Origin of the sequence: Pseudoalteromonas sp. DSM 26666, assembly GCF_900116475.1 — a bacterium.
GTDB lineage: Bacteria > Pseudomonadota > Gammaproteobacteria > Enterobacterales > Alteromonadaceae > Pseudoalteromonas > Pseudoalteromonas tetraodonis.
Genome location: NZ_FPAR01000004.1, coordinates 1 through 45,886, shown reverse-complemented (window position 1 = coordinate 45,886; position 45,886 = coordinate 1). Strand labels below are relative to the sequence as shown.

Here is a 45,886-nt window from a genome sequence, read left to right as displayed (position 1 = left end):
CTGCGGAGTGGTAGTTCAGTTGGTTAGAATACCGGCCTGTCACGCCGGGGGTCGCGGGTTCGAGTCCCGTCCACTCCGCCACTTGTTATTTCCTCAATAACAAGCAATAAATAATTTACTTATTAATAAATCCAAACATCATTTTTATCAGCTATCAGCTATCAGCTATCAGCTATCAGCTATCAGCTATCAGCTATCAGCTATCAGCTATCAGCTATCAGCTCGACTCTTATATACTAACCTGCTAATATTCTTGTCTATTCTTCAATATTCAGCTTCTTATCTCTGCATGAATTACCAAGAATCTAATCTCACTTTAAAAAAGGAAGCATTAAGATGAGTACATTAGGTCAGCAATTAAAGCAGCTAAGAAATAATAAAAAATTGAGCCAACCTGAATTTGCCCAGCAAGCGGGTATAGAGCAAAGTTATTTATCAAAACTTGAAAACGATAAATCAATTCCCTCGAATGAAATATTTAGAGCTTTATTGATAGCATTAGACCTTTCAATTGATGAGTTTATGAAGCCCCTTACCTACAGCCATGACAAAACAAGACTCATGCAAATACCCGATTTAGAGCTGTGGTTTAAAAGTAAAGCAGTAAAAAGCTCAGTCGCACAGCGTAAAATTATATACCTCGCTATGTTTCTGATTTCTTTTGGCTGTGCATTATTTTATGCAGGACATAAAAATTATCTGTTCAATGAACGCTTTTACGAATACAAATCACTGGGTGTGATCAAAACAGATGAACCCCTGAATGTTTTTACTCATTGGAGCAATTATATTATTGATTCAAACCGAGAGAAAAGAGAGGAAAAAACGCGTGAAATGCTGGCCAGAAGGGTACCCAGTTTTAAGTTAATGGATGAATACATCGGTGAATCATTTGTTGAAGAAGTCGAGGGAGGTAAACGACTTTATAACGTAGATGAACTCTCGCGAACAATACCACATGCAGGCAATAGTTGGTTTGAGTTTTTAGGTATTTTGGCTGCTGTATTTGGTTTGGCGTTCGCTTTACTGGAACCCAGATTAACCAAGCAATAAAAAAGTAATAAAAAGCCTGCGTACATGAAAACGCAGCAGGCTTTAATATAAATTGGCTTGCAATTATCCTTGTGGGCCAAATAACTCTTTTAAGTAAGTATCTAAAAAGTTGAGGTAGGCGTTTGAGGCGCTGATACGGTTTTCTTTTTTGCTAAAACCGTGTCCTTCATCATCAAATAATACATATTCTACTGGCACACCATTAGCTTTAACCGCAGTAACCAACTCATCGCTTTCAACTTGTAATACGCGTGGATCATTAGCACCTTGTATTACCATTAAAGGCTTAGTGATGTTATCGGCATGAAACAGCGGTGAAATAGCACGGTGACGTTCACCATCGGTGGCAGGATCGCCCATTTCATCGTAAAGCGCCTTTTTAAAGCTTTCCCACCATGGTGGAATTGAGTTCAGTGTGCGTACCCAGTTAGTCACACCAAAAATATTGATACCTACTTTGAACTCTTCCGGTTTAAAGGCAAGCGCGGCTGCGGTCATAAAACCGCCGTAGCTACCACCCATGATGCCGATTTTATCTGCATCGACCCAATCTAGGCTTTGTAAGTGTTTTTTACCGTAGATAATATCTTGTAGATCATCGGTGCCATGTTTTTTATCGTCTAAATGGAAAAATGTTTTACCATAGCCTGAGCTACCGCGGTTATTGACGGCAAAAATAGCATAGCCATGATTAACTAAATGTTGCTGCATTGCGCTATAACCAGTTCGGCTTTGCCCACCTGGGCCGCCATGCACCCAAATAAGTGCAGGTACTTTATTGGTGCTGCTGGCTTGTTTTGGTTTGTATAATACGCCCGGTATTTCTAAACCATCAAAACTTTTAAAGCGCACAATGGTGCTCTCTACTAAGTCGTTTTGATCTATATCTTCACTTAATGTGTTGGTAAGTTGCTTGGCTTCATTACTGCTAACTTGCCAAACAAATAAGTTGCTTGGTGAGGTATCTGAATTTAAATAAAACGCCATGGTTTTCTCATCGCTTGAGAAATTCACACCACGAAGATTTCCCGCAGGTAATTTAGGCATGGCAATTTCATCCCCTGTTTGCGTGTCTTTTACTGTGACCTTTGTGCTGGCATCAGCATTTACACCGCTTACTTGGTATCGCCCAGATTTAGAAAAATCAATAAAGCTAACGTCCCAATCATCTTTTAATGCTGGACTGTGCTTGCCTGTGGCGAGCTCATATTGCCACACCTCTGAAAACTCTCCTTTAGCGTCTGTTGAGTAGTATAAATATTTGCTGTCTACAGAGAAGGTCTCAGGCGTATATTGTGCTGGTGTATCGTGTTTTGAAATTAATTGCGGCTTGAGGGTTTTCTTATAGGTATCAAGAATAAACGTATCGCTGTCTTTATTGGTATTATTTTTAGACAGCGCAATGTAGCGTCCATCGGGGCTAATTGCGCCCACATCTAGTCCTTGTGTGTTTTGATAAACGGGCGTGACTTTATAGGTTTTGCTATCTACGCGATACAAGTCCATAAACTTGGCATCGCGTTGATTACTGGTAATAAAAAACTGACTGCCATCTTTAGTAAAGCCTGCAAAACTCGCGCGGGTTTCTTCCCCTGGGGTTAAATCTTTGATTGAACCATCAACTTCACGCACATAAACATGGTAGCGCTCATTACCGCCTGAGTCCTTGGTAAATAGTACACGCTCATCATTTGGGAAATAGCGAATAGGGTAGGTGCTGTCTTCAAAATTGGTTAGGCGCGTTTTGCTACCTGTTTTTACGTCAACTTCATACAAGCTGTAAATACCGCTTTCATCGCTACTAACTAGAACTTTATCGCCAGTCGGGGAAAAGCTACTGCCCATGATAGATGTTGTATCAAAAAAGGTTTTAGCGTTATAGGTTTTTACTTGTCGTGTTTGCTCAGTTGCCACAGGGGTAGAGGCTGAATTATTAGATTGACTGCAACCTGTTAATGCAATTGATACTGCACAGGTAATACAGGCAAATTTGAGGGCTTTTTTCATAGATACATTCCTTGGATTATAATTATGGACTTTTAGTGTTAACCGAAGGTTTTTTAAACGCAAGTAATTAGCCTATTCGAACTGCAATAAAGTGTTACAAACCATGTAGCCCACGAAAATAGAAAACCAGTTATAATTCACTTTCAAAATCAGGGAGTATTTATGATAGAAGTCATTGGGTTACATAAACAGTTTGCTGAAAACGTATTGTACAGTGGTTATAGTGTGCAGTTTTGTGCACCTAAAATATGCATTGAAGCGCCTAATGGCCAAGGTAAAACAACGTTGTTGATGATGTTGGCAGAGCTCGAAACGCGCCAAAGTGGGCAGATTTTATTTTCTAAAAAAGCATTAACCGAACCGCATAAACAAGTTGCTATAGCCTCAGACTGTATTGCTTTACCTGACTTTCTTACGGCAAAGCAAATTATTAACTTGTCCGTGAATACGCTGGGTTGTGATTGGCCAACGACAATAATAGATGGGTTTAATTTCAATGAATTTTTAAATACTCGTTTTGATGCCCTGTCGTCAGGTAATCAAAAGAAATGCCAGTTAATTTTAGCGCTTATGCGTGATGCACCTTATTTACTTCTAGACGAACCCAGCGCAGCACTTGATCAAGCCAGTATTCAGTATTTATTAGTACTGCTTGATGAATATCTAATAGGTAAGCCAAATGGGCAAATAGTCATCACCTGCCATGAACCAGCGCCATTTATTGAGCGTGGCTTTGAGTGTATACCGTTATGATTGCAAATTTAAAACAATCAATCGGGCAATATCGCTCTTTTATGGGTTATCGTTATCAGGCTTACAAAACTGAACTCACGCAATTATTGTTACAACTAAAAAGCTTTGGGTTGTTATTTTTAGTGGTGTTAGGCTCGTCAGTGTTGGGTTTGATATTGCTACTTTTTTTAGGCCTTGGAAAAATTATAGACAGCAGCGCAGCACCCCAATACGGTGCACAAATGGCTTTATTTTATTTGTTACTACAAAGTGTGATGCTCAGCGCAATGAAGTCAGCAATTAAAAATAGTAAGCAGCGGTTATTTCAGCAAACTATTGCACGATCAGTTTGGTTATATTTAGTCGATATTAAACTATTAACGCTCAGTAATGCATGGCTTATAGCCAGTGTATTAATTGCGCTAGATTTAACGCTATCACAATGGGTTAAAGTACCGCATTTTATTGTATTTATGTTGCTGCAGTTTAGCTTGGGCGTTTTGTGTTTATACAAAACCAGCGCACTGGTATATGGCTTTTTGTTTAGCACGATATTAGTGCTGGTTCCTATTCATATGCAGCCGCTCACTTATCATATGGGCTTTGCTTTATTGTTTGCGCTGAGCCTTTTTGTCCCCGTGGTTAATGTTAACGGGCGTATTGCAGTAAGTTCATTATTGGGCTTTTGGTTTTGTTATTTATTAAACCATTGTTGGACACTTGTTTGGCGCGTGTCGTTACTTTTATGTGTATTCATGGCATCAGCTGCGCTAATAAACGAACGTGCTGATTTAGTACCTATACTTGTGATATTAGCCATGGCTTTTATTGTACTCTTTAGTAGTTCATTGCAATTTGATTGCGGTAGGGTGTATGAGCAGTATCGATTATTTTTTAAAACATGCGAGCAAGAACGCGCCTTTTATATTAGCCAGTTTTTACCTAGCATATTGCTGTTTTTATTAGCCACAATAAGTTATAGCGTTATTTTTGGTTACACTCATATTGTATTATTTGTCATTGGAAATATGTGGTGTGTATTACAGGTTTACCTTGCACAAAAAAAACCAGCGCATTATGCGCTGGTTTGGCTAATTTCAACAGGGTTGCTGCTAGCTTTACTAAACTAGTTAAGCGGCATCTGCCTTTTTAGATTTAGCTTTGCTATTACGCGCTGCTTTGCCGGCAAGTAAATCTGCAGGGTCAAAGTCGTCAACGTTAATAACGTCTAAGCGAGCTTGTTCAACAGCTGCTAACTTATCAGCTTCAGCTTGGCTTAAAATGCCAGCTTCTAAGCCCATTTGCGCCACTTTATCAAGTTGGAAGAATGGCAATTTAACGCCTTTCTCTTTACATACGCGTTCAAATAAAGGCTCTACCTCTAGCACATCTTTAAGCGTTTGCTCTTGACGACCTACAAGGTTAAGCGGCTCGTTTGTAAGGTATACATAACTTGCTAAACGATTACGCGTTTCGCTAGGCACTTGCAGTAATTGCGCTAGTTTATGCTCAAGTTTGTCAGTAGGTTTACGAACCGGGCGACCAAACGGGAATAACAATACTTTTAATACGCCACGAAGTGGTGCAGATGGCATATTGTTGATTAAATCAGCAAGCGCACGTTGACAGTGGTAAAGGTGATCCTGACAGCTCCACTGAATCAGTGCAAAATCTTCTTTTTTACGGCCTTCGTCGTTATAACGTTTAAGCGTTGCAGACACTAAGTAAAGGTAGCTTAATAAGTCACCTAAGCGTGCTGAAATACGTTCTTTACGTTTAAGTGAACCACCAAATACTGCCATACTAATATCAGACATAAGTGCAAGCGATGCACTAAAGCGTGAAGCTATACGATAAAACTCTGCCGTTTCGTCTTTGTACGGCACACTAGTAAAGCGAGCGCCAGTAAGTGCAAGCCACTTAGTGCGTACTAGGTTAGACATGGTAAAGCCAATGTGGCCCATTAGCGCTTTATCAAATACGTTAAGCGCTTCTTCGCGGTCTTCAATTTCACACGCACCTAGCTCGGTAAGTACAAATGGATGACAACGAATAGCACCTTGACCATAAATAATCATATTACGGGTCAAGATGTTTGCACCTTCAACGGTAATGGCAATAGGTGCACCTTGATAGCCACGACCTAAATAGTTATTTGGCCCAAGCATGATCCCTTTACCGCCTAGCACATCCATTGCATGAATGGTGGCATCGCGCATTTGCTCGGTAAGGTGGTATTTAATAATAGCCGAAATAACAGATGGTTTTTCGCCTAAATCAACCGCGCCAGTAGACATACTTACTGCAGCGTCTGAGCTGTAAGCATAACCGGCAAGTTTCGCCATTGACTCTTCAACCCCTTCCATTTTACCAATTGGTAAGCGGAATTGACGACGAATACGGCTGTAAGCACCGGTTGCTACAGCAATCATTTTAATGCCACCGGCTGAATTTGACGGCAATGTAATTGCACGACCAACCGATAAACACTCAACCAGCATACGCCAGCCTTGACCAGCCATTTCTGGGCCACCAATAATGTAATCAAGTGGTACAAAAATATCTTTACCGCGAGTAGGGCCATTTTGGAACGGCACATTAAGCGGGAAGTGACGACGACCAATTTCTACCCCTGGGGTATCTGTTGGGATAAGTGCACAGGTAATACCAGGCTCTTTAACGTCACTTAATAATCCATCTGGATCTTGTAATTTAAATGCTAGACCAAGAACCGTAGCTACAGGTGCAAGTGTAATGTAACGCTTGTTCCATGTAAGGCTTACACCGACTACTTCTTCGCCATTCCATTGCCCTTTACATACTACACCATAGTCTGGAATTGAGCTTGCATCAGAACCTGCCTCTGGCGAAGTAAGAGCAAAACATGGAATTTCTTGACCGCTTGCTAAACGCGGTAAGTAATGATTTTTTTGATCTTCAGTACCGTAGTGCTGTAATAACTCACCCGGGCCTAACGAGTTAGGTACACCAACAATTGACGAAAGCAATGTTGATTTACTGGTTAGTTTTTGCAGTACACACGATTGTGCAAATGCAGAGAATTCTAAGCCGCCGTATTCCTTTTTAATGATCATGGCAAAGAATTTGTTATCTTTCAGATATTGCCATACATCCTGAGGTAAATCAGTTAGCTCATGCGTAGCTTCCCAATCGTCCAGCATACTACATACAACTTCAACAGGGCCGTCGATAAATGCCTGCTCTTCAATAGTAAGTTTTGGAACTGGATACTGGTGAAGCTTTTTCCAATCTGGGTTACCACAAAATAAATCAGCTTCCCACCAAGTTGTACCGGCATCAATAGCTGACTTTTCGGTGTCAGACATGCTCGGTGTAACTTTTTTGAAGACCTTGAAAATAGGCTTGATAATATATTGCTGACGAATGCCAGTAACAGAAAGAGGCACTGCGATGATTAAAAAGATCACCCAGCTAATTAAACCAAAAGCACCAGCAAAGGTACCAATTAATAATGTTGCGGCAGAAACACCAAGTGCTGTGTTCCAACTCGCTCTGTGGTAAAGCGCAATGCTGAGCAGTGCGATTAAACCGAGTGTAAATATGAGTGTCATTGCTAATTCCTTAATAGAGGTCAGACCACCTCGTTTAGAGTAGCGCTAGTAACGCTAAGTTTCAAGTACATTACTTAGATTAAAGTGTAGTTATCGGTACGATTATTACAATGCGTTGTATGTTATACGAACAGTTTAACTGTAATGGTTTATTTTGGCTTATCATAAAAAATATAAGCATTAAAAAAATCAATTAATCTAGTAGTAATATAAGTTTAATTAAGTAAATATACTTATGATTTTCAGTGTACGCTTATTAAAAATAGAACGATATTCTATGTTTAGCTTTCTAAAGGTTTATTTATTTTATGTGTGAATTACTTGGCATGTCAGCCAATGTACCAACGGATATTTGTTTTAGTTTTTCAGGGCTGTTGGAGCGCGGTGGCAATACGGGGCCGCATAAAGATGGCTGGGGCATTACTTTTTATGAAGGCAAAGGTTGTAGAACCTTTAAAGATCCCGAGCCAAGTTACCAGTCAGAAATAGCTAAATTAGTTAAAGCTTATCCGATTAAAAGCGTATCGGTGATAAGTCATATTCGTCAAGGCAACCGCGGGCGAGTGTGTCTAGAAAACACCCACCCGTTTACTCGTGAGTTGTGGGGGCGTGAAATAACCTATGCTCATAACGGGCAGCTTTCAAATTATCATGATTTAAAACCTGAATATTATCGACCTGTGGGTAATACCGATAGCGAGTTGGCATTTTGCTGGTTGCTTGACAAAATTCGTGAAAAGTACCCGCAGCGACCAGGTAATATGGCGTCGGTTTTTAGATATGCGGCTAAGCTTTCGCATACGCTACGTGAAAAAGGCGTGTTTAATATGTTATTGACCGATGGTGTATTTGTTTTAGCGTATTGTACTAATAATTTACATTACATAACGCGCCGTGCACCGTTTGGTAAAGCAACACTTATTGATGCCGACATGGTGGTCGACTTTCAACAAGAAACCACGCCAAACGATGTGGTAACGGTTATAGCAACAAGGCCGCTAACCAACGATGAACGCTGGCAAAAAATGCAGCCAGGAGAGTTTGCGTTATTTAAAATGGGTGAATTAATGTAGATTGGTAGAGTAAAACGAAACCCAACTTAAAGTTTCAAATTTAAGTATTGAAATGAAAAGCCCAAGTTATGGTTATCACACTTGGGCGTTTCGTATTGCATCTTGTAAGTAATTTATTCGGGGGTTATTTCGTTTTTAACTTGTGCAGGTAAAGCCGGTGGATTGATCACGGTAAACGATTTCATCTGCACTTCAAACTGTTCCACACCTTTTTCACCTTTCCACATGCGCACTAGCATATAATCCATTTCTGGGGCAAACCATGCTAAGGCTTGGCGTTTGTCATTGTCGTATAAACGTTTTACTTTAATGGCTTCTACGTTACCAATCGGTAAGGAAATCATTTCGGTTTCTACCACTTCAAAGTCGTAGTCACGGCAATTACCTTTTTTATCAACTAACGGAAACGAGAAACTAGTTTTTCCTTTTTTAAGTCCTTCTCGAACTTGCACTTGATAAGAAATACCATCTTGGAAGTTATCATGCCATTGGCATTTTAACGGGTAGTCGCTGGTGTTACTGGTGACAGTTTGTGTTTGACGATCAAAGTTAATTTCATACTTTTTGTCAGGCCCAGTCCCCGTGCGGATCATAGAGTACTGAATAGGCTCTACTTTATCGTTAGCAAAGCTAAAAGTTGATGACTCTTGACGTGAGTCAGAGAAAATCATCCATTCAATATCGCTATGGTAAGTGACTTGGTAGTTATTATTATCGAGTTTTTTAAGCGTCCGCTCGGCTATACCATGATTTGCGCCTTTGCGCAAAATATCGTAGCTGGCTTGATACTGGGTTAACTCACCTGCAATCAGGCTGGTAGGAAGTAATAAAGTGCCCGCACATAATAGCCAGGCACTTAATTTTTTATTTTGGGTAGTGCGCGCCGTGTGCAGGAAGTTGTTTTTCGTCAAGAACTGCATAATCTGCTTCCATCGTAAGTCGTTGTTCACTGAACCACTTGACCACCAAAGGATAAATTATGTGCTCTTGCGCATGCACACGCTTAGCGAGCGTGTCTGCTGTATCGTCTGCTAATACAGGCACTTTGGCTTGAAGAATAACGGGTCCGCCGTCTAATTCTTCAGTAACAAAGTGAACACTAACGCCGTGAACGTCGTCTTTTGCATCAATTGCTCTTTGGTGGGTATTCAGCCCCTGGTACTTAGGCAACAAAGATGGATGAATGTTCAACATTTTTCCAACATATTTTTGCACTAAGTTAGGAGTTAGAATACGCATAAACCCAGCTAATACAACTAGATTTGGTTCAAAAGAGTCAATTATATGCATTAACTGGGCATCGTACGCTTCGCGTGAGTCAAACTCTTTATGACTCAGCACGTGTGTGGCAATACCTGCATTTTTTGCACGCTCTAACCCATAAGCGTCTGCTTTGTTACTAATAACAGCCGCTATATGGGCGTTTATCTCGCCGCTTTCACAGGCGTCTATAATGGCTTGTAAATTTGAGCCACTGCCTGAGATCAAAACTACTAGACGAGTGGGTGCCATTACGCAGCACCACCTACAATTTCAACTTGCTCTTCGCCAGCAACGGCATCTTGGATTTCACCAAGGTGCCATGCGTTCTCGCCAAGATCTTTTAAGATATTTAAGCTATTTTCAAGCTCATCCGCAGGTACAACTAACACCATGCCTACACCACAGTTAAATGTGCGGTACATTTCATGTGTTGTAATGTTGCCGTTTTCTTGCAACCAGCTAAACACACTTGGCCACTGCCAGCTATCACCTTTAACAACCGCTTTAGCAGATTCAGGTAATACGCGTGGGATATTTTCCCAAAAACCGCCACCAGTAATATGCGAAAGGGCATGCACGTCTACTTGCTTGAACAACTCAAGTAATGGTTTAACGTAAATACGTGTTGGTTCTAAAAGGTGCTCACCTAAGGTTTTGCCATCAATCACTTGATTAGTATCAGCGTTAGAGACTTCTAAAACTTTGCGAATTAAAGAGAAACCATTTGAGTGAGGACCGCTAGAAGCAAGGGCAATAAGTTGATCGCCTGCAGCTACTTTAGTGCCATCAATAATTTTTGATTTTTCTACCACACCGGTACAAAAGCCTGCCATGTCGTAGTCTTCACCATCATACATACCTGGCATTTCAGCTGTTTCGCCACCAATTAGGGCACAACCTGAAATTTCACAACCTTTACCAATACCGGTTACTACGTCGGCTGCTGTGTCTACATCTAGTTTACCCGTTGCATAGTAATCTAGAAAAAACAGGGGTTCAGCGCCTTGTACTATTAAATCATTTACACACATCGCAACTAAGTCGATACCTACAGTATCGTGCTTTTTAAGGTCAATTGCTAAGCGTAACTTAGTGCCAACACCGTCAGTGCCTGCTACAAGTACGGGTTGCTTATAACCTTCAGGAATTTCGCAAAGTGCGCCAAAACCACCAATTCCGCCCATCACTTCAGGACGACGAGTTTTTTTAACTACGCCTTTAATACGCTCAACAAGTGCATTACCAGCGTCGATATCTACGCCCGCGTCTTTATAGCTTAGAGACTGTTTTTGTTCGCTCACAGGTTTTCCTCAAAATAGTTGTTTTGATGCTTACTTAGAAACGCGCGTATTTTACAACAATTGCAAGGGCGCGGCTAGTTGAAATCTGGATTTGATTTTAAAGACAAGGACACTTGTCCGCTAGTTGCTGTATTAGTAAACAAAAAAAGCGCCCAATGGCGCTTTTTAATATGGAAATAAAAATTAATACTACAAATTAGGCTTTAGCTGTAAGTATCGCTCTAAGTGGTGCAGGGTAGCCTTCAATGGTTTTACTGGTGTCAGCGGGGTCTAAAAAGTCAACTAAAGATTCGTTTTCCATCCAGTCAGTTTTACGCTGCTCGTCGAGCGTTGTAATAGCACAATCTTTAATTTGCACATCTTTAAAGCCAACACGTTCCATCCACAATTTTAATGCCGCAGTGCTTGGAATAAACCATACATTACGCATTTTCGCGTAGCGGTCGGTCGGTACTAATACGGTGTTTTCATCGCCTTCAATAACTAATGTTTCAAGCACCAGCTCACCACCTGGGCGAAGCTGTGCTTTTAATTGCGCTAAAAAGTCGATAGGGGAACGACGATGATAAAGCACCCCCATTGAAAATACTGTATCAAACGCTTTGAGCTCTGGCAGGGCTTCTACACCTAATGGTAACAAATGCACGTTTTCATCTGGGTTAAAGTGTTTAATTGCCTGAAACTGGCACAAAAATAAGTCAGATGGGTCAATACCCACTACAAATTGAGCACCTTCACCGCGCATACGCCATAGGTGATACCCCGAGCCACAACCAATATCTAATACAGTACGGCCTTTTAATGGCTCAATATGCGGCAGGAGTCGATCCCATTTCCAGTCGCTGCGCCATTCGGTATTTATTTCAATACCGTGAACGTTAAACGGGCCTTTACGCCAAGGCATCATCCGCTTTAATAGATGCGTGGTTTGCTTTTTTTCGCCTTCAGACATTTCGCCAGGCGCACCTATTGCTACTTTGCTGACAATATCAACTTGGTTTGTTGATACCTCGGGTAAGTTTTTCAGCACTTTTTGCCATTGTGGCAAATCGCCATGACTTGCCTCTTGTTGCCAATGCTTTAATTGCGCAGGCAAGGTTTCTAGCCAGTGGCTAAGTGGGCTTTGTGCAATCGCAGCGTAAAATTGGTTAAACCATGCAGACATGTGTCACTCTCTAAATTATTTAATTGCTACCATTGAGCAAAAATTAAAACATTGATACCACACTTGCGTTTGGCTAAAACCAATGTCGCTTAAACGTTGTGTATGTGTACTAAGTGTATCGGGGCGCATTACGTTTTCAATGGCAGTACGCTTTTGGCTTATTTCAAGCTCAGAGTAGCCATTATGGCGTTTAAAGTCGTGGTGCAAGTCAATCAGTAAGTTATCGCACTGCTCGTTTTCGGCTTTAATTTTTTCACTTAATAACAAAACGCCACCGGGCTTTAAATTAGCGTATATTTTTTCAAGTACCGCTTTGCGCTGCGCAGGTGGTATAAATTGCAGGGTAAAATTCATTGCCACAACCGATGCGTTTTGAATATCAAGCTCGTTAATATCACCTAAAGTAACCGTTACAGGAACGTCCGATCTAAATCCTTGTAAATGGACCTTACAACGTTCAACCATGGCTTGTGAGTTATCTACGGCGATAATGTGGCAGCTATCGGTTTTAATATTACGACGCATACTTAAGGTTACTGCCCCTAATGAGCAGCCCAAGTCGTACAGGTTAGAATTAGGCTGAGCATACTCACCCGCTAATTTTCCCATAGTACTTACAATAGTGGCATAACCGGGTACCGAGCGTTGGATCATGTCGGGAAATACTTCAACCACGTTTTGATCAAAACTAAAGTCTTTTACTTGTTGCTCAGAGGCATAAATACTGTCTTTTATACTCACGAAGGCAGTCTCTTTGAAAATAATAGTGCTATTTTAACATTTTATGCTGGATAGTCAGTGATAAATTCAGTAGCTTGACTAGAATTATGAAGAATAAGTATAAAAGAGATTATTAAATGAGCAAAAGTAAGGTTATTAGTACCGACGATATATTAGCAACATTATGCCACTCAGTAACGGGTGTACTTTCATCAGCCAGCGGCAACGAGATCAGCTATTCAGCCATGGTACAAAAAATAACGCGTACTTGTATGCGACCAGACATAGGCTGTTTTGTTTTATTTGACGGGGGCTTTACCGGCTTAGTTGTTACCAACTTTACAGCGCAAGCGGCCATGGAAATTTACGGCGATTATATGCGTAACATGGGTATGCCAGAAGACGAAATCGCACACAGCCACTTATCTGATGACGTTTCAAACGTGATGGGTGAGTTGATGAACCAAATAGTGGGCGACTTCACGTCAAAAGTGCGTGAACAATTGCATACCTCTATTACCCAAAATCAGCCAAAAATGATGGCTATTAATAAACAAGTGCAAATATCGGTTGATACCACTATGGATCGTCCGCAAGCACGTCGCGTAACGTTTACGACTCGCAACCAAAATATCTTCTATTTAGAATTAGCGATGGATAAAACAGAGTTTATTAAACTTCACGACTTTGACATTGTAGAAGCGATAGACCCAGACGATATTATCGAAAATGAAGCTAAGCAAAAAGCGGATAAAGAAAAAGCGAAACAGCCAAAGCAAGATGATAGCGATGACGACTTTATGGCCGAATTAGGGCTTTAACGTTTTTACGTAGGCTGGGTTAAGTGAAACGAAACCTAACACGCTTTTAAGCTCTTAGCTGTCAGATTAGAAAGTGACAATAATAAAAACGCGATGTATATCGCGTTTTTTGTTAACGAGGGCTTTCATTGTGAACTCGTGTGTCATTATTTTGGCTGACCGCTGACCGCTGACCGCTGACCGCTGACCGCTGACCGCTGACCGCTGACCGCTGACCGCTGACCGCTCAATTATACGGATTCTCACCCATCGCAATAGCCACACAAAAAATCCGTAAATCTAGCTCTAGCTGATGGTACTGTCGCTCCATATGGCAGCACAGTTTATAAAAGCCTTTATTGTGGTCTTTTTCTTTAAAATGCGCGAGTTCGTGCACCACTAATGCTTTTAATAATGGCTCTGGCGCGCGCAGTAAATCGCTGTTTATTGCTAAATCGTGCTTGCGGGTTTTACCTTGCATACGGTACGTGTGGGTACCGAGCGCATTGGTAACCATATCACCTTGTTTTTTAAACGCAGCGCGTCCAAATGGCGGGGCGTTTTTTAAATACTGCTTTTTAAGCTCAGTGGCGTAGCTATACAGTAACTTATCACTGGTAATACGATGCGCCTGCGGGTATTTTTTAAGTAAATACTCACTTACTTTCCCTGCTTTTATTAGTCCTAATGCTTGCTCAACGATATTGGCAGGGTAGCCGGTAAAGTAACGTGCGTATTCACTCATTATTGTCTCTGTATTTTGAATTTATTTTTAAAAAAGTGCTTGCTGGTGGGCTTCTTTTTCGCCACTAAATGGATTGAGTACATTGTGATTATACCCCAAATCTTGGCAAAACTGACGAGCCAGCAGCGGCGCTTGGCGGTTATCAGCGGTATGAAAAAACACATAAGGACTTTTGCCCTCATCAAGCCACTGAGTTACTTTGCTAAGCCAAGGCTGATAAAAGGTCTTATAATCGTTTTCTAAGCTAGCAATAACGAAGCGCGCCATAGGCTGCGAGCCCGTAGCAATAGCGTGAACTGGTAAATGCGGTTTTTTCTGTTGTGCGTCTATTAGCGCTTCGGTGGTTGGCTTTACTGCAAAGAGCGCCCGAGTATCCATAGCAATACGGTTTATATTATTTGCCATTAAAAGCTGATTAAGTGCGATTTCGGCCACACCTTTTTTGAAAAAATCAGGGTGGCGTACCTCAACCCCATAGTTCAGCTCTTTAGGAAGTAATTCAATAAAAGCGGCAAGCTTAGCTAAATGTTGTGGCGCAAACGCTTTAGGTAATTGCAGCATTATTTGCCCTGTTTTTTCAAATAGAGGGGCGAATAAATTAAGCCAATTAGTTAGCTCATGTTGCACGTTAGTAAGTTGGAGTTCGTGACTAAAGCGCCGATGAAATTTAAAGGTAAATTTAAACTCATCAGGTACACTGGCAGCCCATCGTAATACAGTGTCAGGCGAGGGATCGGCGTAAAAGCTAGTATTACCTTCTACCGAATTAAAATGCTGCGCATATTCGCTAAGCATATCGGCATTTTTACACTGGCGTGAAAATAAATTTCCTTTCCATGCGCTGCTCGACCACTGCGGGCATCCAATATATAGCATACAAACAAAAGCCTTGTTATAAAGTGCCTGTAGTGTAACAAATAACAAAACAGTGCGCTGTAAATTCAACCTCGAAAGGTAAACACGCCCTAGCATCTTCAACCTACTTGGGTATAATGCAGGGCTTAATTTGATTATTTTGAATTGCTAGCGGTTTTATTTTCATTTTGGTGTTTATAAAAACTTTTAAAACAACAGTGTTTAACCGCTATATGCCTTTTATCTGACAGGAAAACTATGCGCTCTATATACTGCGGACAGCTAAATAAAACTCACGTAGATCAGGAAGTTGAACTATGTGGCTGGATCAACAAACGACGTGACCTTGGTGGACTTATCTTTGTCGATTTACGCGATAGAGAAGGTTTAGTACAAGTTGTATTCGATCCGGAAGTTGAAGGATTAATGGAAACAGCTAACAAACTTCGTCAAGAATTTTGTGTTCAGTTAAAAGGGATTGTACGCGCTCGCCCAGACAGCCAAGTAAATAAAGACATGGCTACCGGTGAAGTAGAAATTTTAGGCACGGGTTTAACGATTATTAACCGCTCTGAGCCTATGCCACTTGATTTTAACCAAGTGAACTCAGAAGAGCGTCGTTTAAAATACCGTTACTTAGATTTACGTCGTTTAGAAATGAGCGACCGTATTAAATTACGTGCTAAAGCAAGCAGCTTTGTACGTCGCTTTTTAGATGAAAATGGCTTTTTAGATATCGAAACGCCAGTATTAACTAAAGCAACGCCAGAAGGTGCGCGTGATTATTTAGTACCAAGTCGTGTACACAAAGGTAGCTTTTACGCATTACCGCAGTCGCCACAGTTATTTAAGCAATTGTTGATGATGTCGGGTTTTGACCGTTACTACCAAATTGTTAAATGTTTCCGTGATGAAGACTTACGTGCTGACCGTCAACCTGAATTTACTCAAATAGATTTAGAAACCTCGTTCATGAGCTCTGATCAAGTACGTGGCATGACAGAGAAAATGATCCGTGAAATGTGGCAGTCATTACTAAATGTTGATTTAGGTGATTTCCCAATTATGCCTTACTCTGAGGCAATGAGCCTATATGGTTCTGATAAGCCAGACTTACGTAACCCAATGAAGCTAATTGATGTAGCCGATTTAGTAAAAGACGTAGAGTTTAAAGTATTCTCGGGTCCAGCAAATGATGAAAAAGGCCGTGTTGCAGTACTAACGGTACCAGGTGGTGCATCACTTTCTCGTAAGCAACTAGATGACTACACTAAGTTTATCGGTATTTACGGTGCTAAAGGTTTAGCATGGATGAAAGTAAATGACCGCGATGCAGGCGTTGAGGGCGTGCAATCGCCAATCGCTAAATTCTTAAATGAAGATGTGATCACGCAGTTACTTGAACGTACTAATGCACAAACAGGCGATATCATTTTATTTGGTGCGGATAAACGCAACACCGTAAATGAAGCCATGGGCGCACTTCGTTTAAAAATTGGTATTGATTTAGAAATCACTAATTTAGATAGCTGGGCACCACTTTGGGTTGTTGACTTCCCAATGTTTGAAGAAGATGACGAAGGCACATTACACGCTGTACACCATCCATTTACTGCACCAAAAGATATTAGTGCCAGTGAGCTTGAAGCAAACCCAGCAGCGGCTATTTCAGATGCTTACGATATGGTATTAAACGGCTACGAAGTCGGCGGTGGCTCGGTACGTATTCACAATGCAGATATGCAAGAAGCGGCATTTAGAATTTTAGGTATTGAAGCGCAAGAGCAGCAAGATAAATTTGGTTTCTTACTTGATGCACTTAAATACGGCACACCGCCGCATGCAGGTTTAGCGTTCGGTTTAGACCGTTTAGTTATGTTGTTATGTGGTACTGATAACATTCGTGACGTTATTGCTTTCCCTAAAACCACACAAGCATCGTGTTTATTAACCGATGCACCAAGCAAAGCTAACAGCGATTCGCTGACAGAGCTTGCTATTAGTGTAGTTGAGAAAGAATTACCAAGCGCAGAATAAAGCTAGCTTTTAGTTAGATCAAAACCCCTTAGGCTAAATACCTAAGGGGTTTTTTGTTCGGCAAAACCCAATTTAGGTGCTTTATTTTTATGAGCGAGCTATTTAAAGGTAGTCATTATTTCGATCAGCCATTTTTAAACTTTACAGCAAATGCAAAGCGCTTTAGCGATATTTCTGATGAAGAAATATTCTCTTTTAAGACAATCATCTTTTATTAACATAATGGTGTTAGCACATGCTGTTAAAAAGAAAATTTTCAGGAAGTTATCAGTTCAAGTTTATTACTCATGTTACTAAACCAAGAACAAAAAAATATATTAACTTGAATCGGGGAGCTGCTTTGATCAAAGGCGAAACTAAAAAATAACTATTAAAGCACCTTTATAATATTAGGCTTATTATAAAGGTGCTAGATAGGAGAGTGGAGCAATAGTAATTGCTTAATTTATGCAAGATCTAACAGGATATGTGATCAAAAGAAAGATGCCAGATTAGCTGTTGTTTAAGCTAATTTGCAATTTTATATGTTTTTGTTATGTTCACTTTTTAACAAGGATGTTAGTAATATAAATATGGAGTCTTTCCTGCTTTGTCAGCTAACGGTAACTTGGAGGTTCGCTGATGTCATTTTCTGAAATATTGAGAAAGATCAATAATCATATTGGTACTCATAAAGTCCATTTATGTCCCAAAGTAAAAGGCCGTTTAGTTAATAACGGAACTCCTCTTGCTAATGTAAAAATATCAAGAACACTTAGTTATTCTGATGGTAAATACACAAAAGATGAGTGTTTTACAGATAGCAATGGCGCATTTGAAATGCCAGAAATGAGCTTAAGATCCAGCCAACCTGCTTTGCTATTAGCTGAAAGGTTTACTTCTCAGAGGATATTTGCGCATTATGAAAATGATGTTTTCTTATTATGGTCAAGTGAGAATTCAGGTATAAACACGAAACCTGCATACGCAAAGAAGTTACGGACCTTAAATGGTGATATTTCTGACGAAGAAATCTTATTCTCTTTTAAGGATAATGATCTTTTTCATGAATATAAAGGCATTAGTATATGCCGTTGGAAAGAAAATTTTCAAGAAGTTAACAATGATGATCTATACAAGTTTATTGGTCAGGATAGCTAAACCAGAATAAAAAATATATCAACTTGAATGGGGGCTGTTTTTGTCAAAGGCGAAACTTAAAAGGTAACTATTAAAGAACCTTTATAATATCAAGCAAACTAAAAACTTGTTAGATAGGAGAGTGGAGCAATAGTAGTTGCTTAATTTATGCAAGATCTCACAGGATATGTGATCAAAAGAAAGATGCAAGAGTAGCTGTTATTTTAGCTAATTTGCAATTTTACATTTTTTTGTTATATTGCTTTTTTTACATGGATGTTGGCAATATAAATATGGAATATTTCCTACTTTGTCAGCTAACGGTAACTTTAAGGTTTGCTGATGTCATTTTCTGAAATATTAAGAAAGATCAATAATCATATTGGTACTCACAAAGTACATTTATGTCCCGAAGTGAAAGGCCGTTTAGTTAATAATGGTGCGCCTCTTGCCAATGTAAGAATATTAAGAACACTTAGTTATTCTGATGGTAAATACACAAAAGATGAGTGTTTTACAGATAGCAATGGCGAATTTGAAATGCCAGAAATGAGCTTGAGATCCAGTCAGCCTGCTTTGCTAATAGCAGAGAAAATAAGATGGCAGGAAATTACAGCTCAATACGGTGGCGACAACTTTATATTATGGTCAAGTAACCCTAGTGGAATTTCTGTTATTCAAGAGTATGTCGATAAGTTGAACTCGTTGAATGGCGACATTATTAATGAGGAAGTTTTTTTTTCTTTTAAAGGTACATCGTGTCAGAATTCGTACTGTGCAAAAAGTATCTGTCGATGGGACGACGATTTTGTTTTAATAGATCTTGAAGCCGATTTTGAACGGATGATAAGCGGAATTTTATAATAAGGATATTGGAATGAGTACAAATATGAATGTATTAACACCGGAGTTAGCAGCATTGTTTGCTTCGGTAGCTTATGATGTAAACCGTAACGGCGGAACTCAAAAAAGTCTCTACCATAGTAGGTTGGCAGTAGGGTTTTCTTTTGAAAGTGATAATTTGCAAGCAATTAGTGGCAGTGTTTTAGAAAGAATATTTAAACATACAACTCCTTTCGGCTGTATAGCAAAAGGCAAACGAGGGCCATTTGAAGGTGACTTTGTAATAGCTTTAAGAGGGACGGAAAAGAAGCGTGATGTTATTACTGATTTACACTGTGGTGTGAATACATGCGCTAATGGGCAACCTGTTCATGCTGGATTTAATAACACTTTTAATTCATTAAAGCAGCAGCTTGAAGATTACTTCAAATTAGCCGCTTCGCAATCAAAAACAGGTCTAAATATTCATGTTGTTGGTCATAGCTTAGGAGGTGCGTTAGCTAATCTAGCTACAAACTGGTTAAAGAAACACTTTAACGCTAATGTAAAACTATATACCTTTGGTGCACCTAGAGTGGGGTATCCAAGCTTTGCACTAAAAACCGTTTATGCGACCGATAATGGTATCTATCGTTGTGTCCATGCAGGTGACCCAGTTCCGCTAGTGCCTGTATGGCCTTTTGTGCATACCGAGGATGAATACATATTGCATGGTGCACCGACGATAACACCAAAAGCTCACAGTATGACGGAAGAAACACCAGGGTATTTACATACTGCTAGTTGCTTTAAGAGCTATGCTGCAATCAATAAAGGGAAGGAATCTAGATTAAGACGACAAGTAAAACTTGATTATGATAAGCGCTTGCAGGCTAGGCCCACAACTCGTTGGGCAAGAACAATTGGCGAAGCAATTATAACTCATTTACATGCGTCAGGCAGATTACATGCGATACAAGCTGATATTTCAAATACCCTTACGGTTTACGATAAAATTGCAAAAGTGTTAGCAGACAGTATTGATATATCAAAAGGTAACGCCGAAGATGTAAGAGGTATTTTGGGGCACATTCTCTCATTTTGTGGATTACCCTTTAAGGCCATTGAATTAACTTACAAGTTTATAAGGAGTACTTTAACTCTAATGATAAACACCTTGACCAGTATGGCAAAACTAGCACTCAAAGGTTTATAGCACGGTGCTTGGTGTGGAAGTTAAGTAAGGCAGGTATTGATTGGCAGCTTTAATTGCAAGCAGTTCACACACATCTGCATGTATTACTGTTGCTTCGGTTACGAAGACCAATCAGCACAATAAGCTGTAGTAACTGCAAATTTAACTGCAATTATTATCGATGAAATACAATTGCAGTTTAGCCGCAAGAGCTTACGGCTAATACGTTATTGTATTTACTATTAGCAAGTAGGGCCATTTTTGTTGCGCGCGCTAGCAAGTGCGCGAGCTATGCTCAGTAGCTCAGGCGAAATATCATCCGCGCCATCTTTAATTAGTTTAGTTACATCACCTGATGAATATAAACTATCACGCGGTGATTTAATCCCAAGCTCTCTCACAAAGTCTTTGGTTTTACCTGTACTGCCGGTTTCAATAAACTTAAAAATAATACGTTCGTTGTTACTTTTCGGCTCGGCTTGTAACACTTTAATTTCTTCTTGGTAGGCTTCAATTCTACTTTGTAGAATGTCGATGCGTTGTTCAATGCTGCTGTATGATTTCATGAATGGATTCTTTTGCGATAATAGTAAAACAATAATCGCTATTATCGCACAAATTAGTAAAGGAGCGTGCTAACCTTTATAATAAAAATTAATACTAGTTAAAAATATATAGATAATACAATGAAATGCATGTTAAAAATTATAAAAAAGCGTTTAATATTAAGTGCGCTGACTTTAAGCACTACGTTATTTGCATCATCAAGTTATGCCCAAGACGATGTAGTGATTGATGATAGTCGTAATCGCTCTATACCTGTAAATATTACCCTACCAACTAACCACCTTAAGTGCAGCGCGCAAGTCAAATGCCCAGTGGTATTTGTAAATGCAGGGTATGGCATTAGCCACAATGAATACACTTTTGCGAGTAAGTTATTTAATGCGCAAGACTATTTAAGCATTGCGGTAGCGCATGAGCTTAAAAGTGACCCTGCGCTTAATGGTGCGCAGCCATACCTGACTACCCGTATGGAAAATTGGCACCGGGGTGTTGTAACACTCAAGTTTTTAGTCAACGAGCTAAGTGTTAAATACCCTGAGTATGAGTTTACAAAACTCACTTTATTTGGTCACTCAAATGGTGGAGATATCTCAGCCTTGTATGCAGCTATTTACCCAAATGAAGTAAGCCAATTAATTACGCTCGATCACCGCCGCATGTTATTGCCACGCAATAAAAACATATATGTGCTCACACTTCGAGGTAGTGATTACCCAGCCGATGCGAACGTGCTTTTAACCGACCAAGAGTTAACGGTTTATCCCGTTACGCAAACGTTTATAGCAGAATCACGTCATAACGATATGTACGATGGCGGCCCTAAATGGCTGGTGGATAGAATGAGTAAAGAGGTAGCGGCGTTTTTAGAAAATTAAACGATACAGTCAGCTTTTAAATTAAAATCCTAAAAATAGCGCAGGCCTACTGCGCTATCTTTGTTTTAGTCACTCCACTAATTCACTCACCACCAAAGGGCTATTATGTAGCGTTTTATGCACAGGGCATTTATCGGCTATTTCGAGTAATCGATTTCGCTGAGCGTCAGTTAAATCTCCTTGTAAGGTTATTTTGCGGGTAATGGCCTCTAGATTGCCGGTTTTTTCACAATCATCACAATCTTGGTTGTAATTGCGGGTATGGTTAAGCTCTACTTTTATATGCTCTAGCGGTAACTCTTTGCGACTTGCATACATGCGAAGTGTCATTGCAGTACACGCTCCAAGCCCAGCGAGTAAATGATCATAAGGGTCTGGGCCTAAGTTTTTGCCGCCGACATCGGTAGGCTCATCAGCAAGCCATGTATGGTTTTTAGTACTCACGTGTTGAGTGAATTGATGATCTTTTTCTTCAACTAATACACTGCCGTTAGTTAATTTTGCACTATAGGGTGTTTTCTCGTATTCAACATAGCGATTAGCCCACGTAGCAATGACGTCGGCTGCGTAGTTAGCGTCTTCTTTATTGCTGAGTAAGTGATCGGCATTATCTAAACTTATAAAGCTTTTTGGATGCTTGGCAGCGGCGTAAATTTTTTCGGCTTCACTAATATTCACGGTGGCATCAATAGGAGAGTGCATAACCAACAAAGCACGCTTAAGCTTACCTATATGGCTGTTATCGTATTTGGCGATGTCATCTATAAATTGCTTTTTAATCGTAAACTCACGCCCAGCTAAACACACTTTTGCTTCACCCGATTGGTTTATTTCATCTAAATGAGCAGCAAAGTTATGAGTAACATGCTGGGCATCTGATGGCGCGCCTATAGTCGTAATAGCTGACACTTCGGGTATATGCTCTGCTGCTGCAAGCACCGCAGCACCACCTAAGCTGTGACCTATTAATAACTGAGGTGCTTTAAAGTGTGTTCTTAAGTGATTGGCAGCAGCCACTAAGTCTTGAATGTTTGATGAAAAGTTACTGTTGGCAAAGTCACCGTCGCTATTACCAAGCCCTGTAAAATCAAAGCGTAATACAGCAATGCCTTGCTGAGTGAGTGCGCGGCTTATTCGTGTTGCAGCGGCTACATCTTTAGAGCAGGTAAAACAGTGGGCAAATAAGGCATAAAATTTCACCTCACCAGAGGGCTGTTCAAGTTGTCCAGCAAGTTCTAATTCACCGCTTTTAAAAGAGACTTTTTGTCGCATGAGAATACCTTAACTAATTGATAAAGTGTGTGGTGCTGATAAATAAGAGATTGGTACGATGGGGTGAAAATTCAATACAAGCGTTATTTTGATCTCGATCAAGCTAGAAAGGGCTTGCCAATTGAGTGCGGACATATGTCCTTATAATTTCAAAGGGGTTTGTCTATCCTCGCACAGCATAAAAATGCAGCCTTTATTACTTGAATTAAGTAGTTAAGCTATATTTGAATGTAATACCAGTTTGCATAAACCTGTGATTAATTTAATGTATTAAGTCGTTGTTTATCGGCGTTTAAAAAACCTTATCTAGAACAACTAGATATAATTTTTTTGCGTAGTTAGCATGTAATATTTAGTTAATTTAATGGATCTTTACTCAAGCGAATTGGTAAATGGCTTCTAACAACCTACTTACTGGAATGTACCATGCAATTACCTACAGTTGATTATAAAGCGGACGATGCGGCTGCGCAATTTGTTGAATCGTTGAGAAATACTGGTTTTGGCGTATTAAAAAACCATCCTATTCCGCAATCTTTAGTTGAGTCTATTTATAAAAATTGGCAAGACTTTTTTAACTCAGAGCAGAAGCATGAGTTTTTATTTTCAAAAGAAACGCAAGATGGCTATTTTCCACCGTCGGTATCAGAAGTTGCTAAAGGCCATACAGTAAAAGACATTAAAGAGTACTTTCATGTTTATCCTAAAGGCCGTGTTCCTGCTCAATTAGAAGCTGATGTGCGTGAGTACTACCGTTTAGCTAATGAATTTGCGGCAACATTATTAAGCTGGGTTCAGGCTGAAGCGCCTGAAGAAGTCCGTGCTAAGTTCTCTATCGATTTAAAAGATATGATTGCCCAGTCTGAGCAAACGTTGTTGCGTATTTTACATTACCCGCCAATGACAGGTGATGAAGAACCAGGCGCTATTCGCGCGGCGGCGCACGGTGATATTAACTTATTAACTGTATTACCAGCATCAAACGAGCCGGGTTTACAAGTTCAAAAAACCGATGGTGGTTGGTTAGATGTGCCATGTGATTTTGGTAGTTTAATTATTAATATTGGTGACATGCTACAAGAAGCATCAGGTGGCTACTTCCCATCAACGATTCACCGTGTAATTAATCCATCAGGTAAAGCAACAACCAAATCACGTATTTCATTACCTTTGTTTTTGCATCCTCGTCCAGATGTGGTGTTATCTGAACGCTACACAGCAGATAGCTACTTACAAGAGCGTTTACGTGAGCTAGGTGTAAAATAATCCTTTAGCATATGTAATGCTCAGGTAAATAAAAAGCGGCTGTTTAGCCGCTTTTTTAGTATTTGTGTGTATTGATTTGACACAAAGTAAATAATGGCATGCATTCTGAGCTACTAAAGGTATAATGCGCGCAACTGGCCACTTTGGCCTAATTTGAAATAGAGAGTTTATATGAGTTTTGATGGTTTAGGTTTATCACAGTCTTTAGTTAATGCGGTTTTAGAAAAGGGCTATGAAACGCCAACGCCTATTCAGGCTCAAGCTATCCCAGCAATTATTGCGCGTCGCGATGTAATGGCCGCAGCACAAACAGGTACCGGTAAAACCGCTGGTTTTACTTTGCCACTAATTGAGCGTTTATCGTCGGGCACTAAAGCAAAAAGTAATCATGTACGTGCGCTTATTTTAACGCCAACCCGAGAGCTTGCGTTGCAAGTAAGCGAAAACGTTGAAGAATACGCTAAGCATTCTGATGTGAGTTCGTTTGTGGTTTACGGTGGTGTAAAAATTAACCCACAAATGCAGCGCCTGCGTAAAGGGGTTGATATTTTAGTGGCCACACCTGGGCGTTTAATTGATTTACACAATCAAAACGCGGTTAAATTTGATAGCGTTGAAGTACTGGTTTTAGATGAAGCCGACCGTATGTTAGACATGGGCTTTATCCACGACATTAAACGCTTAATTGCAAAAATGCCTGAAAAACGTCAAAACTTAATGTTCTCAGCAACCTTTTCTGACGACATTCGTGCATTGGCCAAAGGGTTAATTAACGATCCGGTTGAAATTTCAGTCGCTGCCAAAAACACGACTGCTAAAAGCGTGACTCAATGCGTGTACGCTGTCGATAAAGCGCGTAAAACGGCCTTATTAAGCCATTTAATTCGTAGCAACAATTGGCAACAAGTACTGGTATTTAGCCGTACTAAACACGGTGCTAACCGTTTAGTTAAGCAACTGGAACGCGATGATATTGTTGGCGCAGCAATCCATGGTAATAAATCTCAGGGCGCACGTGTTAAAGCATTGGAAGGCTTTAAAAGTGGTGAAGTGCGCGTATTAGTGGCAACCGATATTGTTGCCCGTGGTTTAGATATTGTTGAGCTTCCACACGTAGTTAACTACGACTTACCTAATGTATATGAAGATTATGTTCACCGTATTGGCCGAACTGGTCGTGCGGGTGCATCAGGGCATGCCATTTCGTTTGTAACGGTCGACGATGCAGTGGATTTATACGGTATTGAACGCTTTATTGGCGAGTTAATTCCTCGTGCTGAAGAAGAAGGCTTTGAACCGGCTAACCCTGTTGCTGAGCGCGCCCTCGATGCTCGCCCACTGCCTGCTAAAAAGCCAAAGAAAAAACAACCATTTAATAAGCCTAAATCTGATAGCAGCAAACCTAATAGCAAAAAGCCTAACAATGGTGGCAATGGTACAGGCCCACGTCGTGGTGGCTCTAAAAAGCCAGCAGCAAAAACAGACGAGAATGCACAAAACCCTTGGGCAAAGCGTCAATCGGTAGGGGGCACTGGTCAGCGCCGTCGTCGTCCAGCAAATAACGACTAATTGTCACTGCGTTTAGTTAAACGCAGCTGCAAAAAAAGCGCTAGCTTTAAGGTTAGCGCTTTTTTTGTTTTTAATTTATCAGTAAGTAATTAATGCCTAGGCCAACAAACAGCGTAACGCTAACACTCAGTAACGTGCCTAGCATCACATATTCCGTGAGTTGTTTATCTTTGCTGGCACTTAAGTCGCCAAATCTAAACACGGATTTGGCGGCAATTAAAAACCCAAGCCCAGCAAACTGATCTAATAAAATAAATGTCAGCATAAGTACTCGTTCGAGCATACCAATACTTTGTCCTGCTAAAGGGAGGCTACCATCACTAGAAAAGTGATTAGTTAAACGCTCTAACATCATTCTTATAAATACCGCACTGGGACTTAAAATAATAAGGTAACCAGTTACAACCCACAGCACTTTTTCGTTGAACAATAACGCCATAAAATTGTTAGTAAATTGCTGATTATCAGTGAGCCAAATACTTATCGCAATTATGACAATGATATGTGCAATTTGGTCTAATAAAAAAGGCACTACGCCTTTATTTGAATACGATTTAGCAATATCAATAAAGTAGTGACTGATCATAATAATAGCGGTGGCCAGTAATACGCTGCTTAGTTGTTGCCAGCCAAAGCTATATTCCCAAAGTGCAACAACGACAGCGCTGGTAACTCCGTGAACCAATACATGGTAGTAAAGTTTTTTTGCTTTAAAATGACGGGTGTTTCTGTCGTTTACCCAGCTCATGGGTTGCCAATAAAAATCAGCGAGTAAGTGGCCAATAATCAGTGCAACGAGTAATAGTGAAAATTCCATTAGTCATGTCCTTGCTGTATGCTTTTAAGCTGTTGTTGTGCATGTAAAATAAATCGTTCTATCAGCTGATAGTTAGCAAGATTAAGCAGCTTAGTAACGTTTTCTCGGCTGGTGTTGAGCTCATTAGCTAAGGCTGCATGGTTGTTATTAGTATGGGTTAAATATACATACAAAGCATTTGCTTGTTTTTGGGTTATTTTACACAGTAATACATCGACAAACGCTAGGTTTAGCTTAAAACTCTCATCAACTGGTTGTTTTGCAATAGCAAATGTAAAACGTTGGTTTGTCATTTTATCTAGCTCATGACCAGAGAGAGTAAATGCAGAGCCTGTAGCAGTTTTTATACTCGTACCAGGGTTATCTATGTGTCCCAATGCCATGCTTTGGCGCAATTCATAGCCGGCAGATTTGAGCTGTAGATAGATAAGAATAGCGGTGGTAACTAACCGTTCACTTTTTTCTACTTGCAGCTGAAATGCATCCCCACGGTAAATATCCCAAGATGTTGTTTTATTACAATTTGCACGCAAACTTTGCTCTAGCTGATAAAGCATGGCATCGTATTGTTGTTTAGGTATTTTTTGCGATTTAATTATATCGCCGCTGATCACACCAATCATATAAATCCAGATAGATTATTTATATGTAACTAATTTTGGTTACATCTTAAAATGTAACCGTATTTGGTTACATTGGGTTTGGTAACTAATTTAGGTTACTTAACACGCAATTGCAAGTATTACTCATTAGGACATAATAATGACCTCACAACAAAGCAGTAAACCTCGTGTAGGTATTTTTGTCGATGTACAAAATATTTATTACACCTGTCGCGAAAGCTACGGTAAAAACTTTGATTACAATGCCTTTTGGCGAATGATAGAGCAACAATACGATATTGAATGTGCGTTTGCTTATGCAATATACCGAGGTGATGAAAAGCAAAATCAGTTTCAAAATATTTTGCGCGCTATTGGCTTTGAAGTAAAACTAAAACCCTTTATTCAACGCCGTGACGGCAGTGCCAAAGGCGATTGGGATGTAGGTATAACCATAGATATGCTAGAGCAGGGAAAGCAGCTTGATAAGGTTATTTTACTCTCGGGTGACGGTGACTTTGCGTTATTACTTGGGCACTTAAAAAATCAATACAATGTTCCGTGTGATGTATACGGTGCTGATAAATTAACCGCAGAGGTACTTAAGCAAAGTGCTGAGCAATTTCATTTAATTGACAATCAGTTACTACTTTAAAAAGTATAAGCGCTGCGTTGGTTCGGTGTAATTTTGAGCAGAATGCCCACCTTCAACATGAGTATTTTTAATACAGCGGGTGCATAGATTAATTAAGCCTAATTTAGGCTTTTTTTATGGCGGTAATAAATTGGGTTTAGTGGATGATTATGGTAATTTTAAGAATCAATTAGTATCAAGGAATTACATGCTTAACTACAGTAATATGCCATTAGACAGAGGCTCAAATGCGCGCAAAGACCCTACTTGGGTAGACGCAAAAAAAACAGCAGACAGCTTATGGCTTTTAGTTAAAGGCAATCACACCTTATTTGCTAACAGTAGCCCTGAGGTGGTGTATTTAGCTTACCAACAAGTGGCGCATTTAGATTTAACGCAGGCTATTCTTTTAGGATCAAATAAACAGGATAATGCCGTATTTGCGCTAGACGTAACTGAACTCGAAGAGTCGTTATTAGCAACGATTATTGATGGCGCGCAGTTTGCAGATATTCGCCAGTTTGGTACACAGGTGGCGCTTGAAGATGGCTCAAATGCAGCGCTTGCCCGTGGGTTGTGTTACTGGCATGCCACTCATAGTTTTTGTGGCCGTTGTGGTACCAAAAATCACTTAGTTGAAGCGGGTCACTCTCGATTATGCGACAATCCCGCGTGTTTGCACCAGACTTTTCCGCGTACCGATCCTGCGGTTATTATGGTAGTAACTAGAACATTTTCTGATGGGATTGAACGCTGCTTATTGGGTCGCCAAGCAACTTGGCCAAAAGGATTGTATTCATCGCTTGCAGGCTTTGTTGACCCTGGTGAAACCCTTGAACAAACCGTGATCCGAGAAGTAAAAGAAGAGGCGGGTATTACTGTGGAAAAAGCTGAATATATTGCTTCGCAACCTTGGCCGTTTCCTTCGTCAATTATGCTAGGTTTTATTGCCACAGCAAGCAGTGATGAAATAAGCACAGAGCAAGATGAACTTGAAGATGCAAAGTGGTTTTCTCGCGAAGAACTTGCGCAATTTAAAGATTGGCACCATCAAGGGGAGCATTTAAAGCTACCTAGAGCTGATTCAATTTCGCGTTATTTAATTGAATATTGGCGTACTCAGATAGAAGGATGAATCATGTCGAGCAAAAATAAAAATACTCAGTTAGTCTCATCAGGGCGCAAAAAAGCGTACACCCATGGCGTAGTCAATCCTGTGGTACAGCGCGCTTCAACGATTGTGTTTGATTCTGTGAGTGAGCTTAAAGAAGCGGCTAAAACACGCGGTGATAAAACGTTATTTTATGGCCGTCGTGGCACCACTACGCATTTTGCCCTGCAAGAGGCAATTACTGAACTCGAAGGGGGTGAAGGCTGTGCCTTATACCCATGTGGCGCTGCGGCGATAAGCCAAACATTGTTATCGTTTTTAAAGTCCGGTGATCATATTTTAATAGTGGATACTGTTTACGAGCCAACCCGTGATTTTTGCGACAAGATTTTAGCGGGGCTGGGCATTTCTACAACCTACTATCCGCCCATGATTGGCGCAGATATAAAAGAGTACATTCAAGACAATACCAAAGTGTTGTTTTTAGAATCTCCGGGTTCAATTACCATGGAAATTCAAGATGTTCCCGCTATGGTGCAAGTGGCAAATGATCATAATGTGATGACGGTGCTTGATAACACTTATGGTAATGGTTTGCACTATCGCCCACTTGAACATGGTGTTGATATTAGTATTCAAGCGGCAACCAAATATATTGTAGGTCATTCAGATGTGATGATGGGCGTAGCTGTAGCGAATAAAAAATATTGGCCAACACTTCGTGAACACTCTTATTTACTCGGGCAATGCACCAGTGCAGATGATGCGTATTTAGCACTACGAGGTTTGCGTACCATGGCGGTGCGATTAAATCAGCATGAAAAAGCGGCTATTGAGGTTGCTAAATGGTTAGAGCAGCACGAGTTAGTTGATCATATTCGTCACCCAGCATTTGAAACGTGTCCTGGGCATGAATTTTTCAAACGCGATTTTGACGGTAGTAATGGTTTGTTTTCGTTTGTAATGAAAACCGGTAACCAAAAGGCCATTGATGCTTTTTTAGATAGCTTGCAGCATTTTAAAATGGGCTTTTCTTGGGGAGGCTTTGAGAGCTTAGTAACGGCAAACCTATCAATGAAAGGGCTGCGCTCGCAAACAGGATGGGAGCATGGACCTGTTATTCGTTTGCACATTGGCTTAGAAGATGCTGAAGATTTAATTGCCGACTTACAGCAAGCATTAGCTATTTATGAGCAACATTTATAATTACTAATTGTTTAAATTACATTATTTGTTACAAAGCCTACCTCTGAGTAGGCTTTTTTTTGCTAGCAATTCAACGTGTTTACACTTAGTGTTGTTAAATAACGCTTATTTTAAAGCATGAACAACGTCATTAAGGATAGTCAATGGCAACACCATTACCAATAAACGTAGGGCGCTTAACTCAAATTGCGGGTTTTGAGCTTGTACGTATGTTTTTAACTAAACGAGGACTTATTGCACTGGCGGCTTTCGCGCTAGTGTGGCTTGTTATTTTACGTTACCCCATAGGGCAGGCAGTGGGCATTATCAGCTCCCCCGATTTTGAACAAATAGCCCGTGATATTTCCGGCTCTATTGGATTAAATAAGTTACTTGATTGGCCTGAAGCCGAATTTGCTATGTATTGGCTAATTGCTTTGTATAGTTTTCCTGTTTTTAGCTTATTTATTTGTAGTGATCAAACTGTGGGTGACAGAGAGAGGGGGACTTTAAGGTTTTTATCACTGCGCTCAACCCGCTTTGAAATACTCTTTGGTCGATTTTTAGGGCAGTTAGCGGTACTAACCTGTTTAGTTGGCATTACATTGGTAGCGACATTGGCGGTGCTCGGGTTTCGCGATCCGAGCTTACTTGCTGGTGGCGTTGGCCGTGCAGTTTCAATATTTTTAATTCTCATTGTTACTTTTGCGCCGTTTGTTGCGTTAATGAGTTTGATTAATACTTTTGCGAGCTCATCTCGCTTATCTATTGTGTTAGCCATTTTATATTTTACAGCCGGTGGCATTATTGTTGGATTGCTGGAGTGGCAAATACCCGCATTAAGTGTGCTTGATTATTTATTCCCTGGTGTGCAAATAGAGTTATTAGCGGGACAGAACTTACCGCTATTGAGTGCATTGGCTATTCCGCTTGTGCAAACAGCGGTGCTACTTGTGGTTGCGCAACGTGTTTTTGCAAGGAGCTCACTATGAAATCATTAATCACAGGGCGTAATTTAAGTAAATCGTACGGCTCAAAACTGGCTCTTAATAATGTGAATTTTGAGATTCAAAAAGGTGCTCCCGTTGCGCTTGTTGGCCCTAATGGCGCAGGAAAAACTACTTTATTTAGTTTGCTGTGCGGCTATATAGCCCCTAGCATGGGAGAGCTTGAAATACTCGGCCATAAACCAGGCAGCGCTGCTTTATTTAATAAAGTGAGTGCATTACCGCAAGATGCCCAGCTTGATCCGCGTTTTAATATAGATAAACAACTTAGTTTTTATGCCAAGCTACAAGGCATGAGTACTAAGCAAAGCCACGTAGAGGCACTTCGTGTGCTTGATTTAGTGGGCCTTAGCGAAATTGCAAAAAACCGCGCTGGGGATTTATCCCACGGTATGCGCAAGCGTGTAACCATAGCGCAAGCATTAATTGGCTCACCACAAATTGTAATGTTAGATGAAGCCACGGCAGGGCTTGATCCTATTCATGCCAGAGAAGTGCGCGAGTTGGTATCTCAGTTAAGTGACCAAGCGACGTTTATTTTAAGTTCACATGATTTAACTGAATTAGAACGACTGTGTTCCCAAGTACTCCATTTGGATAAAGGCGTATTAAGCGAGCACCAAACTAAAGCAGTGAACACCGATAAGCACTTTTACACCTTAATGCTTAGCGACGTGTATCAAAATGTGGAGCAACAACTCCAAGCACTTGAGGGGGTGAGTCGTGTTTATATGAGCCAGCACAAAGAGTACGTGATTGAGTATCAACCAACCAGTGATCCGCTCGATATAGCACTATTGCAATTTTGTCGCCAACATAATTGGCAGTATCGGCAGTTAGTAAATGGCCATACATTAGAAAATCAAATATTTAAACAGGAGAAACTATAATGGGACTATTTAGTGGTTTAATGGGTAATGCCAGTGAAGTGGATGACGCTGATTTAGAGAAAGTGTTGGCAAATACCCTTATTGAAGGTGAGCAAGTTGAAAAAGCGTATAAAGTTGTCCGTGATATGTTTATCTTTACTAATAAGCGACTTATTTTAATCGATAAGCAAGGCGTGACAGGGTCTAAAATGGAAATGATCAGTATTGCCTATTCTAAAATTACTAAATTCAGTAAAGAGAGTGCGGGGCACTTTGATTTAGACGCCGAGTTAAAAATATGGGTAGGTTCAGATCCAACGCCTATTAGCAAGGACTTTAAAGCAGGTGATAACATAAATGATGTTTATAGGATAATCAGCCAGTATTCATTATAGAAACAAACAAAAATCGGTGTAAAATTAAAGTAATTGTTTACAGCTTGTTGCGATTACTTTAACATAAATTACTCTAACACTTTCTTACAAATTCCCTAACAAATACAATTGCTTGATTCAGTTTTCGTTCAGTTTCGCGGCGTTAGCATACCCCCACTTTAGCAATGTAGTTAAAGTACAAAAACAATGTACATAGGGATGTTTCATTATGAAAAAGTTAGCAATTATTATTTCAGGTCTTTTATTATCAAGTGCTGCACACGCTGCAGATAGCTATCAATCAATCAGTAACTTAGGCTACACAGATACTGATAACAACGATACTATCAGCGTGGACTCTACTTACTACTTCTCTCCAAAGAGCACACTAGGTCCATACGACCAATTCGAATACATTAACAAGCAAAGCAACGTATTTGGTGGCTACGCTGATGACGATTTTGGCGATGTGACTGCTATTGGTGGTGAATACTTCGTTGAAGATTTTGTTGTTGGTGCGTCTTACCAAAATGCTGATTACAACTCTAACAACGAGTCATACACACTTTCTGCTGGTTACTTCTTCAACCCTGACTTACTTGCAAAAGTAAGATTTGTTGATCAAAAAGATGGTGATAACGTTACATTCTTTTCTTTAGCATACAACCACATGCTAAACGATACAGATTACGTAGGTATCACTGTAGAATCAGATGATGATTTTGATTCTCGTTCAGTAGCTGCTAAATACTTTGTTGATTTACAACAAGGTAACTACTTAACAGTAGAAGGTACATTTGTAAGCCTTGACGAAGCAGATGATCAATGGAACGTAGAAACAAACTACTACTTCTCTAAAGCGACTTCTGTATTTGCAGCTTACGATAAAGAAGACAACTACAGCTTTGGTGCTCAACACTTCATCAATAAAAACATTGGTTTAAAAGTGGGTTACGGCAACAACGCAGATGACTCAGATAACGATGCTTACTTTGCTAACATGCGTTTTCAGTTTTAATTAAATAATTAAAACCAGTTAAGTAGTAAAAAGCCCACATTTTGTGGGCTTTTTGCTGTGTGTAATAAATTAGTGACTTTACTCATCGTTATATTTTAATCGCAATAGAATAACTTCATCATTTAGTGGCACTCGTCTGACAGCCCATTGTATTTAAATTAAGATCGGTCATAATTAAATCAATGTTTTTATAACTGTAAAAGGAATGTGCTCATGTCAGTATTTATTATATTACTGGTTGTGGTGGTCGTGGTGTTTGCGATTAAAGATATCCGCCTTAATTTAATTACTCGACCTACTTTTAAGATGTTTAAAAAGGTGTTGCCGCCATTATCGCAAACAGAGCGAGAAGCCATGGAAGCAGGCGATGTTTGGTGGGATGGCGAGTTATTTAGTGGTGAGCCTGACTGGCAAAAATTACATAATTATCCGCGCCCTAAGTTAAGTGAAAAAGAAACTGCATTTATAGATAATCAAGTTGAAACTTTATTAGCCATGCTTGATGACTATAAAATTGTACAAAAAGACAAAGATTTACCTAAAGAGGTTTGGGACTTTTTAAAAACCGAAGGTTTTTTTGCAATGATCATCCCAGAAAAATTTGGGGGTCTTGAATTCTCTGCTATTGCTAATTCCACCATAGTGTCAAAAATTGCGACTAAAAGCTTAACGGCCGCCGTAACGGTCATGGTGCCAAATAGCTTAGGTCCTGGTGAGTTATTACTGCATTACGGAACAACTGAGCAACAAAATCGTTGGTTACCTAGCCTTGCAAAAGGTGACGATGTACCTTGTTTTGCATTAACGGGCCCAGAGGCTGGCTCTGATGCTGGCAGTATCCCAGATTCAGGCGTGGTGTGCAAAGGCGAGCATGATGGTAAGGAAGTGTTGGGACTGCGTTTAAATTGGTCAAAACGTTACATTACCCTTGCGCCTGTGGCGACTGTGTTAGGTCTTGCATTTAAAATGTACGATCCAGATGGATTGTTAGGCGATGAAAAAGAGCTCGGAATAACGTGTGCACTTATTCCAACTGATCACCCAGGTGTTAAAACAGGCGAGCGTCATTACCCACTTAACATGGCGTTTATGAATGGCACAACGTACGGTAAGGATGTATTTATTCCGCTTGATTGGATTATAGGTGGCCAGCAAGGGGCAGGGCGCGGTTGGCGCATGCTAGTAGAGTGTTTAAGCGCAGGGCGTGGTATTTCATTACCGGCATTAAGCACTGCAACAGGGCACTTGGCAGCTAAGATGACTTCGGCTTATACGGTTGTACGCCAACAGTTTGGCGTGTCAATTGGGCAATTTGAAGGCGTACAAGAAGGGTTGGCACGTATTGGCGGGTTAACTTATGCATTGGAATCATGCCGATTAATGACCGCAGGTGCAATTGATTTAAAACTTAGCCCGTCAGTAGTGACTGCTATTGCAAAGTACCACATGACCGAAATGGGTCGAACGGTAATGAATGATGCAATGGACATTCATGCAGGTAAAGGGATTCAGGTTGGGCCTAATAACTATTTAGCACACGGTTATATGGGTATTCCTGTCTCTATTACCGTAGAGGGCGCCAATATTCTTACCCGTAACCTTATGATATTTGGCCAAGGTGCAACCCGTTGTCATCCTTTTGTGTTAAAAGAAATGGAAGTTGCAGCAATGGATGACGATGATGCTGCACTTGAGCAATTTGATGGCTTGTTAATGAAGCACATTGTATTTGCACTGAGTAATGCAAGTATGGCCTTGGTGCATGGTTTGACTCGCAGCTACTTTGCCAAAGCGCCTGTGTGTGGAGAGACGGCCGTCTATTATAAACAATTAGGTAGAATGAGCCGAGGATTGGCGTTTACAACGGATGTTGCAATGTTGATGTTAGGTGGTGAACTTAAACGTAAAGAAATGATATCGGCACGTTTAGGCGATGTGTTAAGTCATTTATATATTGCATCAACGGTATTAAAGCGTTTTGAAGATGAAGGGCGTCAACAAGCTGATTTGCCTTTTGTAAAATATGCTATAGAGACATCGTTATATGCAATAGGCCAAGCATTTGATGGCTTCTTTAAAAACTTTTCTAATCCAGTGATTAACTTTGCACTTAAGCGTATTGTTTTTCCATTAGGTAACCATTATCACAAACCAAGTGATGCTATTGCCCAGCGTATTTGCGAGCACATGACTCAACCAGGGGTATTTAGAAATAGACTTACCCATTTGTGTTATGTGGATGAAAATGCCGGAACGGGTGTTATGGAAAATGCTTTCTTAGCAATGCACGATATGCACAATCAATTTAAGCAGTTGAAACAGTGGCAACGAAAAGGCAAGGTGCCTGCCACCTATGATATTGAACAAGCGATTGATTACGCACTTGAACACGAGCTCGTAACGAAGGTTGATGGTGAGGCAATGCATCATGCTAATAAGCTAAGAATGCAGGCTATTGCGGTTGATAACTTTAATCCAGAAGACATCTAACGCTGAGTTATAATAATAAAGAAGATAATAAAAAAAGCCTTAAATTTATGATTTAAGGCTTTTTTTATGTTGTGTATTTTTTAAGCTCGAATATACGGTTATCTTTACTAAGGCTCTGAATGACTGATCAGCGCCCGTAAGGATCGGCGATGATTTTATCTACGTACCACTTACCTTTTATTTTAAGCATTTCAATGCTGCGGAAATCATCGATTTTTTTACCATTAAAATAACCGGTAAACACGATGTTTATTTTAGCTTGATTGCCATACTGTTCTCGCAGGCTTGAATTTGACATATCAATTTCAATCACAACTTCATCGTACTGTAAATTAATAAGACTACGCGCAAACTGTTTGGCCGTCCCATACGATTTCATTATGCGGGCTAATTTAGGCGTTGCGAAATCGCTGGCTTTTTGCAAGTTATGCTGGTTATAAAGCGCATCAAAATACACAGTAGCAGTGTCGCCTGGACGATCATTGTCAATGTACTGCTCTTTAGGTTTAGTATTTTCATTACAGCCAACGATCAAAATACTAAAAATGAGCACAAAAATGGTTAAAATTGTTTTCATATTTGGTCAGGTTGATTACTTATACATAAAGTGTGTGATGGAATGGAGAAGATGTAAAGAGGAGTGAACTAAATAGATAGTAACTTATTAAAAAAGGATGTTAAAAAACATCCTTGTTTAATCAGAACGCTTGATTATTGCACAAGCTCTTGTTCGCTAAACTCTTCGTCAAACATCGGGCTTGATAAGTAACGCTCTGTTGCACTTGGCAAAATAACCACAATATTTTTATCTGCATTTTCAGGACGTTCAGCAATACGTTTCGCTGCAACCACAGCTGCACCTGATGAAATACCAACTAAAATCCCTTCTTTTTTCATTAGCTCGTGACACATTGCTATACATTCTTCATTAGAGACTTGCTCTACACCATCAATTATTGATAGGTCTAAATTCCCAGGAATAAAGCCTGCACCAATACCTTGAATCTTATGTGGCCCAGGTTTTACTTCTTCACCAGCAAGTGTTTGGCTAATTACCGGAGAGTGGCTTGGCTCTACAGCGATTGATTTTACATTTAAGCCTTTTTCTTTTTTAAGATAACGGCTTACACCTGTGATAGTTCCACCAGTACCAACGCCTGCAACAAAGAAATCGATTTTGCCATCAAGTGCATCAAAGATTTCTGGGCCAGTTGTTTCAAAGTGAATTTTAGGGTTTGCAGGGTTTTCAAATTGTTGTAATAAAATAAACTTTTCAGGGGCTGATGCTTGAATTTCTTTGGCCTTAGCAATAGCACCGTTCATACCTTTAGCACCGTCTGTTAGTACAAGATTAGCACCGAGTGCTTTTAATAGCTTACGACGTTCTAAGCTCATGGTGTTTGGCATTGTAAGCGTTAATTTGTAGCCGCGTGAGGCTGCTACGAATGCCAGTGCAATGCCCGTGTTACCTGATGTTGGCTCTATAAGCTCTTTATCTTTGGTAAGTTGACCTGATTTTTCAGCTTCCCAAATCATCGATGCACCAATGCGGCATTTAATACTAAAGCTTGGGTTACGCGACTCAACTTTAGCGTATACATTCCCACCTGTAACACGGTTAAGTTTTACCAACGGTGTGTTACCGATGCTTAGTGAGTTATCTTCAAAAATAGTAGACATAATGTTCCTTTAGGTACAATCTGATCAACACATTAACAGTTAGTCTGTTAACTTTATAAGCCTACTTTACTGTGAGATAAAAAAAGTTAAAGTAAGCTTTGGCTATAACATATATTAATTCCGCTTATAACGGATTGAACTAAAAACTTAACCTGTTATTTTTTTAGTTATTAAAAAGGTGAACTTGAAGCCATTTGTTCGTTTTTAACTTTGTACTGTATTTTTTGTTTATGAAGTCGTTATTTAAACAAATCAACACTACATACTTATATTTTGTTGGTTAATTGTGCAAATGAACTGCGGTTGAACAGTTTATTGACACAAACTATTCAAAACATGATAAAAACACATTATCTAAATTCAATAAAGTAATCACCATGAAGTTAATCTTAAAATTAATTGCCGGTATTGTGGCCGGTATTTTAGTCGGACTCTATATTCCCTTAACTGGCGTTGAGCTTTTATACACAGTAAAAGAGCTTATTGGCCAGCTTATTAGTTTTACAATTCCACTGATTATTTTGTTTTTTATTGCCTCTGGGATTGCCGGGCTTCCTAAAGGGTCAGGGCATTTACTGGGAAAAACGGTTGGTTTTGCTTACGGCTCAACAATTATTGCCGGTACCTTAGCGTTTTTATTAGTCACAGCGATTATTCCGTTCTTAAGCGGTGGAATTTCATTTGAAGCTGAAGCCGTCACCGAGGTAGGTAGCTTTATTGACTTAGAAATTCCACCATTAATGGGTGTAATGACTGCTTTAGTCACAGCATTTGTATTTGGTATTGGTATGAGCCAGCTAGGTTTAGACACATTAAAAACGGTGTCTGATCAAGGGCGCGATATTATAGATGGTTTACTTGCTAAAGTAATTATCCCAGCATTACCTTTTTACATTGCGGGTGTGTTTGCTGAAATGACCGTGGCAGGTACCGTTGTTGATACATTACAGGCCTTTGGTGTAGTACTCATTGCCGCATTAGTGATGCATTGGTTATGGTTGAGTGTGCTTTATATTGTATCGGGCCTATTACTTAAGCGTAATCCTATTGAGCTAATTAAAAACATGCTACCTGCGTACTTTACTGCATTAGGAACCATGTCGAGCGCGGCAACCATTCCAGTCTCTTTGCAATCAAGTAAAGCAAATAACGTTAAAGAAGATGTAGCTAACTTTACAGTCCCATTATGTGCCACTATTCATCTATCAGGTTCAACAATTACAATAGTTACCTGTGCTATGGCTGTGATGTTTTTATCGCCTAGCATGGAAGTACCTTCACTAATGGCTATGCTGCCATTCATTATGATGCTAGGTGTGGTTATGATTGCTGCACCAGGTGCCCCAGGTGGCGCGGTAATGTCGGCGTTAGGTTTACTAACTAGTATGCTTGGTTTCAACGAAGGTGCAGTGGCACTAATGATTGCGCTGTACCTTGCACAAGATAGCTTCGGCACTGCGTGTAATGTAACTGGCGACGGTATCATTGCTTTGTGGGTAGACCGTTTTAGTGAAAAAGCCTCAGCTTAAATCACTATGGTGTATTTACCTACGATAGGTAAATACGCTTTGACAATACTGGGTCATAGCGACCGACGGCGAAAGCATAATATTAGTTATGGTTTCGTCGTATCTATGCTAATGTTGAAAATTAATTTTGTTAACTTGCATCTTATTAGGCTAGTGAGGGTGTTCCATTGATTAACGTACTTTTAGTTGATGACCATGAACTTGTGCGCACAGGGATCAGACGTATTCTTGATGACATACGTGGTTTTAAAGTAATAGGTGAAGCTAAAACAGGCGAAGAGGCTGTGCAGTTTTGTCGTCAACATGCGCCAAATATAGTATTAATGGATATGAACATGCCTGGTATGGGCGGGCTTGAGGCAACTAAAAAGATTTGCCGTTATTGTCCCGATGTAAAAATTATTGTGCTTACAGTTAATTGTGAAGACCCATTTCCGAGCAAGGTTATGCAAATTGGTGCTCATGGTTTTTTAACCAAGGGGGCAGGATCTGATGAAATGGTGCGTGCTATACGTTGCGTGCATGCAGGGCAACGTTATATTGCGCCAGAAATAGCACAGCAAATTGCGCTTGCGCAGGTTACTGGGCGAACTGATGAAAACCCATTTCAAAGTTTGTCTGAGCGTGAACTGCAAATTATGCTGATGATCACCAAAGGTGAAAAAGCACAGGATATTGCTGAGCGCTTAAATTTAAGCTCTAAAACAGTAAACAGTTATCGCTATCGTATGTTTGAAAAGCTTAACGTAGGGGGCGATGTCGAGCTTACTCATTTAGCCATACGTTACAAAATGATTGATATAGATATCTCTTACTAGTCGATATATATGTCTGAATTTGATCATGCCCAGTTTTTAAAAACATTATCGAGTGAGCCTGGCGTTTATCGCATGCTCGATAATGACAACCAAGTTATTTATGTCGGTAAAGCTAAAAGTTTAAAAAAGCGGGTGAGCAGTTACTTTCGCAGCAACATTACCGACAGCAAAACCCGTGTTTTAGTGAGTAATATTTGTAATATTGAAGTCACACTTACTAATACAGAAACAGAAGCGCTTCTGCTTGAAAATAACCTCATTAAGAAATATCAGCCACGTTATAATATTCTGTTACGTGATGATAAATCGTACCCGTACATATTACTCACGAATCATAAGCACCCTCGCTTAGCCTTTCATCGTGGTAGCAGAAAAGTAAAAGGCGAATATTTTGGCCCGTTTCCAAGCGCTGGAGCCGTATCAGAAAGTTTGCGCTTAATGCAAAAAATATTTCCGGTACGTCAATGTGAAGACGCCTACTACCGTGCGCGTAGTCGGCCATGCTTGCAATACCAATTAAAACGTTGCTCTGCGCCGTGTGTTAATAAAGTCTCTGAAGATGAATACGCGCAGCAAGTGGATTATGTCCGTAAATTTTTAACCGGTAAATCCCATGAAGTAATAGCCGATCTTATCGCTAAAATGGAAAAAGCCAGTGAGCAGCTTAATTTTGAACTCGCAGCTAAAGTTCGCGACCAAATTATGCTATTGCGTAAAATGCAGGAACAGCAGTCTATCTCAGGTAATTTTGCTGAAATGGATGTTGTAGGTTTTGCCCATTTAAATGGCTTAAATGGGATTCATCTATTAATGATCCGCGATCATAAAGTGCTGGGTAGTAAAACTTATTTTCCAAAGGTGCCTAAAGACTCACAGGAGCAGGAAATCTTAACCTCTTTCTTAGGCCAATATTACTTAGCGCCGGGAGCAACAGGGCGCATTGCCAAAGAAATCATCTTACCATTTGAAATAGAAGAAAGTGATGCGCTCAGCGAAGCACTAACTCAAATTAGTGAACGTAAAGTATCGCTTAAAGTGGTTACTCGTGGTGAGCGAGCACAGTACTTACAGTTAGCGAATAAAAACGCATTAAATAGTATTACGGTTAAGCAAAGCACTCAAGACTCTATAAACAAGCGTTATGCTCAATTAAAGGCTACCTTGCGTCTTGACGACATTAATCGCATGGAATGTTTTGATATCAGCCACACCATGGGCGAAAACACCGTGGCCAGTTGTGTTGTCTTTGATTCTCAAGGGCCTAACAATAAAGAATATCGTCGTTACAACGTCACGGGCATAACCGGTGGCGATGATTACGCCGCTATGGAATTTGCACTAAACAAACGTTATAACAAGTTAGTGGATGAAGATAAAATTCCTGATGTTATTTTTATCGATGGTGGTAAAGGCCAATTAGGTAGGGCAGAACAATACTTTGAAAACTGGCCGCATGCAAAAATGCCACTATTAGTTGGGGTTGCAAAAGGCACTAGCCGTAAACCAGGCCTTGAAACTTTACTTATTGACGGTGGGCGTAAAACTATTCCTATGGATTCTGATGCACCCGCACTGCATTTAATTCAGCATATTCGCGATGAGTCGCATCGCTTTGCTATTGCAGGACATCGAAATAAGCGTCAAAAACAGCGAACTCAGTCGCTATTAGAAGAAATAGATGGCGTTGGCTCAAAGCGTCGACAAACATTATTAAAATATTTAGGGGGCATGCAAGGCGTAAAAGCTGCTAATATAGAACAGCTAAAGAAAGTTCCTGGGATCAGTCCTGACATGGCTGAGAAGATATTTAACCATTTGCATGACAAGGGCTAGCCCTATGTGCGAATATAGAAAAAAAGACATATCCAAGTAGTTATGTGGAATATTCCAAACACACTCACAACGTTTAGACTCTTTCTTATCCCCATTTTTTTGGTGATATTTTATATGCCTTATTCATGGGCATTCTTTGTTGCTGCCTTTATTTTTTGGCTTGCTTCAATCACAGACATACTCGATGGCTATTTAGCGCGTAAGCTTGAACAATCAACGCCTTTTGGTGCGTTTTTAGACCCTGTTGCTGATAAAGTAATGGTGTGCGCTGCCTTGGTTGCTTTATCAGAGCATTATCAATCTTTGTATATGACTATTCCTGCACTTATTATTATAAGCCGTGAAATTGTTATATCGGCGCTACGAGAATGGATGGCTGAGCAAGGCAAACGCGGCAATGTAGCTGTATCCGATATGGGTAAGTTAAAAACCGCAGCGCAAATGTTAGCCATTATTGGCCTAATTTGGCAGTACGATACCTGGATGATGTATTTAAGCTATGGCTTACTTTATATAGCGACGTTTTTAACGCTCAGTTCTATGGTGCAATATTTAGTTGCAGCATGGGCAGAATTGACCAAAAATTGATTGTAAACGTCTAATAACGCACCATTTTAGATAAAAAATAATCAAACAGTTCAAAAGTAGCATTTTTTGTGTTGACGCGTTTAATAATCTCTGTAGAATGCGTCCGTGTTGAGAGGGCATAGCCCCCTAGATAAACAAAGCGGCACTAGCTCAGTTGGTAGAGCGCGACCTTGCCAAGGTCGAGGTCACGAGTTCGAGCCTCGTGTGCCGCTCCAGTTTATCTTAAAGCTAACCTAGTATTGAGGCGGAATGGCAGAGTGGCCATGCACCGGATTGCAAATCCGTTTACCCCGGTTCGACTCCGGGTTCCGCCTCCAATCAACACTCCACACGCTTTAATTAGCAAACTCGATGCCCGAGTGGTGGAATTGGTAGACACAAGGGATTTAAAATCCCTCGACTAACAAGTCGTGCCGGTTCAAGTCCGGCCTCGGGCACCACGTTGTGGTTTGGTTACATACACCAATATGTAACTTATAAAAAATCTTATTTAGAATTAATATGATGCGGCACTAGCTCAGTTGGTAGAGCGCGACCTTGCCAAGGTCGAGGTCACGAGTTCGAGCCTCGTGTGCCGCTCCATATTAGTTTTATCCACTTGCTTTAAATAGCAAACTCGATGCCCGAGTGGTGGAATTGGTAGACACAAGGGATTTAAAATCCCTCGACTAACAAGTCGTGCCGGTTCAAGTCCGGCCTCGGGCACCACTTTATATTCTTTCCGTAAAATCTAATTAAATAATCATATCTTTATTACTAAGTCCCTTGAAGCACACTAATTTACTACCCCCTGTTGTTAGCAATAATGGTTTGTTGCAAGGTCTGATACATACTCTTGGCTCACCAATAGACTGTCATTGAACACTTCAGACTTTTATACAAGTTAATCAAGGTGTAGTGTAGGTCGTTAGCTAAATCATAAACTAGACTCTTTAATACCAATTCGCTTAATTAAGCGGTCTATTTTGAGGCAGGAAAAACGGGTTGATAGCTAGGCAAAAAAATCGCTATTTAGTTGTTCTAAATGAGAATTTTTCAACACAGATAGCGACACGTTTAGCCCCGCAAAATGATTGAGTATTATTGCGGATTGGTATAATAAGCGCAGTGTTAGTTATTATGGTTATGCAGTAATGTATATAAACCTAAGCGGGGATGTCGTTATAAGCATTGAGACCTACTACATAGGTTATTAAATTTACTTGTAGGATGCTTATAATGTTTGGATAAGGTGAGCTTATAGGTAGGTTGGGCGGCTTTAATAACGTCTATCTTCACACTAGTAATTTATAAGTGACTACTGTTATCAGTAACTTTTAGATTAAAGTTAAATCAATAAAAAACCCGAAATGACAATGGCCGTTTCGGGTTTTTAACTTGAAGTATAAAAACTAATTATTTATGCCAAATACCTTTTGGAATAGTTTTATTGAGTTTGTCGTTCTTACTTGGATCAAACGTCGGTAACTTTCCGGCGCGTCGCTGAGCGTTATAATCTTTAGCAAGCCACACCACAACACCTGAGAGCATAAATAATGCGATTACGTTCACTATTGCCATTAAGCCCATAGATACATCAGCTAATGTCCACACTAGTGGTAATTCGCCCAATGCACCAAACATTACCATACCTAACACTAATAACCTGAAGATCAACATGCCAGATGCGTGGTTATGCTCTAAGAATAATAAGTTCGTTTCAGCATACGAGTAGTTAGCCACAATAGATGTAAATGCAAAAAACAAAATAGCGACTGCTACAAATATGGCACCCCAGCTGCCTACATGTTCTTCAAGGGCTGCTTGTGTAAGCGCTATACCCGTTACATCTGAGCCTGGCACTAATTGCTCTGATAATAAAATAAGAGCAGCAGTTGCAGTACAAATAATAATAGTATCTACAAATACACCCAGCATTTGTACATACCCCTGTGAAGCAGGGTGAGGTGGGTTTGGTGTTGCAGTTGCTGCAGCATTCGCAGCACTACCCATACCGGCTTCGTTTGAGAACAAGCCGCGCTTGATCCCTTGGATCATCGCTTGCATTACACCATAACCAATTGCCCCCGCACCCGCTTGCTCAATACCAAAAGCACTTCTGATCACATGCATAAATACATTAGGTAACTCAGTGTAATTTACAGCACATATATAAAGTGCAACCACAAGGTAAGCAGCAGCCATAAATGGAACGGCTAATTCAGCAAATCGAGAAATGGTTTTTAGACCGCCAAATATAATAATACCTGACCCAATAACAAGAGCGATACCTACTATATAGTTAGGGATACCAAAGGCGACTTCAAAAGCCGCAGCAATAGAATTTGACTGTACTGCGTTAAAAACTAAACCAAAGGCTAAAATTAAGCATAATGAAAAGACAACACCCATCCAACGCTTACCAAGTCCGTACTCCATATAATAGGCCGGACCACCACGGAAGTTACCTTCTTCATCTCGTGTTTTATAAGCTTGTGCCAATGTACTTTCAGCAAAGCTAGTAGCCATACCAATTAAAGCAATTAACCACATCCAAAAAATAGCACCTGCGCCACCTAAATAAAGTGCAACGGCAACACCTGCCATATTACCAGTACCAACACGGGCTGCTAAAGATGTACAAAATGCTTGGAAAGAAGAAATGCCGCCGTCAGAGCCTTGACGACTTTGAAACATGACTTTAATCATATGTGGAAACTGTACAAATTGGATAAAACCAAGACGTATTGTAAAAAATAGCCCTGCTGCTATTAATAAGTACACTAAAATATGACCCCATAAGAGACCACTTATACTATTTATTATATCTGTCATGTGCGTTACCTAGTGAACGAGTTGTAAATATCGGGCGCAACTTACCACAAGCACAGTAAATAGTTTAGTAAACAGCGTAAAAAAATGAGTTATCCACAGGGTTTTGTGGGTAACGTGTGTGTCTAGGTGGGGTATCTTTGGGGTAAAAATTAAATGCAAAAAAGCCTTTAAAAACGCTTGCGTTAAAATCGATTCGCCCTATAATGCGACCCCACTGAGACGGGGGACGGCAACGCTTAGCGAGGCACGAGTTACTTAGTTAGTCGAGTAAAACTTAGTTTCGAAAACTTTTAAGTTTAACAAAATTAAGTGTTGACAAAAAAATAGGAAAGCGTAGTATGTGCAGCCCTAGCGAGATAAAGTTAAACGCTTTAATCGCAACGTTCTTTAACAATATAAAGCAATCATCTGTGTGGGCACTCGTACAGATTGAGTTCTAACAGCCAAGCTACTTAGGTAGTGAGGCAAACAAATTTAGAGTCTCAATT

At 40.2% G+C, this 45,886-nt stretch carries 41 protein-coding genes and 6 tRNA genes; 31 read left to right on the top strand and 16 right to left on the bottom strand.

The annotated features are described in order from the left end of the window. Positions 1-4: 4 nt before the first annotated feature. Both BM380_RS08475 and BM380_RS08470 read left to right on the top strand, forming a co-directional pair. A tRNA-Asp gene (locus BM380_RS08475) sits at positions 5-81 on the top strand. Positions 82-336: 255 nt separating this feature from the next. Beyond that, positions 337-1,053 (top strand): helix-turn-helix domain-containing protein, encoded by a 717-nt coding sequence (locus BM380_RS08470; RefSeq protein ID WP_090493967.1) that lies wholly within the window; start codon positions 337-339, stop codon positions 1,051-1,053. Positions 1,054-1,116: 63 nt separating this feature from the next. On the opposite strand, the gene BM380_RS08465 is transcribed toward BM380_RS08470, so the two are convergent. After that, positions 1,117-3,060: a S9 family peptidase gene (locus tag BM380_RS08465; protein WP_090493965.1), complete on the bottom strand. Its 1,944-nt coding sequence runs from the start codon at positions 3,058-3,060 to the stop codon at positions 1,117-1,119. A 162-nt stretch (positions 3,061-3,222) separates the two neighbouring features. Between BM380_RS08465 and BM380_RS08460 the strand changes: the two genes are divergently transcribed. Both BM380_RS08460 and BM380_RS08455 read left to right on the top strand, forming a co-directional pair. Beyond that, the gene (locus BM380_RS08460) at positions 3,223-3,813 is read left to right on the top strand and encodes an ABC transporter ATP-binding protein (RefSeq protein ID WP_090493963.1); all 591 of its coding nucleotides are present in this window, start codon (positions 3,223-3,225) and stop codon (positions 3,811-3,813) included. Continuing rightward, on the top strand, positions 3,810-4,922 hold the full coding sequence (locus tag BM380_RS08455; protein ID WP_090493961.1) for a DUF6136 family protein: 1,113 nt from the start codon (positions 3,810-3,812) through the stop codon (positions 4,920-4,922). The genes BM380_RS08460 and BM380_RS08455 overlap by 4 nt, the downstream gene beginning before the upstream one ends. Here the strand turns inward: BM380_RS08455 and fadE are convergent, their stop codons facing one another. Then, positions 4,923-7,385, bottom strand: coding sequence for an acyl-CoA dehydrogenase FadE (gene fadE, locus BM380_RS08450; protein ID WP_090493959.1), 2,463 nt, complete (start codon positions 7,383-7,385; stop codon positions 4,923-4,925). Positions 7,386-7,693: 308 nt separating this feature from the next. Between fadE and BM380_RS08445 the strand changes: the two genes are divergently transcribed. Then, the gene (locus BM380_RS08445; protein WP_090493957.1) at positions 7,694-8,458 is read left to right on the top strand and encodes a class II glutamine amidotransferase; all 765 of its coding nucleotides are present in this window, start codon (positions 7,694-7,696) and stop codon (positions 8,456-8,458) included. Positions 8,459-8,571: 113 nt separating this feature from the next. On the opposite strand, the gene BM380_RS08440 is transcribed toward BM380_RS08445, so the two are convergent. From BM380_RS08440 to cmoA, 5 genes are all read right to left on the bottom strand, one after another. Next, positions 8,572-9,369 carry a DUF3108 domain-containing protein gene (locus BM380_RS08440; protein WP_254772065.1) on the bottom strand — a complete coding sequence of 266 codons (798 nt, stop codon included), beginning with the start codon at positions 9,367-9,369 and terminating at the stop codon, positions 8,572-8,574. Continuing rightward, positions 9,323-9,970 carry a phosphoribosylglycinamide formyltransferase gene (gene purN / locus BM380_RS08435; RefSeq protein WP_016899472.1) on the bottom strand — a complete coding sequence of 216 codons (648 nt, stop codon included), beginning with the start codon at positions 9,968-9,970 and terminating at the stop codon, positions 9,323-9,325. Before purN ends, BM380_RS08440 begins: the two co-directional genes overlap by 47 nt. Next, positions 9,970-11,022 (bottom strand): phosphoribosylformylglycinamidine cyclo-ligase, encoded by a 1,053-nt coding sequence (purM, locus tag BM380_RS08430; protein ID WP_016899473.1) that lies wholly within the window; start codon positions 11,020-11,022, stop codon positions 9,970-9,972. Before purM ends, purN begins: the two co-directional genes overlap by 1 nt. Positions 11,023-11,218: 196 nt before the next feature. Continuing rightward, positions 11,219-12,187, bottom strand: a complete 969-nt coding sequence (gene cmoB, locus BM380_RS08425; RefSeq protein ID WP_024600781.1) for a tRNA 5-methoxyuridine(34)/uridine 5-oxyacetic acid(34) synthase CmoB — start codon at positions 12,185-12,187, stop codon at positions 11,219-11,221. A 15-nt stretch (positions 12,188-12,202) separates the two neighbouring features. Beyond that, positions 12,203-12,928 carry a carboxy-S-adenosyl-L-methionine synthase CmoA gene (cmoA, locus tag BM380_RS08420; protein WP_090493955.1) on the bottom strand — a complete coding sequence of 242 codons (726 nt, stop codon included), beginning with the start codon at positions 12,926-12,928 and terminating at the stop codon, positions 12,203-12,205. A 116-nt stretch (positions 12,929-13,044) separates the two neighbouring features. On the opposite strand from cmoA, the gene BM380_RS08415 reads away from it, so the two are divergent. After that, positions 13,045-13,728, top strand: coding sequence for a DUF3334 family protein (locus BM380_RS08415; RefSeq protein ID WP_008111638.1), 684 nt, complete (start codon positions 13,045-13,047; stop codon positions 13,726-13,728). A gap of 226 nt (positions 13,729-13,954) precedes the next feature. Here BM380_RS08415 and BM380_RS08410 read toward each other — a convergent pair whose 3' ends face one another. Next, positions 13,955-14,452: a M48 metallopeptidase family protein gene (locus BM380_RS08410; protein ID WP_090493953.1), complete on the bottom strand. Its 498-nt coding sequence runs from the start codon at positions 14,450-14,452 to the stop codon at positions 13,955-13,957. A 27-nt stretch (positions 14,453-14,479) separates the two neighbouring features. Further along, positions 14,480-15,328, bottom strand: a complete 849-nt coding sequence (locus tag BM380_RS08405; RefSeq protein WP_090493951.1) for a DUF72 domain-containing protein — start codon at positions 15,326-15,328, stop codon at positions 14,480-14,482. A 237-nt stretch (positions 15,329-15,565) separates the two neighbouring features. Here BM380_RS08405 and aspS point away from each other — a divergent pair, with 237 nt between their 5' ends. The 5 genes from aspS (at position 15,566) to BM380_RS08385 (ending at position 20,501) form a co-directional block, all read left to right on the top strand. Further along, entirely contained in the window at positions 15,566-17,344 is a 1,779-nt protein-coding gene (aspS, locus tag BM380_RS08400; protein WP_013464572.1) for an aspartate--tRNA ligase, read from the top strand. 89 nt (positions 17,345-17,433) lie between these two features. Then, the gene (locus BM380_RS18480; protein WP_268746949.1) at positions 17,434-17,562 is read left to right on the top strand and encodes a hypothetical protein; all 129 of its coding nucleotides are present in this window, start codon (positions 17,434-17,436) and stop codon (positions 17,560-17,562) included. A 403-nt stretch (positions 17,563-17,965) separates the two neighbouring features. Further along, on the top strand, positions 17,966-18,484 hold the full coding sequence (locus BM380_RS08395; RefSeq protein WP_090493949.1) for a DUF6795 domain-containing protein: 519 nt from the start codon (positions 17,966-17,968) through the stop codon (positions 18,482-18,484). A gap of 321 nt (positions 18,485-18,805) precedes the next feature. Further along, positions 18,806-19,327, top strand: a complete 522-nt coding sequence (locus BM380_RS08390) for a DUF6795 domain-containing protein (protein WP_024601630.1) — start codon at positions 18,806-18,808, stop codon at positions 19,325-19,327. A 13-nt stretch (positions 19,328-19,340) separates the two neighbouring features. Beyond that, positions 19,341-20,501, top strand: a complete 1,161-nt coding sequence (locus BM380_RS08385; protein ID WP_235420529.1) for a lipase family protein — start codon at positions 19,341-19,343, stop codon at positions 20,499-20,501. Positions 20,502-20,722: 221 nt separating this feature from the next. Here BM380_RS08385 and BM380_RS08380 read toward each other — a convergent pair whose 3' ends face one another. Continuing rightward, positions 20,723-21,046, bottom strand: a complete 324-nt coding sequence (locus BM380_RS08380; RefSeq protein ID WP_090493947.1) for a hypothetical protein — start codon at positions 21,044-21,046, stop codon at positions 20,723-20,725. A gap of 129 nt (positions 21,047-21,175) precedes the next feature. Between BM380_RS08380 and BM380_RS08375 the strand changes: the two genes are divergently transcribed. Then, complete coding sequence (locus BM380_RS08375) at positions 21,176-21,922, top strand: alpha/beta hydrolase family protein (protein ID WP_090494238.1); 747 nt, start codon at positions 21,176-21,178, stop codon at positions 21,920-21,922. A gap of 69 nt (positions 21,923-21,991) precedes the next feature. Here the strand turns inward: BM380_RS08375 and BM380_RS08370 are convergent, their stop codons facing one another. Then, on the bottom strand, positions 21,992-23,194 hold the full coding sequence (locus BM380_RS08370) for a bifunctional alpha/beta hydrolase/OsmC family protein (protein ID WP_090493945.1): 1,203 nt from the start codon (positions 23,192-23,194) through the stop codon (positions 21,992-21,994). Positions 23,195-23,620: 426 nt separating this feature from the next. Between BM380_RS08370 and BM380_RS08365 the strand changes: the two genes are divergently transcribed. Then, positions 23,621-24,460 carry an isopenicillin N synthase family dioxygenase gene (locus BM380_RS08365; protein WP_013464577.1) on the top strand — a complete coding sequence of 280 codons (840 nt, stop codon included), beginning with the start codon at positions 23,621-23,623 and terminating at the stop codon, positions 24,458-24,460. A 171-nt stretch (positions 24,461-24,631) separates the two neighbouring features. After that, the gene (locus BM380_RS08360) at positions 24,632-26,029 is read left to right on the top strand and encodes a DEAD/DEAH box helicase (RefSeq protein WP_028835331.1); all 1,398 of its coding nucleotides are present in this window, start codon (positions 24,632-24,634) and stop codon (positions 26,027-26,029) included. Between the two features lie 70 nt (positions 26,030-26,099). On the opposite strand, the gene BM380_RS08355 is transcribed toward BM380_RS08360, so the two are convergent. Both BM380_RS08355 and BM380_RS08350 read right to left on the bottom strand, forming a co-directional pair. After that, on the bottom strand, positions 26,100-26,846 hold the full coding sequence (locus tag BM380_RS08355) for a DUF3307 domain-containing protein (RefSeq protein ID WP_090493943.1): 747 nt from the start codon (positions 26,844-26,846) through the stop codon (positions 26,100-26,102). Then, positions 26,846-27,469: a hypothetical protein gene (locus tag BM380_RS08350; protein ID WP_013464581.1), complete on the bottom strand. Its 624-nt coding sequence runs from the start codon at positions 27,467-27,469 to the stop codon at positions 26,846-26,848. Before BM380_RS08350 ends, BM380_RS08355 begins: the two co-directional genes overlap by 1 nt. 139 nt (positions 27,470-27,608) lie before the next feature. Between BM380_RS08350 and BM380_RS08345 the strand changes: the two genes are divergently transcribed. The 8 genes from BM380_RS08345 (at position 27,609) to BM380_RS08310 (ending at position 36,136) form a co-directional block, all read left to right on the top strand. Next, positions 27,609-28,103 (top strand): LabA-like NYN domain-containing protein, encoded by a 495-nt coding sequence (locus BM380_RS08345; protein ID WP_033103902.1) that lies wholly within the window; start codon positions 27,609-27,611, stop codon positions 28,101-28,103. A 187-nt stretch (positions 28,104-28,290) separates the two neighbouring features. After that, on the top strand, positions 28,291-29,217 hold the full coding sequence (gene nudC / locus BM380_RS08340; protein WP_090494236.1) for an NAD(+) diphosphatase: 927 nt from the start codon (positions 28,291-28,293) through the stop codon (positions 29,215-29,217). 3 nt (positions 29,218-29,220) lie between these two features. Further along, positions 29,221-30,399 (top strand): cystathionine beta-lyase, encoded by a 1,179-nt coding sequence (locus BM380_RS08335; RefSeq protein WP_090493941.1) that lies wholly within the window; start codon positions 29,221-29,223, stop codon positions 30,397-30,399. 143 nt (positions 30,400-30,542) lie between these two features. Beyond that, positions 30,543-31,370: an ABC transporter permease gene (locus BM380_RS08330; protein WP_024601640.1), complete on the top strand. Its 828-nt coding sequence runs from the start codon at positions 30,543-30,545 to the stop codon at positions 31,368-31,370. Next, positions 31,367-32,275 (top strand): ABC transporter ATP-binding protein, encoded by a 909-nt coding sequence (locus BM380_RS08325; RefSeq protein WP_013464586.1) that lies wholly within the window; start codon positions 31,367-31,369, stop codon positions 32,273-32,275. Before BM380_RS08330 ends, BM380_RS08325 begins: the two co-directional genes overlap by 4 nt. Further along, positions 32,275-32,649, top strand: a complete 375-nt coding sequence (locus BM380_RS08320) for a PH domain-containing protein (RefSeq protein WP_013464587.1) — start codon at positions 32,275-32,277, stop codon at positions 32,647-32,649. The genes BM380_RS08325 and BM380_RS08320 overlap by 1 nt, the downstream gene beginning before the upstream one ends. Positions 32,650-32,857: 208 nt before the next feature. Continuing rightward, the gene (locus BM380_RS08315) at positions 32,858-33,646 is read left to right on the top strand and encodes a putative porin (RefSeq protein ID WP_013464588.1); all 789 of its coding nucleotides are present in this window, start codon (positions 32,858-32,860) and stop codon (positions 33,644-33,646) included. A gap of 213 nt (positions 33,647-33,859) precedes the next feature. After that, entirely contained in the window at positions 33,860-36,136 is a 2,277-nt protein-coding gene (locus BM380_RS08310; RefSeq protein WP_064664059.1) for an acyl-CoA dehydrogenase, read from the top strand. 127 nt (positions 36,137-36,263) lie between these two features. Here the strand turns inward: BM380_RS08310 and BM380_RS08305 are convergent, their stop codons facing one another. Together BM380_RS08305 and cysK are read right to left on the bottom strand one after the other, a co-directional pair. Then, positions 36,264-36,713: a hypothetical protein gene (locus BM380_RS08305; protein WP_013464590.1), complete on the bottom strand. Its 450-nt coding sequence runs from the start codon at positions 36,711-36,713 to the stop codon at positions 36,264-36,266. A 134-nt stretch (positions 36,714-36,847) separates the two neighbouring features. Continuing rightward, positions 36,848-37,816 carry a cysteine synthase A gene (cysK, locus tag BM380_RS08300; RefSeq protein ID WP_028835324.1) on the bottom strand — a complete coding sequence of 323 codons (969 nt, stop codon included), beginning with the start codon at positions 37,814-37,816 and terminating at the stop codon, positions 36,848-36,850. Between the two features lie 377 nt (positions 37,817-38,193). Between cysK and BM380_RS08295 the strand changes: the two genes are divergently transcribed. From BM380_RS08295 to BM380_RS08255, 9 genes are all read left to right on the top strand, one after another. Continuing rightward, positions 38,194-39,345, top strand: coding sequence for a dicarboxylate/amino acid:cation symporter (locus BM380_RS08295; RefSeq protein WP_016899481.1), 1,152 nt, complete (start codon positions 38,194-38,196; stop codon positions 39,343-39,345). Positions 39,346-39,512: 167 nt separating this feature from the next. Continuing rightward, a complete protein-coding gene (uvrY, locus tag BM380_RS08290; protein WP_016899482.1) occupies positions 39,513-40,163 on the top strand; it encodes a UvrY/SirA/GacA family response regulator transcription factor in 651 nt (216 codons plus the stop codon). A 9-nt stretch (positions 40,164-40,172) separates the two neighbouring features. Further along, entirely contained in the window at positions 40,173-41,996 is a 1,824-nt protein-coding gene (uvrC, locus tag BM380_RS08285; RefSeq protein WP_013464593.1) for an excinuclease ABC subunit UvrC, read from the top strand. Positions 41,997-42,038: 42 nt separating this feature from the next. After that, positions 42,039-42,584, top strand: a complete 546-nt coding sequence (gene pgsA, locus BM380_RS08280; protein WP_013464594.1) for a CDP-diacylglycerol--glycerol-3-phosphate 3-phosphatidyltransferase — start codon at positions 42,039-42,041, stop codon at positions 42,582-42,584. A gap of 139 nt (positions 42,585-42,723) precedes the next feature. Next, positions 42,724-42,799: transfer RNA gene (locus tag BM380_RS08275), tRNA-Gly, on the top strand. A 28-nt stretch (positions 42,800-42,827) separates the two neighbouring features. After that, positions 42,828-42,901 (top strand) — tRNA-Cys (locus BM380_RS08270). Positions 42,902-42,937: 36 nt separating this feature from the next. Continuing rightward, positions 42,938-43,024, top strand: a tRNA-Leu gene (locus BM380_RS08265). Between the two features lie 66 nt (positions 43,025-43,090). Beyond that, positions 43,091-43,166, top strand: a tRNA-Gly gene (locus tag BM380_RS08260). 39 nt (positions 43,167-43,205) lie between these two features. Further along, positions 43,206-43,292: transfer RNA gene (locus tag BM380_RS08255), tRNA-Leu, on the top strand. A 687-nt stretch (positions 43,293-43,979) separates the two neighbouring features. Here BM380_RS08255 and BM380_RS08250 read toward each other — a convergent pair. Further along, positions 43,980-45,398 (bottom strand): alanine/glycine:cation symporter family protein, encoded by a 1,419-nt coding sequence (locus BM380_RS08250; RefSeq protein ID WP_090493939.1) that lies wholly within the window; start codon positions 45,396-45,398, stop codon positions 43,980-43,982. Positions 45,399-45,886: the final 488 nt, after the last annotated feature.

What these genes read in the sequence shown, in the direction of transcription:
- BM380_RS08370 (WP_090493945.1), bottom strand. Translation starts at nt 23,194, where the DNA reads ATGCGACAAAAAGTCTCTTTTAAAAGCGGTGAATTAGAACTTGCTGGA.
- BM380_RS08415 (WP_008111638.1), top strand. Translation starts at nt 13,045, where the DNA reads ATGAGCAAAAGTAAGGTTATTAGTACCGACGATATATTAGCAACATTA.
- BM380_RS08295 (WP_016899481.1), top strand. Translation starts at nt 38,194, where the DNA reads ATGAAGTTAATCTTAAAATTAATTGCCGGTATTGTGGCCGGTATTTTA.
- BM380_RS08345 (WP_033103902.1), top strand. Translation starts at nt 27,609, where the DNA reads ATGACCTCACAACAAAGCAGTAAACCTCGTGTAGGTATTTTTGTCGAT.
- purN (WP_016899472.1), bottom strand. Translation starts at nt 9,970, where the DNA reads ATGGCACCCACTCGTCTAGTAGTTTTGATCTCAGGCAGTGGCTCAAAT.
- BM380_RS08395 (WP_090493949.1), top strand. Translation starts at nt 17,966, where the DNA reads ATGTCATTTTCTGAAATATTGAGAAAGATCAATAATCATATTGGTACT.
- BM380_RS08445 (WP_090493957.1), top strand. Translation starts at nt 7,694, where the DNA reads ATGTGTGAATTACTTGGCATGTCAGCCAATGTACCAACGGATATTTGT.
- BM380_RS08305 (WP_013464590.1), bottom strand. Translation starts at nt 36,713, where the DNA reads ATGAAAACAATTTTAACCATTTTTGTGCTCATTTTTAGTATTTTGATC.
- cysK (WP_028835324.1), bottom strand. Translation starts at nt 37,816, where the DNA reads ATGTCTACTATTTTTGAAGATAACTCACTAAGCATCGGTAACACACCG.
- BM380_RS08465 (WP_090493965.1), bottom strand. Translation starts at nt 3,060, where the DNA reads ATGAAAAAAGCCCTCAAATTTGCCTGTATTACCTGTGCAGTATCAATT.
- BM380_RS08330 (WP_024601640.1), top strand. Translation starts at nt 30,543, where the DNA reads ATGGCAACACCATTACCAATAAACGTAGGGCGCTTAACTCAAATTGCG.
- BM380_RS08350 (WP_013464581.1), bottom strand. Translation starts at nt 27,469, where the DNA reads ATGATTGGTGTGATCAGCGGCGATATAATTAAATCGCAAAAAATACCT.
- BM380_RS08320 (WP_013464587.1), top strand. Translation starts at nt 32,275, where the DNA reads ATGGGACTATTTAGTGGTTTAATGGGTAATGCCAGTGAAGTGGATGAC.
- BM380_RS08405 (WP_090493951.1), bottom strand. Translation starts at nt 15,328, where the DNA reads ATGCTATATATTGGATGCCCGCAGTGGTCGAGCAGCGCATGGAAAGGA.
- BM380_RS08325 (WP_013464586.1), top strand. Translation starts at nt 31,367, where the DNA reads ATGAAATCATTAATCACAGGGCGTAATTTAAGTAAATCGTACGGCTCA.
- BM380_RS08470 (WP_090493967.1), top strand. Translation starts at nt 337, where the DNA reads ATGAGTACATTAGGTCAGCAATTAAAGCAGCTAAGAAATAATAAAAAA.
- BM380_RS08410 (WP_090493953.1), bottom strand. Translation starts at nt 14,452, where the DNA reads ATGAGTGAATACGCACGTTACTTTACCGGCTACCCTGCCAATATCGTT.
- BM380_RS18480 (WP_268746949.1), top strand. Translation starts at nt 17,434, where the DNA reads ATGAGCGAGCTATTTAAAGGTAGTCATTATTTCGATCAGCCATTTTTA.
- aspS (WP_013464572.1), top strand. Translation starts at nt 15,566, where the DNA reads ATGCGCTCTATATACTGCGGACAGCTAAATAAAACTCACGTAGATCAG.
- BM380_RS08360 (WP_028835331.1), top strand. Translation starts at nt 24,632, where the DNA reads ATGAGTTTTGATGGTTTAGGTTTATCACAGTCTTTAGTTAATGCGGTT.
- BM380_RS08315 (WP_013464588.1), top strand. Translation starts at nt 32,858, where the DNA reads ATGAAAAAGTTAGCAATTATTATTTCAGGTCTTTTATTATCAAGTGCT.
- BM380_RS08250 (WP_090493939.1), bottom strand. Translation starts at nt 45,398, where the DNA reads ATGACAGATATAATAAATAGTATAAGTGGTCTCTTATGGGGTCATATT.
- pgsA (WP_013464594.1), top strand. Translation starts at nt 42,039, where the DNA reads ATGTGGAATATTCCAAACACACTCACAACGTTTAGACTCTTTCTTATC.
- BM380_RS08460 (WP_090493963.1), top strand. Translation starts at nt 3,223, where the DNA reads ATGATAGAAGTCATTGGGTTACATAAACAGTTTGCTGAAAACGTATTG.
- nudC (WP_090494236.1), top strand. Translation starts at nt 28,291, where the DNA reads ATGCTTAACTACAGTAATATGCCATTAGACAGAGGCTCAAATGCGCGC.
- BM380_RS08385 (WP_235420529.1), top strand. Translation starts at nt 19,341, where the DNA reads ATGAGTACAAATATGAATGTATTAACACCGGAGTTAGCAGCATTGTTT.
- fadE (WP_090493959.1), bottom strand. Translation starts at nt 7,385, where the DNA reads ATGACACTCATATTTACACTCGGTTTAATCGCACTGCTCAGCATTGCG.
- BM380_RS08335 (WP_090493941.1), top strand. Translation starts at nt 29,221, where the DNA reads ATGTCGAGCAAAAATAAAAATACTCAGTTAGTCTCATCAGGGCGCAAA.
- BM380_RS08375 (WP_090494238.1), top strand. Translation starts at nt 21,176, where the DNA reads ATGTTAAAAATTATAAAAAAGCGTTTAATATTAAGTGCGCTGACTTTA.
- BM380_RS08380 (WP_090493947.1), bottom strand. Translation starts at nt 21,046, where the DNA reads ATGAAATCATACAGCAGCATTGAACAACGCATCGACATTCTACAAAGT.
- BM380_RS08455 (WP_090493961.1), top strand. Translation starts at nt 3,810, where the DNA reads ATGATTGCAAATTTAAAACAATCAATCGGGCAATATCGCTCTTTTATG.
- BM380_RS08355 (WP_090493943.1), bottom strand. Translation starts at nt 26,846, where the DNA reads ATGGAATTTTCACTATTACTCGTTGCACTGATTATTGGCCACTTACTC.
- BM380_RS08390 (WP_024601630.1), top strand. Translation starts at nt 18,806, where the DNA reads ATGTCATTTTCTGAAATATTAAGAAAGATCAATAATCATATTGGTACT.
- cmoB (WP_024600781.1), bottom strand. Translation starts at nt 12,187, where the DNA reads ATGTCTGCATGGTTTAACCAATTTTACGCTGCGATTGCACAAAGCCCA.
- BM380_RS08310 (WP_064664059.1), top strand. Translation starts at nt 33,860, where the DNA reads ATGTCAGTATTTATTATATTACTGGTTGTGGTGGTCGTGGTGTTTGCG.
- BM380_RS08365 (WP_013464577.1), top strand. Translation starts at nt 23,621, where the DNA reads ATGCAATTACCTACAGTTGATTATAAAGCGGACGATGCGGCTGCGCAA.
- uvrC (WP_013464593.1), top strand. Translation starts at nt 40,173, where the DNA reads ATGTCTGAATTTGATCATGCCCAGTTTTTAAAAACATTATCGAGTGAG.